This is a genomic window from Tractidigestivibacter sp. (assembly GCF_057241865.1).
In genome coordinates, this window is the sequence record NZ_DBHHPX010000023.1 from 1 (window position 1) to 44,409 (window position 44,409).

At 62.0% G+C, this 44,409-nt stretch carries 36 protein-coding genes and 2 pseudogenes; 24 read left to right on the top strand and 14 right to left on the bottom strand.

The genetic code is table 11. From position 1 onward, the window contains the following. Positions 1-182: 182 nt before the first annotated feature. Together ACO59D_RS08340 and ACO59D_RS08345 are read right to left on the bottom strand one after the other, a co-directional pair. Complete coding sequence (locus ACO59D_RS08340; protein ID WP_485126588.1) at positions 183-3,929, bottom strand: phosphoribosylformylglycinamidine synthase; 3,747 nt, start codon at positions 3,927-3,929, stop codon at positions 183-185. 257 nt (positions 3,930-4,186) lie between these two features. Then, positions 4,187-5,848: a putative manganese-dependent inorganic diphosphatase gene (locus ACO59D_RS08345; protein WP_485126589.1), complete on the bottom strand. Its 1,662-nt coding sequence runs from the start codon at positions 5,846-5,848 to the stop codon at positions 4,187-4,189. Positions 5,849-6,223: 375 nt separating this feature from the next. On the opposite strand from ACO59D_RS08345, the gene ACO59D_RS08350 reads away from it, so the two are divergent. After that, positions 6,224-7,366 carry a restriction endonuclease, SacI family gene (locus ACO59D_RS08350; protein WP_485126590.1) on the top strand — a complete coding sequence of 381 codons (1,143 nt, stop codon included), beginning with the start codon at positions 6,224-6,226 and terminating at the stop codon, positions 7,364-7,366. Here the strand turns inward: ACO59D_RS08350 and ACO59D_RS08355 are convergent. Continuing rightward, the gene (locus tag ACO59D_RS08355) at positions 7,319-8,467 is read right to left on the bottom strand and encodes a DNA cytosine methyltransferase (protein ID WP_485126591.1); all 1,149 of its coding nucleotides are present in this window, start codon (positions 8,465-8,467) and stop codon (positions 7,319-7,321) included. The two genes, ACO59D_RS08350 and ACO59D_RS08355, sit on opposite strands and share 48 nt — an antisense overlap. Positions 8,468-8,578: 111 nt before the next feature. Between ACO59D_RS08355 and ettA the strand changes: the two genes are divergently transcribed. Together ettA and ACO59D_RS08365 are read left to right on the top strand one after the other, a co-directional pair. Then, positions 8,579-10,258, top strand: a complete 1,680-nt coding sequence (gene ettA, locus ACO59D_RS08360) for an energy-dependent translational throttle protein EttA (RefSeq protein WP_485126592.1) — start codon at positions 8,579-8,581, stop codon at positions 10,256-10,258. Positions 10,259-10,437: 179 nt separating this feature from the next. After that, a complete protein-coding gene (locus ACO59D_RS08365) occupies positions 10,438-11,421 on the top strand; it encodes an L-lactate dehydrogenase (RefSeq protein WP_485126593.1) in 984 nt (327 codons plus the stop codon). 196 nt (positions 11,422-11,617) lie between these two features. On the opposite strand, the pseudogene ACO59D_RS08370 reads toward ACO59D_RS08365, so the two are convergent. Further along, positions 11,618-12,892, bottom strand: a pseudogene (locus tag ACO59D_RS08370) (glycosyltransferase family 2 protein); the annotation flags it as partial. Positions 12,893-12,914: 22 nt separating this feature from the next. Next, positions 12,915-12,989: pseudogene (locus ACO59D_RS08375) on the bottom strand (glycosyltransferase); the annotation flags it as partial. A gap of 138 nt (positions 12,990-13,127) precedes the next feature. Here ACO59D_RS08375 and ACO59D_RS08380 point away from each other — a divergent pair. Further along, entirely contained in the window at positions 13,128-14,561 is a 1,434-nt protein-coding gene (locus ACO59D_RS08380; RefSeq protein WP_485126594.1) for an immunoglobulin-like domain-containing protein, read from the top strand. A gap of 214 nt (positions 14,562-14,775) precedes the next feature. Continuing rightward, positions 14,776-15,129, top strand: a complete 354-nt coding sequence (locus ACO59D_RS08385) for a hypothetical protein (protein ID WP_485126595.1) — start codon at positions 14,776-14,778, stop codon at positions 15,127-15,129. 36 nt (positions 15,130-15,165) lie between these two features. Here the strand turns inward: ACO59D_RS08385 and ACO59D_RS08390 are convergent, their stop codons facing one another. Next, positions 15,166-15,417, bottom strand: a complete 252-nt coding sequence (locus tag ACO59D_RS08390) for a hypothetical protein (RefSeq protein ID WP_485126596.1) — start codon at positions 15,415-15,417, stop codon at positions 15,166-15,168. Between the two features lie 155 nt (positions 15,418-15,572). Then, a complete protein-coding gene (locus tag ACO59D_RS08395; RefSeq protein ID WP_485126597.1) occupies positions 15,573-16,496 on the bottom strand; it encodes a DMT family transporter in 924 nt (307 codons plus the stop codon). A gap of 175 nt (positions 16,497-16,671) precedes the next feature. Here ACO59D_RS08395 and ACO59D_RS08400 point away from each other — a divergent pair, with 175 nt between their 5' ends. Next, entirely contained in the window at positions 16,672-17,529 is an 858-nt protein-coding gene (locus ACO59D_RS08400; RefSeq protein ID WP_485126598.1) for a LysR family transcriptional regulator, read from the top strand. 60 nt (positions 17,530-17,589) lie between these two features. Here ACO59D_RS08400 and ACO59D_RS08405 read toward each other — a convergent pair whose 3' ends face one another. The 6 genes from ACO59D_RS08405 to ACO59D_RS08430 all read right to left on the bottom strand — a co-directional run bounded on the left by ACO59D_RS08405 (position 17,590) and on the right by ACO59D_RS08430 (position 21,909). Next, entirely contained in the window at positions 17,590-18,387 is a 798-nt protein-coding gene (locus tag ACO59D_RS08405) for a metal ABC transporter permease (RefSeq protein WP_485126599.1), read from the bottom strand. Positions 18,388-18,390: 3 nt separating this feature from the next. Next, a complete protein-coding gene (locus ACO59D_RS08410; RefSeq protein ID WP_485126600.1) occupies positions 18,391-19,098 on the bottom strand; it encodes a metal ABC transporter ATP-binding protein in 708 nt (235 codons plus the stop codon). Continuing rightward, positions 19,095-20,084 (bottom strand): metal ABC transporter substrate-binding protein, encoded by a 990-nt coding sequence (locus ACO59D_RS08415; protein ID WP_485126601.1) that lies wholly within the window; start codon positions 20,082-20,084, stop codon positions 19,095-19,097. The genes ACO59D_RS08410 and ACO59D_RS08415 overlap by 4 nt, the downstream gene beginning before the upstream one ends. 66 nt (positions 20,085-20,150) lie before the next feature. Next, positions 20,151-20,477, bottom strand: coding sequence for a hypothetical protein (locus tag ACO59D_RS08420; RefSeq protein WP_485126602.1), 327 nt, complete (start codon positions 20,475-20,477; stop codon positions 20,151-20,153). Next, entirely contained in the window at positions 20,470-20,895 is a 426-nt protein-coding gene (locus ACO59D_RS08425) for a Fur family transcriptional regulator (RefSeq protein ID WP_485126603.1), read from the bottom strand. The genes ACO59D_RS08420 and ACO59D_RS08425 overlap by 8 nt, the downstream gene beginning before the upstream one ends. Before the next feature lie 195 nt (positions 20,896-21,090). Then, entirely contained in the window at positions 21,091-21,909 is an 819-nt protein-coding gene (locus ACO59D_RS08430; RefSeq protein WP_485126604.1) for a MurR/RpiR family transcriptional regulator, read from the bottom strand. 253 nt (positions 21,910-22,162) lie between these two features. Here ACO59D_RS08430 and ACO59D_RS08435 point away from each other — a divergent pair, with 253 nt between their 5' ends. Genes ACO59D_RS08435 through ACO59D_RS08445 form a run of 3 tightly spaced genes read left to right on the top strand, consistent with a single transcriptional unit; the run spans position 22,163 to position 25,156 of the window. Further along, positions 22,163-22,645 (top strand): PTS sugar transporter subunit IIB, encoded by a 483-nt coding sequence (locus tag ACO59D_RS08435; RefSeq protein WP_485126605.1) that lies wholly within the window; start codon positions 22,163-22,165, stop codon positions 22,643-22,645. Between the two features lie 33 nt (positions 22,646-22,678). After that, positions 22,679-24,301 (top strand): PTS system mannose/fructose/sorbose family transporter subunit IID, encoded by a 1,623-nt coding sequence (locus ACO59D_RS08440; RefSeq protein WP_485126606.1) that lies wholly within the window; start codon positions 22,679-22,681, stop codon positions 24,299-24,301. A gap of 45 nt (positions 24,302-24,346) precedes the next feature. Then, positions 24,347-25,156 carry a BtpA/SgcQ family protein gene (locus ACO59D_RS08445; RefSeq protein WP_485126607.1) on the top strand — a complete coding sequence of 270 codons (810 nt, stop codon included), beginning with the start codon at positions 24,347-24,349 and terminating at the stop codon, positions 25,154-25,156. A 105-nt stretch (positions 25,157-25,261) separates the two neighbouring features. On the opposite strand, the gene ACO59D_RS08450 is transcribed toward ACO59D_RS08445, so the two are convergent. Beyond that, the gene (locus ACO59D_RS08450; protein WP_485126608.1) at positions 25,262-26,122 is read right to left on the bottom strand and encodes a hypothetical protein; all 861 of its coding nucleotides are present in this window, start codon (positions 26,120-26,122) and stop codon (positions 25,262-25,264) included. A gap of 121 nt (positions 26,123-26,243) precedes the next feature. Between ACO59D_RS08450 and ACO59D_RS08455 the strand changes: the two genes are divergently transcribed. The 15 genes from ACO59D_RS08455 to ACO59D_RS08525 all read left to right on the top strand — a co-directional run bounded on the left by ACO59D_RS08455 (position 26,244) and on the right by ACO59D_RS08525 (position 44,257). Further along, a complete protein-coding gene (locus ACO59D_RS08455; RefSeq protein WP_485126609.1) occupies positions 26,244-26,603 on the top strand; it encodes a hypothetical protein in 360 nt (119 codons plus the stop codon). Between the two features lie 230 nt (positions 26,604-26,833). Beyond that, positions 26,834-27,592: a DeoR/GlpR family DNA-binding transcription regulator gene (locus ACO59D_RS08460; protein ID WP_485126610.1), complete on the top strand. Its 759-nt coding sequence runs from the start codon at positions 26,834-26,836 to the stop codon at positions 27,590-27,592. Positions 27,593-27,595: 3 nt separating this feature from the next. Next, entirely contained in the window at positions 27,596-28,501 is a 906-nt protein-coding gene (gene pfkB, locus ACO59D_RS08465; protein ID WP_485126611.1) for a 1-phosphofructokinase, read from the top strand. A 96-nt stretch (positions 28,502-28,597) separates the two neighbouring features. After that, on the top strand, positions 28,598-30,559 hold the full coding sequence (locus ACO59D_RS08470) for a PTS fructose transporter subunit IIABC (protein ID WP_485126612.1): 1,962 nt from the start codon (positions 28,598-28,600) through the stop codon (positions 30,557-30,559). Between the two features lie 736 nt (positions 30,560-31,295). After that, entirely contained in the window at positions 31,296-31,976 is a 681-nt protein-coding gene (locus ACO59D_RS08475; RefSeq protein ID WP_485126613.1) for a sugar transferase, read from the top strand. A 24-nt stretch (positions 31,977-32,000) separates the two neighbouring features. Beyond that, positions 32,001-34,403, top strand: coding sequence for a glycosyltransferase family 4 protein (locus tag ACO59D_RS08480; protein ID WP_485126614.1), 2,403 nt, complete (start codon positions 32,001-32,003; stop codon positions 34,401-34,403). After that, positions 34,390-35,427, top strand: coding sequence for a glycosyltransferase family 2 protein (locus ACO59D_RS08485; RefSeq protein ID WP_485126615.1), 1,038 nt, complete (start codon positions 34,390-34,392; stop codon positions 35,425-35,427). Before ACO59D_RS08480 ends, ACO59D_RS08485 begins: the two co-directional genes overlap by 14 nt. Before the next feature lie 11 nt (positions 35,428-35,438). After that, entirely contained in the window at positions 35,439-36,440 is a 1,002-nt protein-coding gene (locus ACO59D_RS08490; RefSeq protein ID WP_485126616.1) for a capsular polysaccharide synthesis protein, read from the top strand. Positions 36,441-36,538: 98 nt separating this feature from the next. Further along, positions 36,539-37,213, top strand: coding sequence for a WbqC family protein (locus tag ACO59D_RS08495; RefSeq protein WP_485126617.1), 675 nt, complete (start codon positions 36,539-36,541; stop codon positions 37,211-37,213). Positions 37,214-37,216: 3 nt separating this feature from the next. After that, the gene (locus tag ACO59D_RS08500) at positions 37,217-38,524 is read left to right on the top strand and encodes a Wzz/FepE/Etk N-terminal domain-containing protein (RefSeq protein WP_485126618.1); all 1,308 of its coding nucleotides are present in this window, start codon (positions 37,217-37,219) and stop codon (positions 38,522-38,524) included. Positions 38,525-38,580: 56 nt separating this feature from the next. After that, a complete protein-coding gene (locus tag ACO59D_RS08505) occupies positions 38,581-39,906 on the top strand; it encodes a hypothetical protein (protein WP_485126619.1) in 1,326 nt (441 codons plus the stop codon). Beyond that, positions 39,890-40,522, top strand: coding sequence for a VanZ family protein (locus ACO59D_RS08510; protein ID WP_485126620.1), 633 nt, complete (start codon positions 39,890-39,892; stop codon positions 40,520-40,522). Before ACO59D_RS08505 ends, ACO59D_RS08510 begins: the two co-directional genes overlap by 17 nt. 69 nt (positions 40,523-40,591) lie before the next feature. Continuing rightward, positions 40,592-42,046, top strand: a complete 1,455-nt coding sequence (locus tag ACO59D_RS08515) for a flippase (protein WP_485126621.1) — start codon at positions 40,592-40,594, stop codon at positions 42,044-42,046. Positions 42,047-42,114: 68 nt separating this feature from the next. Next, positions 42,115-43,107, top strand: a complete 993-nt coding sequence (locus ACO59D_RS08520) for a glycosyltransferase family 2 protein (RefSeq protein WP_485126623.1) — start codon at positions 42,115-42,117, stop codon at positions 43,105-43,107. 31 nt (positions 43,108-43,138) lie between these two features. Next, positions 43,139-44,257 (top strand): DegT/DnrJ/EryC1/StrS family aminotransferase, encoded by a 1,119-nt coding sequence (locus ACO59D_RS08525; protein WP_485126622.1) that lies wholly within the window; start codon positions 43,139-43,141, stop codon positions 44,255-44,257. The last annotated feature ends 152 nt before the right edge of the window (positions 44,258-44,409 follow it).

Below are 44,409 nucleotides of genomic sequence, written 5' to 3' on the forward strand. Positions count from 1 at the left end.
GCCGGCGGGCTCAACAGGACGTCGGGGTGCTACCCACTAGAAGTTTCGAAGAGCCCGTTTTTGTGCACCACCAGCAGGCAAGGAAGCGACCCCCGGGAAGGGCTCTGCCCTTGTCCCCAGAGGTCGTGGGTCTGATGTTCTTCGATGCCGGGGGACAAGGGCATACCCCTCCCCGGCTGCACTTATGCGAAGTAGCTGATTCCTCCCTCGAATAGCGGCTGGTACGCGTTGCCGAACACGTTCTTATAGAGGCCGACGCCGCTCCGCTCGGTGTGACCCATCTTGCCTAGCACGCGTCCGTCGGGCGAGGTGATGCCCTCGACGGCCATGAAGGACCCGTTTGGGTTGGAGCGCAGGTTCATGGACGGCAGACGGTCGGCGTTGACGTACTGCGTGGCAATCTGCCCTGCGCCCCCAAGGCGCTCGAGCTCGTTGGCGGCGCAGACAAAGCGTCCCTCTCCGTGGCTGATCGCAATGTTGTGCACGTCACCAACCTTGCACTTGGAGAGCCACGGCGAGATGGTCGACGCCACGCGTGTGCGCACGAGGCGGCTCTGGTGGCGCCCAATGGGGTTGAACGTAAGCGTGGGGGAGTCCTCTCGCGCGTCGACGATGTCGCCATAGGGAACCAGCCCCAGCTTGATGAGGGCCTGGAAGCCGTTGCAAACGCCCAGCATGAGGCCATCACGCGCCTGGAGCAGGTCGCGCACCGCCTCGGTGACAGTGGGGTTGCGGAAGAAGGCCACGATGAACTTGGCCGAGCCGTCCGGCTCGTCGCCGCCGGAGAATCCTCCGGGGAGAAAGACGATCTGGCTCTCGCGGATTGCGCGCACCATGGCATCCACGCTCTCGGAGACCGCCTGCGGCGTGAGGTTGTTCACAATGACCGTCTTGGCTATGCCGCCCACGCGCTCGAACGCGCGTGCGGAATCGTACTCGCAGTTGGTGCCGGGAAAGACCGGAATTACCACGCGCGGCTTGGCGAAGCTTGCGCCGGCCGTGTGGCGCGTAGGCGTAACGCCTGCTTTCTCGGCGTCAAACGAGAGGGGCGTACATGCTGGGCCCTCGGCCTTGCCGAGGTACGGATAGACGCTAGAAAGCGCGCTTTCCCAGGGCTTCTGCAGGTCGTTCAGGATGGACATGCGCTCGCTGCAGGCATAGAGCGCGTACTCCGCAAGCGTCTCGCCAAACGACGCCACGGTAACGCCCGCCGGGGCGTCCGGCAGGTTGGCACCCTGCACAAGCTCAATCACAAAGCTGCCGTACGCGGGATTGAGCAGAGCCTCCTCGGTGAACTCCGGGCGTACGCGCAGGCCGATGAAGTTGCCTACGCACATCTTGAACATGGCCTCGGCCATGCAGCCATAGCCCGGTGTGCTCACGGCGCACGCAGCACCGGAGCCAATGAGCCTCTCGACGTAGTCAAACGTGGCGAGAAGGGATGCCCCCATGGGCGTGATGCCGTCGTCGGCGTACCCGGGCACAACGACAATGACCTGGTCGCCTGCGTGCTTGAACTCCGGCGAGGTCACGCGGTCCACCGTGCCCAGGCCGGTCGCAAACGAGACCAGCGTGGGCGGCACGTCGAGGTCCTCGAACGAGCCGGACATCGAGTCCTTGCCGCCAATGGAGCCAATGCCCAGGTCAAGCTGGGCCATGAGCGCGCCGAGAAGCGCAGCCGTGGGCCTGCCCCAGCGCTTGGGGTCGTCGCGGAGCCTCTCGAAGTACTCCTGGAACGTGAGGTAGAAGTTCCTGTGCTCGAAGCCCATGGCCACGAGCTTGGAGACCGACTCAACAACCGCCAGGTAGGCACCGGTGTACTCGTCCTCGCTCATGAGGTAGGGGTTGTAGCCCCACGCCATGCCCGAGCACGTGGTGGTCTCGCCGTCGACGGGAAGCTTGGCTGCCATGCCAAGCGCGGGCGTGAGCTGGGTGGTGCCGCCAAACGGCATGAGCACGGTGGCGGCTCCGATGGTGGAGTCGAATCGCTCGGAGAGGCCCTTGTTGGATGCCACGTTGAGGTCACTCACCAGCGAGACCATCTTGTCCTTGAACGTCTCGCCAGCCCATTCGTGGCGGTACTCGTGGGATTCGCACACCCGCACCGAGGTGGACTTGGGCGCACCGTTCGACGAGAGGAACTCGCGGCTCACGTCCACGATGGCCTTTCCGCGCCACGACATGCGCAGACGGGACTCCTCGGTAACCTCGGCGACAACCGTGGCCTCGAGGTTCTCCTCGCGCGCATAGCCCAGGAACTCGTCCACGTCTTCGGGCGCAAGCGCCACGGCCATGCGCTCCTGCGACTCGGAGATGGCAAGCTCGGTGCCATCAAGCCCGTCGTACTTCTTGGGCACGCGGTCGAGGTCGATGAGCAGGCCGTCGGCCAGCTCGCCAATGGCAACCGACACGCCGCCGGCGCCAAAGTCGTTGCAGCGCTTGATGAGGCGGCACGCGTCACCACGGCGGAAGAGGCGCTGCAGCTTGCGCTCGGTGGGGGCGTTGCCCTTCTGGACCTCGGCGCCGTCCTTCTCGAGGGACTCTACGTTGTGCGCCTTGGAGCTGCCCGTGGCGCCACCGATGCCATCGCGGCCGGTACGACCGCCGAGGAGCACGATCTTGTCGCCTGGCGCGGGGCACTCGCGGCGCACGTGGTTGGCAGGCGTGGCGCCCACCACGGCGCCTATCTCCATGCGCTTCGCCATGTAGCCGGGGTGGTAGAGCTCGGAGACCTGTCCGGTGGCAAGGCCAATCTGGTTGCCATAGGAGGAGTAGCCCGCCGCCGCCGTGCGGCAGATCTTGCGCTGCGGGAGCTTGCCGGGAAGCGTGCTTGAGACCGGTGCGGTGGGATCTGCCGCGCCGGTCACGCGCATGGCCTGGTACACATAGCTGCGCCCGGAGAGCGGGTCGCGGATGGCGCCGCCAATGCAGGTCGCTGCACCACCAAAGGGCTCGATCTCGGTGGGGTGGTTGTGCGTCTCGTTCTTGAAGAGGTAGAGCCAGTCCTCTTCGCGGCCGTTCACGTCGACCTTTGCCTTCACGGTGCAGGCGTTTATCTCCTCAGACTCGTCAAGGCCGGTGAGCTGGCCTGTGTGCTTCAGCCACTTGGCGCCAATGGTGCCCATGTCCATGAGGCAGACGGGCTTGTCGTCTCGCCCAAGCCGGTGGCGAATGTCCATGTAGCGGCGGAACGCTGCCGCCACCTGGGGGTTGTCAAACTGGATATCGGTGAGGGCGGTGCCAAAGGTGGTGTGGCGGCAGTGGTCGGACCAGTAGGTGTCGATCATGCGAATCTCGGTGATGGTGGGCGCGCGCCCCTCGCGGGCAAAGTAGCCCTGGCAGAACTTGGCGTCGGCGACGTCCATGGCAAGGCCGCGGTCGCTCACGAAGTCTGCGATGCCCTTCTCGTCCAGGTCGAGAAAACCGTCCAGGACCTCGACGTCCGCCGGCTCCGGGTAGACGGTGGCAAGCGTCTCGCGTGCGGTGAGCGACGCCTCGCGCGCCTCGACCGGGTTGATCACGTAGTGTTTGATGGCCTCGAGGCCATCGTCGGCGAGTGTGCCCTCCAGCACGTATACCTTGGCGCTTCTCACCGTGGGGCGCTCGCCCTGCGAGACGAGCTGGATGCACTCGGCGGCCGACGCGTCGCGCATGTCAAACTGGCCCGGCAGAGACTCCACCGCAAAGACCTGCGCGCCCTCGGCAACTTCGGGCATCTCGCGCGTGGCACGGTCCGTCTGCGGCTCGGAGAAGACCACCGGCACGCATTGCTCGAAGAGCTCCTCCGAGATGCCCTCGACGTCGTAGCGGTTGATGATGCGCAGGCCGGTGAGCGACGAGATGCCCAGCATGTGCCTAAGCTCATGGCTGAGCGCCCGCGCCTCCCCGTCGAATCCGTCCCTTTTCTCCACGTAGATGCGCGAGACCATCGAGGCCACCTTTCCTGCTGGGTGTGGGCTGATTGCGCCGCGGACGCGACGCGGAGGAACGCCCACCATTCTACGGCAGAGCCGGCTGTGGCGCAGGAAGCCGCGACGCCCGCAACACATTCGTTGCCGATTGTGTGACGCGCCCCAGGTCGCAACAGATTCGGCCGCGAATGCGTGACGTTTGGATACACATTCGCGGCCGATTTGCTCGACTCGGGCACTCGTCCAGGGTGCATGAAGCTCTCGTGAGAAAGCCCCTACGCGTCCTCGTCGATCTTCTGGAGCGTCGCCATGATGGGCGGGATGATCTGCTTCTTGCGGCTCACGACGCCCTTGAGCAGCGCCATGCCGTCCTTGGGCTTGACGTCGAAGGCCTGCGCAACCACGTCCTCCGCGCCGTTGCCAAAGATCATGAGGTCGGTGCTCTGCGACTTTACGTCGGTGAACATGTAGAAGATCATCGGCAGCTCTTCGGCCTTGGCAGCCTCAGCCATGAACGGGCGCACGAGGTTCTCGGCGGCCATACGGCTGTTCTTGGTCATATAGCTGCCCTGGCCAACGCCAAACTTGGCATTGCCGCGGCTGAAGACCTTGAAATCCTGGTGAAAGACCTCCTCGGCGGTACGGCCCGTGAGGTCTGAGCCTGCCTCAAACATAGAGTCGGCGTACGCCTCGACGTCTTCGCCGCAGATCTTGGCCAGCTCCTCTGCTGCGTGACGATCCCTTACGGTGCAGGTGGGGGAGCGGAACATCAGCGTGTCGGAGAGGATGGCCGAGAGCATGAGGCCTGCGATCTTGGGTGGGATCTCCACGCCGGCCTCGGTGTAGGCACTGTAGATGATCGTGCAGGTGCAGCCCACGGGTTCGGCGCGGTAGTAGACGGGCGCGTTTGTCTCGATGGTGCCAATGCGGTGGTGGTCGAGAATCTCCATGATCTCGGCCTGGTCAAGGCCGTCGACAGCCTGCGAGCGCTCGGAGTGGTCAACGAGAATGACGTGCTTGCGCTTGATGTTGATGAGGTTGGGCGAACTCACCAGACCATAGTAGGAGCCGTCCTCGTCGATGACGGGGAAGAAGCGGTGACGCGACTTTGCCATGACCTTGCGGGCGTCATCCACCGTGGTGTTGACCGAGAACTGCAGGATTCCCTTGCGAAGCATCTTGGCACGCACAGGCATGGACATGCCGATGAGGCGTGCGGCGGCGAAGGTGTCGTACGGCGTGGTGATGATGGTGCAGCCATGGTGCTCGGCCGAGGAGATGACGCGCTTGGACACGTTGGCGCTGCAGCAGATCACAAGGCAGCCGGCGTCGCACTCGACGGCAAACTGCTGCGTCTCGTAGCGGTTGGTGACCAGCACGATGTCGCCTGCCTTGATGGTGTCCTCCATCATCTCGGGCGTGGTGCCCACGCGCACGTGACCCTGGGTCATGCGGCCGTCTGGGTCTCCCAGCAGAAGCGTTCCGTTGAGGGTCTCGATGATGTTCCTGTAGGAGGTCTGGGCCTCGGAGAGCATGGCGGCATCGAAGATGTCCATGTTCGCGTTGGCGATGTCCTTCACGGCGATAAGGCCGGTGAGGTGCTTATCCTCATCGGTGACGCAGAGCGTATCAACCTTGGTGTCCTGCATCATGTTCCAGGCGGCGAAGAGGCTCATCTCGGCATCGATGCCGGGCTGCTTCTGCACCACGATGTCTTTGATCTGCGGGGTCACCGACGTGATGAGCGGCGGCTCCTCGAACCCAAAGTGCTTGAGCACGAAGGCCGTCTCGCGGTTGAGGGCGCCCGCGCGCCTGGCCTCGTAGATGGGCTCGTCAATCTGGTTCTTGAGGTGTGCGTAGGAAATGGCGGCGCAGATGCTGTCCGTGTCTGGATGCAGGTGGCCGATGACGTTGATCTTGCGGATTGCCTCAGACATGTATCCCCCCTATGTTCTCCGTGCACCATGCCGACCGCTGGGTTGGCCGAGGTCGTACTGGTGTATCCCATCCAACCTGATTGTGCCACCGCCGATGACAGAAAAGATGCACACATGGGTGAAACCGCTGGTTTTGGGCACGCAACGGCATCCGATTGTGCATAAACGTTGAAGGGCCGCGCCTTGTGCGGTGATTGGTGCCGATGCTGAGGCTGACTGCCGTCGAACCGCATCCGTCCTAGGGCTTGCCGCAGGCATTGAGAAGTATCCTTGTGAGACTGCCTGAGACAGCTAGACAAAATAGGTTCTCGGGGAGTTTGATTCATGGCTGTTTACGAAGGGCGATTATCTCAAACATCGTTGAGAGGAGTGCGAATGTCACGACTGGAGATCACCGTAGATGCCGAGTTCAACAACAAGGCCGCTCTGCTTCTCAACGATATCTGGGATGACGTTTGCCTTCATCCTCAGAAATATGGCGACTGCACAATAAAAGGCGCTATCGACTATGTGCTTGTGAAGACGTGCACCAAGACTTGGCCATATATTCTCATGACCCAATTGCTGGGAAAGGCGACCGATGAGCGGGTTAACATTCTCGCCATGCACAAGAACAGTACACTCGATGGCGCTTGGGATGCAAGGAGTCTCTGTGAACATGTAATATCGCGAGATGGGTGCTTTGAGCCTGACGTCCTTTGCGGGATTTTGGGAGGAGTAAAGCAGCCGTACAACAATAGCCCCGCGCAGAAGTCGGAGCTTGCAAAGACGAATAATGTGTCGCCTGCGCACCGGCAGATACTGAATACGATGGTCGACGCCCTCTCCTCGATTACGACCTCAGATGAAGCTCGTAGTGCGCTGGGGTATTTCCTGTACGTGTGCAAACGGCGTCTAGAAGAGGCTCAGTCTGAAAACACCGTCGAGGGGATCTCTGCCAGAGGCAATGTTAACCTTGCGGCATTCCGAAGGTTCCTATGCGGCGTGGCACAAAGGGGCCGCGATGGTGAGGGGCTCAACGTCGCAGTGGCTGTTCTTCTGTCGCTGCTCTATAGGGAAGAGGATGGCTTCTCGGTGAACCTGTACCCAAGCAACGTCTCACGTCGCGGCGGACTGTACCAGGGGGACCTTGAGCTTTATCAGGGTGACAGCAAGCTGGCGGCGCTCGAGCTGAAAGACAAGCCTTTCTCGTCTGCAGAAGTTCTTGGTACAGCGAAGGATGCCTGGGGTGCGGGCTTTCCTCGATTCCTGTTCGTATTTGGATACGGTGCCGGTGCCGTAGGATATGGGACTTTCTCTCCCACAGATTACGAGGAACAGGAAGGTGTCGGAGTCTTTGGGGGCTGCGTTGGCTTCGAGTCACTGGTTGACTCGCTGCTGCTGGTCATCGGTATGGTTGACCTTGACTACGTAAGGGGGCATACAAACCAAATTCTCTCCGAAGCCAAGGTAAAGGCGCGCACCAGCACATCAACAAGAGAGGAGCTCAGGACGCTGATTGCAAGTTCGGGGAAGTAGCTGAGATGCGACCGCCCCTGCCACAAGCTCTGCCAACTGGCAGGGAACTGCGTTGCCAATTTGGCGGTACTGCTTCGCGACTCTTCCACAGAAGTGGTAGCCAGCGGGGAACGTCTGCAATGCGGCGGCTTCGAGGACGGTAAGTCTTCGAAAATCGCTCGGTACATGAGCTGTCTCTGGAGTTGTGGTCCCATTGCAGAGAGCCTCGTGATACGAGACGAGCCAGTCCTCGGCAGATGGATTGTCGAGGAGCGCCTGATTTACGATGGGAGTGTGATTGCCCCCCATCTCCGCCGGCAGTGTCTTCGCTACCGAATTGAGATTTATCGGTCTGCCTCGGCCGTTGAAAAGAAGCGACCCCGCGTACGGGCTTCTCCTGATGATTGGGTGCTTTGCTAGGTGAATCGCTGCGGTGCAGGTAATGGGGTTGCCGTCAGAGCCGTATGTCGGCAGGGAGGAGAGAACTTCTCCTGCGCTGGGTGCCACCCGTCTGCACTCAGACAGTTTGTCTTCGACAAGCTTCTCGACCATTGTAGACGGTAGTCCAGCCGCACCGATGAAGAACATGCGCTCTCGTGCCTGGGGAATGCCGTAGTCGGCAGCGTTAAGCAGGAGAAGGCAGCATCCATAGCCGAGTTCTCGGGCTTGCTGGAAAAGCCTCTCGCGAACAGGCTGCCATTTGGACAACTTGGCAAGGGCCCTTACGTTCTCCATGACAAACACGCGTGGCTTGAGGCTCTCTACAACGTTCATAAAAGTGAACACAAGCTCGCTTCTGGCATCAGAGGGGTCCATCTTCCCAGCAACGGAGAACCCCTGACATGGGGGTCCGCCAAAGACAAGGTCAGTACCGCTGAATTTGCATATCGCTGGGAGGAAGTCATGAATGTCACCGATATGCATTGCGTCCGCATCAAGGTAGGCCGCATTGGAGCAGTACGTGGCTGCGGCATCAGGATCCATCTCGTTGGAGAAGAGCACATGAAAGCCAGCCCTTGTGAACCCAAGGTCCATGCCGCCAGCGCCTGAAAAGAGGGAGATGGCAGTTGGTTGCTGGTTTCTGGGAAAGCCCATGTGACCCCTTTGCTTGATAGACTTCATCTAGTATATAAGCCGTGACGGATAGATTTACCCATCCAAACCAGTACCATTTCTTCACGCCTCCTCTTGTCGCATGCTGCGGGAGGGTGCTCCCAGCGAAAGGAGAAAGCGATGGCAGAGTTCGTGTACCAGATGTACAAGGCCCGCAAGGTCGTGGGCGATAAGGTCATCCTCGATGACGTCACTGTGGGCGTCTTCCCCGGCGCCAAGATCGGTGTCGTTGGCCCCAACGGCATGGGCAAGTCCACGCTCCTTAAGGTGATGGCCGGCCTCGAGGGCATCTCGAACGGCGAGGCCCGCCTCACGCCTGGCTATACCGTGGGCCTTCTCCAGCAGGAGCCGCCCCTTGACGAGGGCAAGACCGTGCGCGAGAACATCGAGATGGCCTTCTCGGACGTTATCGCCAAGGTCAACCGCTTCAACCAGATTGGCGAGGAGATGTCGAGTCCCGATGCGGACTTCGACGCCCTCATGGTCGAGATGGGCCGCCTCCAGGGCGAGATAGATGCTGCTGACGGCTGGGACCTTGATTCCCAGCTCTCGCAGGCCATGGACGCCCTGCAGTGCCCCGACCCCGATGCCCCGGTGACTCAGCTCTCCGGCGGCGAGCGTCGTCGCGTGGCCCTGTGCCGCCTTCTGCTCGAGGCCCCCGACCTGCTCCTTCTCGACGAGCCCACCAACCACCTGGACGCCGAGAGCGTGCTGTGGCTCGAGCAGTTCCTGCACAACTACCCCGGGGCCGTCATGGCCGTCACGCACGACCGCTACTTCCTGAACGACGTTGCCGGATGGATCTGCGAGATCGACCGCGGGCAGCTCTACCCCTACGAGGGCAACTACTCGACCTACCTCGAGAAGAAGGCCGCCCGCCTGGAGGCGGAGGGCCGCGAGAACGCCAAGCGCGCCAAGAAGATGCGCTCCGAACTCGAGTGGGTGCGCCAGAGCCCCAAGGCGCGCCAGGCCAAGAACCGCGCGCGCCTGGAACGCTACGAGCAGATGGAGGCCGAGGCCAGGGCCACCAAGAAGCTCGACTTCTCGGAGATCCAGATTCCCGTTGGGCCGCGCCTAGGCGCCAAGGTGCTCACGGTCGAGCACCTCACCAAGTCCTTTGGCGACCGCGTGCTTATCGACGACCTCTCCTTTGACCTGCCGCGCAACGGCATCGTGGGCGTGATTGGCCCCAACGGCGTGGGCAAGACCACGCTCTTCAAGATGATCGTGGGCCAGGAGCAGCCCACCTCCGGCACGCTGGAGCTGGGCGAGACGGTGAAGCTCTCCTATGTGGACCAGATGCGCGCCGGCATCGACGCCAAGAAGAGCGTCTGGGAGGTTGTCTCTGACGGCAACGACTACATCACGGTGGGCGATACCGAGATTCCCAGCCGCGCCTACGTGGCGACCTTCGGCTTCAAGGGCACCGACCAGCAAAAACCTGCCGGCGTGCTCTCTGGTGGCGAGAGGAACCGCCTGAACCTGGCCCTCACCCTTCGCCAAGGAGGAAACCTCCTGCTTCTGGACGAGCCCACCAACGACCTCGACACCGAGACGAGCGAGAGCCTGGAGGACGCCCTCGGGCGCTTCCCCGGCTGCTCGGTGGTCACGAGCCACGACCGTTGGTTCCTCGACCGCGTGGCCACGCACATCCTTGCCTGGGAGGGTACGGACGAGAACCCTGGTAGCTGGCACTGGTTCGAGGGCAACTTCGAGGCCTATCAGGCCGATCGCGAACGGCGTCTGGGTCCCGAGGCGTCCAAGCCGCATCGCCTGCACCGCAAGCTCACGCGCGATTAGGGCGTGGGTGGGCACCGGGCTGGGCGTGTTACAGCACGTCTCTCGACGCGGGCTTTGGCGCGTAACCCAACCAGTCGGCGAGCGGACGGTCGTGAGGCCGCCCGCCCGCCTTCGTCTGACGTATTATTCCCCTTGGTGAGCGGTTGCACAGTAGTTGTTCGTCCATCGAGGAGGAAGCCATGCCCATTGAGAAGCCATTCCAGACGCGTAAGGTCGTTATCATCGGCGCTGGACGCGTTGGCAGCCACGTAGCGCTGTGCCTGATGTTTCGCCATCTCGTGAACGAGATCGTCTTTCTCGACGTCAACCGTGAGGCAGCGGAGGCCCAGGTCATGGACCTTGAGGATCTTGCCTCCGGCATGGGCGACTCGTTCACCATCCGCGTTGGCGACTACGCCGACTGTGCAGACGCCCACTTCATCGTCCTGACCGCCGGCCGCAGCCGCAGGCCTGGCGAGTCTCGCCTTGACATGCTTGGCGGTACCATGAAGGTGCTTGAGGGCATTGTGGGCCCGGTACGCGACTCCGGCTTCAATGGCATCGTCCTGAGCGTCTCCAACCCTGCCGATATCGTGACCGAGTATCTGTACCGCAACCTCGGCCTGCCGCGCGAGCACGTCTTCGGCACGGGCACCGCGCTTGACTCGGTGCGCCTGCGCCGCATCCTCTCGGGCATCATCGACGTCGATGCCAAGCAGATCCAGGCCTTCTGCATGGGCGAGCACGGGGACTCCTCGTTCATCCCCACCTCGCATGTCACCGTCGGCTCCATCTCCCTTCACGAGTACCTCGCGATGAACCACCACTCCAACTCCGACATTGACTTCGACTACGTCAAACGCATGGTCAAGGAGTCCGGCGCCAAGATCGTGGGCGGCAAGGGTTGCACCGAGTTTGGCATCGCGTCGGTGGTCTCCGAGGTCATCACGGCTGTTCTGCACAACGAGAAGCGCTTGCTGCCGCTCTCCGTGCACCTCGAGGGCGAGTACGGCGAGTCGGGCATCTCTGCTGGCACGCCCTGCATCGTGGGGTCCAACGGCATCGATTCCGTGCTCGAGATCGACCTTTCCTACGACGAGCGCCGTGCCATGCGCAACTCCTGCTCGATCATCCGTGGCTATGTGGACCACGTCATACCCGAGAAGCCCGCGAGCGCGGAGTAGAGGCGCGGCAGCTGGCGCGGGGGTGGGCTGACGCGGATTTTCTTGCCGTTTGCGGGCGGTCAAGGGAGGCCTTCGGTGTCGTCTCGGCACCGAAGGCCCCTTTTGCGCGTTGCTATTTGATGTCCAGAGCTCAGCTGGAGAGATATCACTGTTACTATAAAGCAGCGCGCAATAATCCCAACGTGAGAAGGGCCATCTACGCCAGGGTGCGCCTCATGCTCTCGAGTGCCTTCCTGCGGTCGCTTCGATAGCGGTTTGCCTCGTTCTCGTCCATGGACGAGCAACGCACGCGGTCGCAGTCGCGCAGCGCCTGCGCGATGGCCTCCATCACGGGCTGTGCCTGCTCGGTGGGCGTGACCACGAGGACCTTGACTTTCGCCGTGCCGGCGCCAAGGGGACCGGGCCCGGAAGTCTCGTCGGCAACAACCGTCGCCTCGTTGCCGGACTCCACGCGCGTCTCGACCGTGGCCAGGTGCCTTGACAGCAATCGCTGTAGGGTACGTGCGAGCTGCATCGTGGAGAGCCCGCAGTAGTCGGCCAGCTCCTCTCGACCCGAAAAGACCGTGCCCAGGCGCACAAAGGCAAGGAGACGCACGTCACGCGGGGTAAGATCAAATCGCGAGGCCACAAGCTCAAGGTTTCTCTCGACAAGCTTCTCTTCAAAGTACAGGCCGAGAAGCGCATCGTCCTTCATCTCGGGGTTCACGTAAACGGGCACGCGCTCCTCGCCCAGCCTGGCCGAACGCTGCCAGGGCATGATATCGCCGTCGCCTGCGGACTCGATGTAGAAGCGGTAGATGTCGGGACGGCGTGCCCGGTAGTCTTCCTCGTCAAAGACCTGCTTGTAGAAGTCGTTGTAGTACTCGATCACGTTGAGCTTCATCTGGACAACCTTGGCGGGGTTGGCACCTTGGCTGGCCAGCGATCCTTTGGTTCGCACGTAGTAGTAGATGGGCACCTGCAGCGGGTAGATGCGCTTGCAGTGCAACTCGTACTCCATGTTGAAGATGAAGTCCTCGCACCAGCTGAGCGTGACGTCCATGCGCAGCTGGTACTTGTCGATGATGTCGCGTCGATAGAGCTTGTTCCATACCACGCCAAAGTAGAAGTCGGAAGGGTTCTGGATCATGTAGTCGCCAAACTCCTCGCGGGAGAGAGTCCCCTCGGTGCCAATGTCGCCCTTGCGGGAGACCTTGTTGCCAATCACGCGGTAGAAGTCTGCAATGACCATGTCGCAGTCGTTCTCTTCCATGGCGCGGACGAGAAGGCGCGTGGCTTCCGGCGCAATCCAGTCATCGGCATCGAGAAACTGCACGTAGTCGCCCCGCGCGGCGTCAAGCGCCTTGTTGCGGGTGTCCGAGACGCCGGAGTTTGCCTTGTGGAGCACGAGCACGCGGCTGTCCTTCTCGGCGTACTCGTCGCAGATGGCAGGGGAGTCGTCGGTGCTGCCGTCGTCTGCCAGGATGAGCTCGAAGTCGCGGTACTCCTTGTCCGAGGATGCTGTCGACGCACCTGCGCAGCGTCTCTTGTGCGTTGTAGGCGGGAACGATGATGCTTACCTTGGGCATGGTGTCCCTCTCGACGGAGCCGTATGATGGTCGCGCGTCTGGTGTCGCGCACGCATGGGCCAATTGTAGCCTACGACCTTTGCTATTCTTGGAAGGCGAAGGCTGTGTTGGGCAGCCTCAACCGGATGGGTGATGGTCATGGCTAACAGGGACAACAACTACAGGGGGCGTATGGGACAGGGCGACATTCGCGTCTCGCACTATGCCTCGGAGGGTTCTGGGGCCAATGCTGGCGAGAAGGACGCAGGTGGCTCTGCTCGCCAGCAGTCGGCACAGCGGGCGCAGCGGCAGGGCCAGTACCGCCGCCAGGGCGCTAGCGAGGTGCGCGTGCTCCGACCCGAGGGCGAGACTCGCGAGCAGTCCCATGCCCGTGCCGAGCAAGCCCATGCGTATGCCGAACGCCATCGCAAGGAGCAGCGCTCCCGTGCCGTGCGCCGCGGCGTCATTATCGCCGCTGCCTGCGTTGCCGCACTTGTCGCGGGCATCGTGGTGGCCAACGGGGGGGCTGGACTTGCGTTGCCAACGCTTGGCATTGGTGGCTCTGGCAGCGGTGGCGATGCCGCCACGCAGGGCGACCAGGGTACGGCCGGCATGCAGGGCGCCGAGCCCACGGCCACCGAGAATGACGGTCGCATCGTCATGACTCTGGGCGGCAGTGCAGACACCTATGTCAAGCGCGGCGAGGGCTACGTTGACGGTGGCTGCTACGCGCACGATCGCGACGACGGTATGATTACGGACAAGGCCACCGCCTCGGGCGAGGTCGACACGACCACGCTTGGAGACTACACCGTCACCTATACCGTGGAGGACTCCGCAGGCATGGTTGCCACGACCACGCGCACCGTGCATGTGGTGGATGACATCGACGGTGGTTGGGACAGCGACGGCATCTCGGTCTTCATGTACCACGATGTCTATGACGCCTCCAACCCGCCGGAGGATGCGGCGGACGACCAGAACCTCATCTCTACCACCCGGCTTGACCAGCAGCTTTCCTGGCTCAACGAGAATGGCTACTACTTCCCGTCATGGGCAGAGGTGCGTGCCTTCATCGATGGCGGCCACTCTCTGCCCGCCAAGTCTGTGGTGCTCACCTTCGATGACGGCTCGGCGGGCTTCCTCACGTATGGAATCCCGCTGCTCGAGAGCCACAAGATTCCTGCGACCTCGTTCGTTATCTGCAGTGACAGCGACATCCAAGACAAGCTGTCAAACTACGCCAGCCCCTACGTCGTCTTCCAGTCACACTCGTATGACCTGCATCGCGCGGGCTCCTCAGGCAAGGGCCACGGAGGGCGCATCTACGACCTCACCGCCGCAGAGATTGGCGAGGACCTCGAGAAGTCCGCGGATGTCCTCAAGACGAGTGACGCCTTTGCCTACCCGTATGGCGACGTCTCCGACGCGGCACCCTCTGCGGTGAAGCAATCGGGCTTCCTTCTCGCGTTTACCACGCAGTATGGGCAGGTGCACGTAGGCGACGATCCCACACGGCTCAAGCGCATGCGCGTGTTTGGCACCTACGAGCTGGGGAGCTTCGAGTACCAGGCAGCGTATGGGGTAGGGTAGGGTGAGGGCGAGTGCCGCGGCCGGTCTTGGCCTGCTGCGCGCTGGCCTGTTGCAGAGTCTGCCTTATCCCAGGGTATTTGTCCGCATACCGAAGGTTGCGTGACGGCGATTGGCTGCCTGTTGCGTCTCGGTATTATCACATCGCAGGCGTCGTGCCGCATCGGTGCACTGCGTCGCGAGGGGCCAGTTGCCCCAGTGAGGGTGGGGGTCTCCTATGGCGTTGTTCGAAAGGAAGACAAAGGGCGCACGCGCAGCTTCGGGCGCCGTCCGCGTGCCGCCAACGGCGTCGCGGCATGATGGCGACACGAAAGGCCGTGAAGACGGGCATCGCGTGGCAAGCGCAGCCCCTGCGGTGGCTCCTGTGAAGCACGCAAGCGACGGAGCTTCGTCGCCGGCCTCGTATGAGATGGGCAGCTATAGCGCTGTCGACGCGCGGGACGCCGAGGCAAAGATCTACGCAAAGCGCCGTCGCGAGCAGGCGCGCCATGACGCCATGGTGGTTGCCGCAATCGTTGGGGCTAGCGTGGGGATACTGCTCATCGTGCTGTTTGTTACCGGCGTCTTGTAAGGGGGGATGCGCTCCCAGGTGGGGCTGGCTCGCCGGCTAGCGGCGTCCGACGCACTGGTGCGCCGCAGAGGGAGGGGTAAGCACTACCTGGGCGACGGTGGCCACTGCGATGATTGCCAGGGCGCAGGCAACGATAATGACCAGCACATAGACGAGGGTACGACGGTCAACGCGACCAAAGCGGGCGGAGAGGCGCGAGAGAAGGGACTCTCCGCCTGTGTCCTTTTGCACCATAGAGGGGCTCTTGCCTTGGCGTCCGCATGCCTCGCCCTTTTGCATGTCGTGCATGACCGCCCCCATTTGCTGGCATTGCCTTGCATGTCCAGTATGCGCCTTTTGCTGGTCACAGCCGGCCGGCCCTTCCATCCCCTTCTGGGAATTGGCACGAACCTTGAGATGCCAGAGCCGTCCGATAGGGTGCTGCAGATGGGCCTTTGTACCCGTTATGCGGCGAGGTTGCTCGCGGATGGGCCACTCACAAGGCGGCCCTCGGCCTTGGCCACTGCGCGGCGCTTGCCAGCAACCTCGCAGAAGATGGCGCCGCCAAGGACGAGTGCCGTGCCAGCAATGCTTGCGGGGGTCATCGTCTCTCCCAGAACGAGGGCCGAGAGAATCACGGCAGAGAGCGGCTCAAGGTAGCCCCACACCGAGACGCGCTGCACAGGCAGCTGTCCCATAGCAGAAAAGTACAGGTAGCAGCCAAGACCCGTGTTCACAAGGCCCAGGCAGAGAATGGCCGGCCAGTTTGCCGTGAGGGGCACGGCAAACTCGGAGCCGTGGGTCGCGAGCGCATACGCGGCAACGGCGGCAAAGCTCGCGACGAGCTGGATGGCAGACGCCTCGATGCCGGCCACGGCATTGCTCGCGCGCTTGCTGCAGATGACCATCACGGCGTACATCACGGCAGACATGCCACCGCACACAAGGCCCCACGGCGAGAGCGTGGTTCCCCGGCCTTGGGCTACCACGAGAAACGCCCCGCAGACGACAGAGGCAAAGCCCAGCAGCTTGGCGGGAGTGAGGTGCTCGCGGAAGAGGAGGGGAGAGAGGGCCATCACGATGACCGGCCCGCAGTAGTAGGCGAGGGATGCAATCCCGACGCCAATGACTCGGTAGGCCTCGAAGAGGAAGATCCAGCCCACGCCCAGCGCCGCGCCAGAGGCGGCAAGGGAGGCGGCATCGTGCGGGTGGTCGAGAAAGGCGGGGCGCTTGCGGGTGCCCAGCACGATAAGAGCGAGCAGCGCGCCGCCAAGCAGGGTGCGGAGAAGTACGATCTGCCAGCTGGGAAGCGAGACCTGGCTCGAAATGATTCCGTTGGAGCCAAAGACGAGCAGCGACAGCAGATACCTTCTCGATGCGCGCGACATGCACGACCTCCCATGACACCCAAATTTGCCCCTCCACTCTCGCAGAATGTGTATGCTGAGAAAAGCGAATGTTTATCATGGTATACATGAGAAATCATCATGCATCTCAGCTGGCACACGGCTAAGCCAGGAATGGCTCGTGCCGTGCGTAACCCAGCCCCAAAGAAAGGGTCCCATGGACGCAAACATCCAGAAGTACCAGGCATTTGTCGAGACCGTGCGCACGGGAAGCTTCACACGTGCTGCGCAGTCGCTCTCCTACACGCAGTCCGGCGTGAGCCGCATGATTGCCGACCTCGAGCGCGACTGGGGCATGACGCTGCTCGAGCGAAGTCGCGCGGGCGTCACGCTCACCAGCGAGGGCCGCGCGGTGCTACCCCTTGTGGAGGGCGTGTGCGATGACTTTCGGCGCCTGGAGTCGCAGGTCGATGACCTTAACGGGCTTGCTGCCGGAAGCATTCGCATTGGGACCTTCTCGTCCGTGGCCACGCACGTCCTGCCCCAGGTCATCGGGCGCTTCCAAGAGGACTACCCCGCCATTGAGTACGAGCTGCTCATGGGTGGCTACACAGAGATAGACGGATGGGTCGCATCGGGTCGGGTGGACTTTGGCTTTCTGCCGCGCGCCTCGCACCACGATGGGCTTGCCGAGCGCGTGCTTGAGAGAGACGAGCTCATGGCAGTGCTACCGGCGGGCCACAAGCTTGCGGGAGAGGCGGCGGTGCCCGTCTCGGCCCTTTGCGAGGAGCCGTTCATCGTGCTCGAGCGCGGTCAGGACGACGAGATAACCCCCATCTTCCAACGTGCGGGCCTCTCGCCTGACGCGCGCTTCTCCACCTGGGATGACTATGCCATCATGTCGATGGTCGAGAGCGGCTTGGGCCTCTCGATTCTGCCAGCCCTCATTCTGCGGAGAAACCCCTATGCCATCGTGGCAAAGCCCCTCAACCCAGCCACGCACCGAGACATACGTGTGGTCTGCCGCGAGGGCGCACTCCCGCGCGCTGCGCGCCGGTTCCTCGAGTATCTGTGAGCGGCGGCGAGAGGGATGAGCGGGTCGCCGGAGCGTGGCGGGTGGCTGGCGCCCTCTGCCTCACGCCCCTCTCGTCAGCCGCCTGCCGGCGAACGTCACGAGCAGGAGTGCGATGGCCACGAGGACTATCGTGCCGCCGGGCCTCAGGCCCAGGTAGTACGAGGCCACGAGCCCAAGCACGGTGGCGGCCACGCCGGTGAGGCTCGAGAGCAGGCATGCCTGCCGCCAGCTGCGCGCCAGCTCAAGGCCACAGGCGACGGGCACCACGATCATCGACGAGACGATGAGCGAGCCCACCGTGCGCGACGCCACGGCCACCACCAGGGCGACCACCACCATGAAGGCGAGGCTGACCGTTCCCACGGGGACACCCGCGGTGCGTGCCTGCCGCTCGTCGAAGGACATCAGGAAGAGGCCTCGCCGCAGGACCACGCAGGTGGTAACAGCCACCGCGCATACCGCGACGATGGTGGCAACCTCGCTGTCGGACATGGTGAGGATGCTGCCGAACATGTAGCTGTTGAGGCTCGAGGCGTTTGGCACGAAGCCCGAGAGCACGCCTGCGGCACCCACTCCCGCTGCCTGGATGATGGCGACGGCGAGCTCGGACTGCTCCTGGAGCCTCCTCCGCACGCCCTCGATGCAGAGACTTCCCACCAGGCACGCCACAATCGCCCCGGCGACGGGGCTCGCCCCGCCCACCAGGCCTGCGGCCACGCCCGCGAGCGACGCGTGCGAGAGGGCGTCTCCTATCATGGAAAGCCTCCTCTGGACGACCGTCATGCCCACGAGGGGGATGACGGCGCCAAGGAGCAGCCCGGCGAGGAGCCCGCGCTGCATGAAGGCGTACTCGAGCATCGCCTAGCCCTCCCTCCTCACAATGCGGCCGTCCTCCACGAAGAGGACGCTCCCCCCAAGGCTTCCCAGGACCCTCTGATCGTGCGTGACGAGAAGCACTGCCAGCCCGCGCTTCGCATGCGTGGCTGCCACCAGGGAGCAGAGCGCCTCGCGGCTCTCGCGGTCAAGCCCGTTCGTGGGCTCGTCGAGGACGAGAAGCCTGGGGCCGTTCACCAGCGCGCACGCGAGGCGCACGCGCTGGAGCTGACCCCCCGAGAGCTCCCGTACCATTCTCGCGGCATGCCCGTCCATCCCCACCTGCCCCAGTGCGTCGAGGCTTCGCTGACGGCGCCACACCTGCGACGGACGGCGGCCCTGCGCCCCAGAGAGCTGGAAGGCGTTGACAAGCTCGAGTGAGGTCGCGGGGAAGCGAGAGACGGCCTCCGGGGGAAGCTGGGGGACATAGCCCACGAGGTCCCATCGGCCGAAGCGCGTGGGATTCTTGCCAAAGAGGAGTGCGGTGCCCGCCGTGGGCCTCAACTCACCCACGGCGAGACGCACGACGGTCGACTTGCCGGCACCGTTGTCACCCACGATGGAGCAGATTTCCCCCTCGCCAACGACCAGGTCGATACCGTGGAGGACCTCCTCTCGGCCATAGGAGAAGTAGGCGCCCGAGAGTGCGACGGGTGGCGCGGGTGGCTCCGGCGCCTTGGGACTCGCGACCGTCACGCCAGAGCCTCTCTCAGCGCCGTGAGGTTCTCGCGCATGACGGAGAGGTAGTCCTCGCCGGCGGCGAGCTCCTCGTCGGAGAGGCCCTCGAGCGGGTTGAGTTCCTCGACCGTTGCCCCGGTCTCGCTGGCGATGGCCTGGGCGACCTTTGGGCTCACGAGCTCCTCGGTGAATATCGTCTTCACGTTGTTCTCGCGTACGAACTGGGCTATCTCGGCCATCTGCTGGGTGTTTGGCTCGCCCTCGGCGTCGATGCCGGCTATCGCGACCTGCGTGAGCCCGTAGGCGTCGCAGAGGTAGCCAAACGCCTCGTGGGACACAACGAGGTTCCTGCTCGAGAGGTCCGCAAGGCCGTCGGAGAATTCGGAATCGAGCTTCTCGAACTCCGCCGCCCAGCGCTCGTAGTTCGCGTCGTATGCCTCGCGTCCGTCCGGGTCGAGCGACACGAGGGCGTCGCTTATGACCTCGAGCTCGTGCTTGGCGTTTCTCGGCGAGAGCCAGACGTGCGGGTCGGTGCCAGACTCGCCCTCCTCCGCTTCGCTTTCGGGGAGCTTGCGCAGGTCGATTCCGTCGCTCGCGCACACGAGGACGGGCCTCTCACCCGAGAGGCTGTCTGTCACGTCCTTGATCCAGTGCTCCATGCCCGCCCCGTTGTAGACGAGCATGTCACAGGTTGATATGGTGCGGATGTCCGTGGTCGAGGGCTCCCAGTCGTGCGGTTCGGTTCCGGCGGGCACCAGGCAGGTGACCGTTGCCCGATCGCCGGCGACCTTGGCCGCAAAGTCGTACATGGGGTAGAAGCTCGCGCAGATCGAGAGCGTGGATGAGGCGTTCGTGCCAGTTGCCTGCGCAGGGGTATCGCCTTCGTTGTTTCCGGCGGCACTCGAGCAGCCCGCGAGGGCCGATCCGGCCGAGATGGCGAGGAGGCCGAGAAGGGTGCGTCGCCCCATCACGGGGTTGTGGCGTAGGGTTATGCGGTTGTCCATGGGATTGTCTCCTGGTCTCTTGTCTGGGGTGTCATGCGGATTGCTGTATGAGGCAGTCCGCACCCATCAGATATCGAGGCGGACCCCCAGGGAGACGGGAGAGGGCGCGATCAGGACAACGTCGGGAAGTGGCGTGACCTGCGCTGCGACAAGGCGTGCGGAGGGGATGCACGGCGCCTGCGGCGCGGATGTGGAGCTGCGGCCAACGACCCTCGCGGCACCCGCCATGAGTCGGCAGACCGGGCAGTCCTCACCCGCGCACTGGTGGTGGACCTCCTTGCCAAGCGCCACCGCCGAGAGGAACGCACCCACGGCGAGAAGGACCGCAAGAGCGAGCGTGGACACCCGGAGGGCGACGCCGTGGCAGACCATGTGGCGAGAGGCCTCACGCATGGTCTGTGACCCGTCCTTTCGCGCAGAGGGGGCAACGCCCATAGAGCACGGTCCGCGAGAGGTCGATGGCAAAGCCGTGCACCGTGCGCACATGGCGGGAGAACTCCTGGAAGGCATCGCAGTTGATGGTCGAGACACGGCCGCACTCCGCGCAGACCAGCTGCCCCGCGACCTCTTCGCCCTGGCTTACCAGGCGATAGAGGGCAACTTCCCCACGGGGGGCGACAACCTTCGATGCCATGCCCTCGCCTGCGAGCGCCTCGAGAGTGCGGTAGATGGTCGAACGTCCAATCTCGACCCCCTGCGACCTCAACGCCTCGAATACGCCGTCGACGCTTGCGTAGCGGTCGGCGTGCGCAGTGAGGTAGCCGAGGACGGCCTGGCGCTGGCGCGTGTTGTAAGTGCCCCTGCTGGCCACGTCCGTGTCCCCCGTTTCGCGATTCGGCCGCGCTGCGACTGGCGGCCCCAATTGAAATTGAACTTCAATTTCAATTTGAGCTTACAGGCTATCGATAAGGGAGTCAAGCGCAGCGACTGCTTGGGAAGCGCTCTGTCCCATGGGCCCGCATCGTGTCTGGATGCAGATGCCCTCGCGCAAGCAGGCATGGAGATGTCAACCTCTTTGGGTGCGCATCCTCCTGCCGTTTACGATGGAAGGCAGCATCTCTGGGTCGGACCCCGTTCGCTTTGACACCTCCACCATGAGGATGCTGCAGAACGCAAGCATGGAGGTCATGGGTTCGATGTAGACGGGATATCGCTCGGTCTGCCAGGTGGGAAGGAGGATGAACTCATCCACCATCTTGCGCAGGGGGTGCGCTGCCGTGTGGGAAATCATGACGGTATGGGGCCGCTTCTGCGGTGACATCTCCTGAATGACGTTGAGGAGCATGCGCTGCGTGTCGTTTTTCGACGAGAAGATTATGATCAAGTCATCGGGGCTTGCGACGTGCATGTAGATCATCTCCTGCCCGCTTTGCATGCAGTGACAGGGAATCTTGTACTTAAGCAGCTCCATGGAGAGCATGAGGGCAGGAGGGGAGCTTAACCCGGCGCCGGCGGTATAGATGGTCTTGGACGAGAGTATCCGCTCCGCCAGTCCGGTGATAACGTCCACATTAAGAGCGTCGTTTGTGGCTCTCATCATGTCACAGAGATAGTCGATTGCCCCTTGGCTCTCCCTCGAATTTGACGTGGGGGTGCTGTTCGAGAGCGAGAGCATGAGATTCATCCTAAAGTCGCCGAAGTTCTCATAGCCAACCTTCTGACAGAAGCGGCTTACGGCACTCTGGGAGACGCCAATCTGCTGTGCCGCCATCGTCGTCGTGCTCTGGAGGATTCCCTCGGGGTTGTCCAGGACAGCGTCTAGCACCTTTCGCTCAGTGGGCGTTAGGTCCTCAGCGTGCAGCCTCATCTGCTCGAAAGCATCCATGTCATACTCCAGAATTATGAATGAACTATCCATTCATATAATAGAGCAATTTTCAGGCGTTAGGTAACACAGAGAAACAGTACAGAAAGTTACCGCAGTTTACCTACGTTTACCGGCACGATTCTACCGCTCATGGTGAATCATCCATACAAGAACGAATGGATGTTTCCGTCAATTTAGAATGATTTATGCAACAGGACAGGCAATGACTGAGTGATGTGCGCGGGACGTACGGAGTCGGACAGGAGGCACCATGAACGTTGCTGCAACAAGGGTCGACGAACGCCTGATACACGGACAAGTCATGGCATCTTGGTCAAAGAGGCTGCAGCTCGCACGCATCGTCGTTGTGGATGACCAGATCGCCGAGGACGGCTTCATGAAGACGGTGCTCTCTATGTCGGCACCTGCTGGCATGCAGATTGACATCCTGTCGGTCAAAGATGCGGCGAAAGCAGTGCAGACAGACGGAGGTTCCGTCCACACCATGCTGCTCTTTAAGAAGATTCCTGCCGCGCTCGAGCTTGCGCATGAGCTCAAGGGCTGCTCGTCCGAGATGACCGAGCTCAATCTTGGAAATCTCGGCTCTGTGCCCGGACGCGTCCAGGTGACCAAGAACATCTTCCTCTCTGAGGAGGAGCAGACACAAATTCGCGAGTTGCAGGACCTGGGGGTGAACGTCTTCCTGCAGATGCTCTATACCGATCCCAAAGTTCCAATCGATGACGTTCTCTAGGCGGATGTGGTGACGATTTAGGAGGGTGACAGTATGTTGGCATTGCAAGCACTCGTTATTGCACTCTGCACATGGTACGCCGCGACAGCCTGCCCGATGTGGCTGCGGTGGTCAGTGTACTTTGGCGCACCTCTCGTTGCGGGACTGGTCAACGGCCTACTTCTCGGAAATCTAACCTACGGCTTGGCGGTTGGTTCCAACGTGATGATGGCCTATATCGGAATGGTTGCCATCGGCGGATCCCTTCCGAGCGACTATGCGCTTGCGGGCTATCTCGGCGTGGCCATGACGATGCTCGCTGGTGCGAATCCCTCAGTGGGGCTCACCATCGCGGTGCCGCTTGGGCTTCTCGGCTTGCTGAGCTTTAACGTCAAGATGTCGCTCAACTCGGTCTGGGTGCACAAGGCAGACAAATACGCCGAGCAGGGCAATACCCGTGGCGTTGCTGCCATGAACCTCCTTGCCTCGCAGATTTTCCCGTTCATCACGTATGCGATTCCCTCGTTCCTGTGTGTGCTGTTGGGCTCCTCTGCCCTCGAATCGCTCATGACAGTGATTCCGACGCAGGTGACCTCGATCCTCTCCCTTGCTGGCCACCTGATTCCCGCACTTGGATTGGCCATGCTCATGAGCGTGCTCTTCAAGGCATCCCTTCTCCCGTTCTTTGCGATTGGCTTTGCCCTGGCTGCCTACCTTCAGCTTGGCACCATGCCCATCGCCATCATTGGTGCAGCGGCAGGCGTGCTGCACCTCATCTACACCTCCAAGGAAGGCGTAAACGTCTTTGGGGGCTTCTCCTTTGGCCACGAGGAGGCGTCGGGCATCGCTGAGGAGGCCGCCGCTGGGCAGAGGCGCCTGAGCAAGAAGACCCTTCGCAAGTCCTGGCTCATCTGGCAGAGCTGGGGCCAGGTCTGCTACAACTACGAGCGCATGATGGGTCTGGGCTTCTGCCACTGCATGGTGCCCGTCCTCGAGGAGCTCTACGGCGACGATTGCGAGGCAATCTCAGCCGGGCTCAAGCGTCATCTCGCCTACTTCAATACCGAGAACACCTGGGGCTCCATCATTACGGGCATCACCGCTGCGATGGAGGAGGAGCGCGCAAACGGCGCCGACATCGATGACGACATGGAGAACAACCTCAAGACCGCGCTCATGGGTCCCATGGCAGGCATTGGAGACTCCGTGACCCAGAGCCTCGTCAAGGTGGTTCTCCTCTCGATTGCCATAGGTCTTGCATCTCAGGGCAGCGCCCTCGGACCCACCCTGCTTATCGTACTCTTCAGCATCTACGCACTTGGTGTGGGCTACTTCTGCTACAACGCCGGGTATCGCTTTGGTAAAAGCGCCGTCACCAAGCTGCTGGCCGGCGGGCTTGTCAAGCAGCTTACCGAGGGGCTTGGCGCCATGGGCATGATGGTGCTTGGATGTCTGGTCGCTACCGTGATTCCCATAACCTGCCCGCTTACCTTTGAGCTGGCCACGGGGACCATCGAGATCCATTCAATCCTCGACACCATCCTCCCCAGGCTCCTGCCGCTCATCTCCTTCTTGGCTACCTACCACTTCATCAAGAAAGGGACCAAGCCCACGACCGTTATCATCGCGATGTTCGTGATTGCCATCATCCTCTCTCCGCTCGGAATCCTCTCGTAGCACGACATGTGCAAGCGGCATTGTTTATCAAAGAAGGAGTAAAGCATGCCCTCACTGATGGATAAGCACCTCGAGACGTTTGGGGTACCCAGGCCGGTCATTGGGTGCCTGCACATGCAAGCGCTGCCTGGCACCCCCTTTGCCGACGACGGCATGACCCTCGAGGAGCAGATTCGACGCCTGAAGCAGGATGTTCGTGTCCTGCAGGACGCAGGATTTGACGCCCTCGTGTTCGCGAACGAGGGAGACAGGCCCTACCTCACTCCCGTTGGTCCCGAGACGGTGGCGAGTTACGTGCGGATCGCAACCGAGGTCGCATCCGAGATTCACGTGCCCTTTGGGTGCGGTGTGCTGATCGATCCCATCGCGACGCTTGCCGTCGCCAAGGCTATTGGTGCCAAGTTCGTGAGGACCTACGTGAGCGGGTCCTACGAGGGCCTGTTTGGGTCCCAGAAGTTCAACCCCGGCGAGATATTCCGCTATCGGCGTCGCATTGACGCCGATGACGTCAGGGTGTACACGTACTTCGAGGCCCATGCGGGGACGTGCCTCGATACGCGCTCGAGCGAGAACATGCTCGAGGCGGGGGTTGCCAACATGCCCATTGCGGGTGCGCTCTTTGGTGGAGCCCACGCTGGGCTTCCGCCAGAGGAGTCCCACATCGCCCACCTGAAGGAGCGCTTCCCCGAGGTGCCCATCATCATTGGCAGCGGCGGGAAGGTCGGCAATATAGGCGACCTCCTTCCCCATGCCGATGGTGTCATCGTTGGTACCAGCATCAAGCGAGACGGCGTTCTCTGGAACAACGTAGACGCAAGCCGTGCCCAAGCGTTCATCAAGGCAGCGAAGGGCTAGCCGCGTCGCCCTTGCTTCTCTATGAGCCTCGCACCACCGGTCACATTTGGTGTCCTTCCGGGTGTGGGGCTCTTCGTTCGAGGCAGACCTGGGGTCGATGGCCCGCTACTCTCCCGTGGCGTCGCGGAAGGCCTGCGTGCCAGCATCCGACCACGAGGTCTTACCGGACGCGATGACCTCGCCCGTATCATGTGCATAGGCATACTCGTCGAGCAGCGTGGCCTCGTCGATCGACCAGCTGCCACAGTCCTCAACGGGGCAGCTCTCCAGTGCAAGGAGCGTGCACGCGCCGTTGGCCGAATCGCGGTCGTAGACGAGAAGCACGACGCTCTCGCTGTCTTGGGAGAGAACAATCTGCTCGTCACCGCGGGCGTTGTATGTCACCTGGAAGCCATAGCCCTGGGACTTGAGCATGGCATCGTAGACCGCTTCGTAGGCGGTGTCAGTCTCGTCGGCCTGTTGCCGCATGCCTTCTGTCGTGACGGGCCCGCCATCTACCTCGGTGGGTGTTTGGGTCTCTTGCGGCTTGCCGTATCGTTCATTTGTCTGCCTGGTCGTGACGCTGCCATCAAAACCCATGGTCACAAGCTCGTCGTATTGCTCAGACCCCATAAGCCGCACCTCGGCTCCCGTATCGTTCCAACTCACCTGCCAGCTGTCGGCGCGCACCTGCACGCCGTCGTCTGCGATGCTTGTGTCCATGCGTGAGATCTCGTAGCGATCCAGCCTGAGGACAAGACGGGCATCCGCCGAAGAGAAGAACAGGGGCTCGCCAACTGCCTGCAGCTCAAGCGTGAGCCTGCCATCTGGGGAAGTGGACGTGTCGACGGTGCGCACGGCGTAGTTGAGCTCGTACACCAGTGCCGCTGCGAGCAGCACCAGCGCCACAGTGATGCCGCCAATTACTGCCAGTATGATCTTGACGACCTGCCCGATGCGGTGCACGCCGCTCTGCTCTGACTGCATGTGCCTCCCTTGGTCACGTGTCTCTCGGCACTTCCCTTCGGGCACTATACCCGCTGCTCGGCACCTCCCTATGTTTTGCACTTCACGTGCCTGGGTACAGGGCAAATGAGAGGGGGCGGCAATGGAGGAGAAGCTTCTCAAGCTTGCAGGCGGAGCGTTTGTCGTGTTCGTCTGCATGGCGGTGGCCTTCCAAGTGGCAGAGCAGTTGGGGACCCTTGCTCGTGCGATTGTCTGTACCGCAGGCGTGGTGACCATGATTGGGCTTCCTGCCGTGGCGCTGCATCTGTTCTTTGGAGTTGGTGCCCGCCTTACGCCAGGCACCTGGGGAGGCCTCGCGGCACTTGTGCTCACGTTTGCTATCCCGCTCGTTATGTACGGGATGGAGGGGCGGCTTCAAGGGGATGCTGCTGCGGCCATAGTCCTCTTGCCTGGCTTCGCGGCGTTCTTCGCCTGCCTCCGAGGCGTTGCCTCGGGCGAGTAGCCTGCCGTCTCACGCTACGCATGGCTTTGATTCAATTGCTACCGCTTGTCGTCAAAAACACGCCATTGGCGGCAATATGACTGGAAATGATTGTTTATGACTGACTATGACTGCAATTGATGGATAATGGCATCAGCGCGGGACCCAGTGGGGAGTGCACAACAGGGGGACCATACGGTTCCGCGCGCTTGACATGTCGAGAAGGCCGCCTATAACGGAAAGGGGTGCCCATGCTTGCCCGGGAGCGCCAGGACATCATCGCGCGGCTCGTACGCGAGCGCGGTTCGGCCACGATGCCAGAGCTCATGGAAGCCCTTGATGCCTCGGAGTCAACCGTTCGGCGCGACCTCGCTGCCTTGGACGAGCAAAACCAGATCATTCGCGTTCATGGCGGGGCAACGGCTCCGGTGCCGCGCGGGCGTCTCGTGCTCCACGACGCTTCCGTGGCGCAGAAGCGCGATGTCAACGCGGCCGCCAAGAGGGTGATTGCCACCTACGCAGCGTCTCTCATCGGCCCAGACGACTTTGTCTACATTGATGCCGGAACCTCAACGATGCAGCTCGTAGAGGCAATCGCACAGACGAGCGCAACGTACTTCACGAACTCCATCCCGCATGCGCAGCTGCTGCTTGCCAGGGAATGCAAGACGTATCTGCCCGGTGGGCTGGTAAAGCCCGTCACGGAGGCTCTCGTGGGAGAGGCTGCCATCGCTTCCCTCCAAAACCTCCACTTCACGATTGGCTTTTGGGGCACCAACGGGATCTCGCTCGATGCGGGATTCACTACGCCGGAGTTCAGCGAGGCCAAGGTCAAGGAGGTTAGCATGGTGCATACGCTCAGGCGCTACGTGCTGGCCGACCAGAGCAAGTTCGACCAGGTCTCTCTCGTCACCTTTGCGTCGTTTGAGGACGCGACCGTACTTACGGACAAGCTTCCGGAAGACGGAGGCTTTCAAGATGCAGGCAACGTCGTGGAAGTGGGGGAGTAGTTCATGATTTACACCGTAACGTTCAATCCGTCGCTCGACTACATAGTTCGTCTCGACGAGTTCAAGCTCGGCGAGATAAACCGTGTAAGCTACGAGCAGGTTCTGCCCGGCGGCAAGGGGATCAACGTCTCCATCGTGCTTTCCAACCTTGGGCATGCGTCAACGGCGCTGGGCCTTGTGGCCGGGTTCACTGGGCGAGAGATTGAGGCACGGATGAGCGCCTATGGTGCCGCGTGCGACTTCATCGAGGTCAAGGAAGGCATGAGCCGCATCAACGTGAAGGTCAAGGCCAAGGAGGAGACCGCAATCAACGGCCTTGGGCCCAAGGTCACGCCCTCAGACATCGATGCCCTCTATGCCAAGCTTGACACCTTCAAGTCTGGTGACCTGCTTGTGATTGCCGGAAACGTGCCCTCCGTGCTCCCGTCTGACATCTACGAGCGCATCATGAGCCGCCTCGACGGCCGCGGCATCGATATTGTGGTGGATGCCGAGCGCGACCTTCTCGTCAACGTCCTGCCGTACCACCCCTTCCTGGTAAAGCCCAACAACCACGAGCTGGGCGACATCGTGGGCGCCACCATCACGCGCCGCGACCAGGTCGAGCCCTATGCGCGCACGCTCCAGGAGCGCGGCGCCAGAAACGTGCTGGTCTCCATGGGCGGTGAGGGTGCGGTTCTCGTCTCCGAGAAGGGGGACGTAATCATGGCCGAGGCCCCCAGGGGGGCCATGGTCAACACCGTAGGCGCGGGTGACTCGATGGTCGCCGGGTTCCTCACGGGCTGGATCGAGAGCGACGGCAACTATGAGACGGCATTCAAGATGGGCGTCTGCACGGGGTCTGCCAGCGCCTTCTCGGAGAACCTTGCCACGCGGCCCGAGGTTGAGGCCCTGCTCGCCAACATGTAGGCGCAAGTGCATTTTTAGCAGTGAGTGCACCCATGGCGAGAGGGCCTGGGTGCCCGGGAGCGGACGGATGTCCGCGCACAGGAAGGGGGAGCACGAGTGAAGATCACCGATCTGCTCAGGCCCGAGGCAATCAAGGTTGGTGCTACCGCCACAAGTCGTGACGATGCCATCGACCAGCTGGTTGCCCTGCAGGATGCAGCGGGCAACATCACAGACAAGGTGGCCTACAAGAAGGCGATCATGGCGCGAGAGGAGGAGTTCTCGACTGCCGTGGGGGACGGCATCGCCATCCCGCACGCCAAGACGGCCGCGGTCAAGCGCCCAGGCCTTGCGGCCATGACCGTGCCCGGCGGCACCGACTGGAACTCACTCGACGGGGCGCCGGCCGACCTCATGTTCATGATCGCGGCGCCCGAAGGTGAGAACAACGCGCATCTCGAGATACTGGCGCAGCTTTCGAAGCTTCTGATGCACCAGGAATTCGCGGACGCGCTGCGTGCGGCAAAGACGCCCGAGGAGTTCATGGCAGCCATCGACGCTGCGGAGGCCACGCGCGAAGAGGCTGAGGCAAAGAAGGCCGAGCCGGTGGCCAAGGCAGCCTCCTCTCTGCCGGACATCCTTGCAATCACGGCTTGCCCCACGGGCATCGCCCACACCTACATGGCTGCGGAGAGCCTCGAGAAGAAGGCCGCCGAGATGGGCGTCACCATCAAGGTGGAGACGCAGGGCTCCGTGGGCGCGAAGAACGTCCTTACCGCCGAGGAGGTCGCGCACGCAAAGGGCGTGATCATCGCGGCCGACAAGAACGTGGACCGCGCCCGCTTTGGAGGCAAGCAGGTCCTCTCGACCAACGTCACCGCGGGCATCTCCGAGCCCGAGAAGCTCATCCAGACCATCCTCGATGGCGAGGCACCCGTGCAGGAGGGCGAGGTTGCGGCCGCCAGCGCAGGCGCCGAGAAGGACTCCGCCTGGCATGTGATCTACAAGCATCTCATGAACGGCGTGAGCCACATGCTGCCCTTCGTCATTGGCGGCGGCATCCTCACGGCGATCGCGTTCCTCGTCGACCAGCCGGGCCTTGGCACCTCGACGTACGGCTCGTCGATTCCGGCGGCTGCGTTCTTCAAGACCATTGGCGGCGAGGCGTTTGGCCTCATGCTGCCCATCCTTGCCGGCTTCATCGCCATGTCCATCGCGGACAGGCCCGGCCTGGCCCCTGGCTTTGTTGGTGGCCTCTTTGCCAAGGGCGGCTACAGCCTTGCCTACCTTGCGCTCCTGAACGCTGACCCCGATGCCGCCTCTGCGGCGTGCGTCTCTGGCGGCTTCATCGCGGCGCTCTTCGCCGGCTTTGCCGCCGGGTACATGACACTTGGCATCGAGAGGCTCTGCGACCGCATGCCCGCCTCGCTCGAGGGCATAAAGCCCATGCTCATCTACCCGCTTCTGGGCACGCTTGCCATAGGCGCCGTCATGTTCGTGCTGAACCCGATCTTTGGTGCCATCAACACCGGTCTGAACAACTGGCTCAATGGCATGGGGACCACAAACATCGTGCTGCTTGGTGCCGTGGTCGGTGGCATGATGTCCATCGACATGGGCGGCCCATTCAACAAGGCAGCCTACGTCTTTGGCACGGGAGCCCTTGCCGCTGGCACTACGTCCGGCCAGATCATCATGGCCTCCGTGATGGTTGGCGGCATGGTTCCCCCTCTGGCCATTGCCCTTTCCACCACGTTCTTCAAGAACAAGTGGTCCAAGGCCGACCGCGACGCGGGCATTGTGAACTACATCATGGGCCTCTCGTTCATTACCGAGGGCGCCATCCCGTTCGCCGCTGCCGACCCCGGTCACGTGCTTCCCTCCTGCATCATTGGCTCTGCCGTTGCGGGTGCGATCTCGGCGGCGTGCGGCTGCACGAGCCCCGCTCCTCACGGTGGCGCCTGGGTCATTGCCGTTATCGGCAATCCCGTGATGTACCTCGTGGCGCTGGTAGTTGGCTCCGTGGTTGGTGCGCTGATCCTCTCGTTCTGGAAGAAGCCCTACACCGCAGGGGCATAGAGAGGTACGGCGAGTGACAGGGCGGCTGCGACAACTGGCCCCTCGGCGTCTGCGCGACGCCGAGGGAGGGCATCCCTGCGGTCCTCTCGCTCTAAACTGCGATATCTCACGAGTTAATGGCGGCCCCGCATTTTTCGAACGGATAGACCCTGCTAGCCGGCAATTCCCCACGAGTCGAGAACGATGCCGTAAAAATCGCCGGTTAGGCCCCGGGTTAGGCGTTCGCGAAATTCCCAACCACCGGGGGCTTCTCGTCGGACAAATTATGCACGGCTGGAAGCGAGCGAGACAAGAGCCCGCCTCTCCGCAACGCTTGGGATGGGGCGTCTCTTGTTGGTGTGAGAGCCAATGGTCTCGCCGCGACCATCTGCGCGACCCTGGCCTCCAGCGAGGTCCGGGTTGATCAACCCGGGTGACCGTGGTCGTGGCAGCCCGGCTGAGCCGTGACAGGGAAATGATTCCCCCATAGTGCCCTATTGACAGCTTGGTGGGGCGGGTGTAGCCTACAAGGCGAATGCGGGCACGCGCTTCCCAGAAGATGGCGATATAAGGCCATGTGTTTCGGCGGGAGGTCGGCTGTGCCTATTTTTTCGTGGGGGAAATATAGCATTGTTCTTTTATGTGTGCATATTGCTATGGTCGTTACCGGGGGTTGGGGCTCTGTCGGGACGACCTGACAGTCACATCGTATCGTCCGACGGGCGAGGATAGACGGAAAGGCAACCATACTCTCATCATGAAGGTCGAGGATTCCGCGACTAAGCTTGAAGACTGTGGGGACGCGCTTGTCGTGGCGCATAATGAGTCCCATGGTGCCTACGAAGTGGCCAAGCGTGCCTTTGACGTCCTGTTCTCCCTCTTTGTGATCGTGGGGTTCTCGTGGCTCTTCGCCCTGATAGCCCTTGCCATCAAGTTGGACGATCCCCAGGGGCCCGTCATCTTCAGGCAGACGCGCGTGGGAAGGGGGGGCAGGACCTTCAGCATGTGGAAGTTTCGCTCCATGTACTCCGACGCGGAGGAGCGGCTTGCGGGGCTCATGCGTTACAACGAGAAGGACGGCCCCGTCTTCAAGATGGCGCACGACCCCAGGGTCACACGGGTCGGTCACTTCATACGCAAGACGTCCCTGGACGAGTTCCCCCAGTTCTTCAACGTGCTCTTTGGGCAGATGTCGATAGTGGGGCCTCGCCCGGCGCTACCCAGCGAGGTCGCCCAATACACTCCCTACCAGTCCCAGCGCCTCCTCTGCGATGCCGGTATCACCAGCTACTGGCAGGTCCAGCGCAACCGCGACAGCCTTACCTTCGATGAGTGGGTCGACCTCGACCTCCTCTACGTGAGGACCCGGTCCTTCCTCACCGACTTGAAGCTCATATTCCAGACAGTGGGCGTGGTCCTCACCGCGCAGGGATGCTAGCCGGCCGCAGGTATGAGGATTGCCATGCTGGGACATAAGCGCATGCCATCGCGCGAGGGCGGCGTGGAGGTCGTGGTGACAGAGCTCGCCACGCGGATGGCCGCCCTCGGCCATGACGTGACCGTCTACAATCGCCAGGGCCATGACGTGGCCGGCAGGGGCCTGAGTCCCGTGGCGCCGGAGGAGTACGAGGGCGTTCGGATCAAGACGGTGCCCACCGTCGACGTGAGGGGGCTTGCCGCCGCAAGCTCCTCGTACTTTGCGGCCCGCGCCGCCGTCGCCGACAGGCCAGACGTCATCCACTTCCATGCGGAGGGCCCCTGTGCCATGATCCCGCTGGCCCGTCGCGCGCACATCCGCAGCGTCGCCACGATACATGGGCTCGACTGGCAACGTGCCAAGTGGGGCAGGCTCGCCTCGGGCTATCTGAGGCATGGGGAGCGTCTCGCCGCCGCCCAGGCCGATGAGCTTATTGTCCTCAGTAGGAACGTCCAGGACTACTTCCGTGACACCTACGGTCGCGAGGCGCACTACATCCCCAACGGAGTGACGGTGAAAGCACCAGTTCCTGTGCATACCATCGCGTCCAAGTATGGTCTCTCGGCAGCCTCCTACGTCCTTTTCGTGGGACGCATCGTCCCCGAGAAGGGCGTCCACTACCTCATAGAGGCCTGGCGAGGCGTGCGGACGGACAAGCGTCTTATTATCGCTGGTGGCCCATCCGACTCCCAGGCGTACTTCAATCGGGTGAGGGCCCTTGCGGGCGATGACCCTTCCATCCTCTTCACGGGCTTCGTGCAAGGTCGCGAGCTCGAGGAGCTCTACAGCAACGCCTACCTATACGTGCTTCCCTCAGATCTCGAGGGCATGCCTATGAGCCTCCTTGAGGCGATGTCATACGGCAACTGTTGTCTCACAAGCGACATAGCGGAGTGCGCCGAAACCCTCAGTAGTGCGGGAGCCACGTTTCCGAGGGGGGACGTGGTGGCGCTGCGGAGCTCCCTCACCCAACTACTCGAGAATCCGGCGCACGTCTCTTCGCTAGGCATCCAGGCGCGCATGCACGTGTCGTTTGCCTATGGGTGGGATGCCGTTGTAGCACGGACGCTTGCCCTCTATCGGGGGGGGGGTGAGCTCCTCGCCTATATGAGAGTGCTGCTCGTGAACAAGTTCCACTATCCCAAGGGAGGGGCAGAGACCTACTACTTCGCGCTCGGCGAGCGACTGGAGCAGATGGGCCATGACGTGGCCTACTTCTCCATGCGGCACCCTTCGAACGTACCCTGTGCGCAGGATGCGTACTTTGTCACCCAGCGTGAGTACAACGAGGCCCAGAACCCCATCAAGACATTACGGGACGGATGGTCGTTGGTGTATTCCCGCGAGGCCCGCAACAGCTTTGACGCGCTCCTGCGGGACTTCAGACCCGATGTGGTCCACCTGAACAACGTGCATCGCCAGATCACCCTCTCGATACTCGATGCGCCCTCGCTTGGGACCACCCCCGTTCTCTACACGGCGCACGATTACATCACTGTGTGCCCCAATTACCTCATGCTCGATGGTGCCGGCGAGGTCTGCGACGCCTGCCTTGGTGGCCGCTTCGGCCAGTGCGTTGCGCGATGTTGCGTCAAGGGGTCGCGTGCGAAAAGCGCCCTCGCCGCCGTCGAGGCCAAGTACATCCAGCTCCACAGGCTCAACGAGAGAATCGACAAGGTCATTGCCCCCTCGCGCTTCATGCGGTCGAAGCTGGTCGAGGGGGGATGGCCCGATGACAAGGTCGTATGGATGCAGAATTTCGCGAGCGATGCCATCTGCGACCAGGCTCGGGCACAAGGCGCCGACAGCACGGATCACGAGCATCCCTACCTGCTCTTCTTCGGGCGCATCTCAAAGGAGAAGGGCGTGGACGTCCTTGTCAGGGCGTTTCAGGGCGTCATCGACACGCTTCCGGACGGCTGGCACATGGTCATCGCGGGGGAAGGTCCCGAGCGGACGGCGGCCGAGGCACTGTCCAAGAGCATGCCAGGGGCCAGTCGCGTCGAGTTCGTTGGCTTTCAGCAGGGGGATGCCCTGCGCGCAAATATAGAGGGGGCCTCCCTTGCCGTCACTGCCTCGCGTTGGCGCGAGAACATGCCCTATTCGGTCATCGAGGCATTTGGGGCGGGCACACCGGTCATCGGTTCGCGCATCGGCGGCATACCCGAACTCGTGATAGACGGTGAGACGGGCCTGCTCTGTGAGCCCGGTGACGTACGGTCGCTTGCGGACGCCATCATGCGGGGCGTGCGGCTCTGTTCGGACATCGTCGGCTACCATGCCATGCAACAGCGCTGCAGGGACTATGTGCTTGACCATTGCTCGCAGGATGCGTACATGGCGTCCCTAGTCCATCTGTATGGGGGGCTTATCGATGCCGAGAGTTAGTGTCGTGGTGCCCATATTCAATACCAGGCAGTACCTTCCCCAGTGCGTAGACAGCCTGCTCGGCCAGACGCTCGACGATATCGAGATCATCCTGGTCGATGACGGTTCCCCCGATGGCGCGGGGGAGGTTGCCGACGCGTATGCGTCGTGCCATGGGAACATCAGGGTCATCCATCAACCCAACGAGGGCCTCGGCCCCGCGAGGAACGTGGGCATCCGCTGGTGCATGGGCGACTACCTCACCTTCGTCGACTCCGACGACTGGGTCGAGCCCACGATGTACGAGCACCTTTACGGCAAGGCGGTGGAGTCGGGGTCGGACATCGTGGTGAGCGGACACTGCGATGTGACCAATGGACGCAAGACCTTCGTCAAGCCCCATCCCCTTGCAGGCAGGACGCTGGAGGACAAGCAGGACATCCTTGGTGTGCGCAGGGAGCTCTACGGGCACGCTCCCGGTGATGCGGCCGTCGAGTCATTCCCGATGTCCGTGTGCATGTCGCTGTACAGAAGGTCCCTCATCGAGTCCTGCGGGCTCGCCTTCAGAAACGCGCTTTCCGAAGACACGTTATTCAACCTTGATGCATATGGGTCTGCCCGGAGGATTTCGTTCGTGGGGTCAACCGACTACTGCTACCGAAAGGATGACCAGAGTTCCATTACCAAAACGTTCTCACGGGAGAAGCTGGGCCTCTATTCGGACTTTGTCGACGCCCTTGCCGCCCTCGCCCGCATGGAGCCCGATAGCGAGGACTGCATGCTGCGCGTAAGACGGACGGCGGTCGATTATGCCCGTCTGTACGTGGGCCTCGTGGCCACCAGCGACCTGACGCCCCGAGAACAGCGCAGCGAGGTCCTCGGACTCATCGACTCGACGATGTTCCGGAGTTATTGCATGGACTTTCCCATCGATACCCTCCCCGTCCAGCAGCGCATCTTCCAGAGGAGCCTTGTCGGGAGGCACACGCGCACGGCGCTGCTCCTGCTGAGGATGAGACTTGCGATAAAGAAAGGCGGACGATGATGGCAGGTCATATGAATCTCAGACGAGTATCTCATCGTGTTGCCGAGGAGCTTCATGCGACACGCGCCATCGCCGGCGAGACCTCATGGCGAGACGCCCTCGACACGCTGCGTGCCAAGGTGGACATCCAGGTGATGAACCGCAACGGGTTCCAGGAGCCCCCCGCAGTCCGCGACCGTCTCATGCGTAAGCATGAGACGGTACTCGAGTATCTCGAGGCGAGGTCCCACGGCTACTACGAGTCGTACGACTATGCGACAGAGCTGCCGCCGGGCGACCCAGACCTGGAGGGGAGGATCTGGCTGTGCTGGTGGCAGGGCATCGAGTGCGCCCCTGCCATCGTGAGGGCCTGCGTCGAATCCATATGCCGCAATGCGGACGGGCATGCCGTGACCATCATTACGGACAGGAACTATCGCGACTATGTGCATATCCCCGACTGGGTGATGGGAAAGGTGGCGGAGGGGACCATCACGAGGACCAACCTCTCCGACCTCCTGAGGCTCAGCCTGCTGGCGGAGCACGGAGGCCTCTGGCTCGACGCCACCTTCTTCTGCTGCGGCCCGTTGGGGGACCTGGCCTTCGGACAGCCTCTGTTCTCGATCAAACGGCCCGACTACCTGCACGCCTCCGTCGCCTCTGGCTATTTTGCGGGCTATTCGCTCTCCTGTGACACGGCGCACAGGAGGGTGTTCGCAACCATCAGGGACTTCTTCCTCGAGTACTGGCAGAAAAACGACTTCATGGTTGACTATCTCCTGGTCGACTACATGATCGTTCTGGCACAGAGGCATGACCCCTCCATAGCCAGGGCCTTCGATGCCATACGGCCGAACAACCCCCTCTGCGATGAGCTGGGCAAATGCTTGGGAGAGCCCTTCGACAGGCAGAGGTGGCAGGAGCTCTCGAGCGACACGAGCCTGTTCAAGCTCACGTGGAAGCAGTCGTTCCCCGCCCGCAAAGGCGAAGTACAGACGTTCTATGGAGCTTTGCTGGGGGGAGACCTTACGTGAACGCTTATCTTTAAACTAGCTCAGTTGGCCTTATATCATTGGCACGCTGTGTCATTGAGGGGGATGCCTTGATTGCCGGAATACATCAGCCATACTTCATGCCATACCTTGGTTACTGGCAGCTGATAAACGCGGTCGACGTCTTTGCGTCGGCGGACAACTACAACTTCATCAAGGGTGGTTGGGTGCACCGGAACAGGATTCTGCGCCAGGGCGACGTGTGCTACTTCAACGTCACCGTGAGCCACATGTCTCAGAACAGGCACATCTGCGACCATATGATTAAGCCCCTCGACGTGGGGGAGAGGCTCAATGTCCTGCGCGGGTGCTATCGCAAGGCCCCCAACCTCGAGACGGGCCTGGACGTCATGCGCGATGCCTTGACCTGCGACACCCTTAACCTGGCGGATTTCCTGTTCCATACCATCTCGGTCGTCTGCTCCTACCTCGGCATCACCACGCGGTTGGTGAGGACGTCCGACTACCCGCAGGACCCTACCCTGCGCAAGGAGGGAAGGATCTTCGACTACTGCAGGCAGCTGGGGGCTGACACCTACTATAACGCCATCGGGGGGCGGGAGCTCTATGCCTTCGACACCTTCAGGGAGCATGGCCTGGCCCTCGGCTTCCTGGAGTGCATCCCTATCGCCTATCGGCAGCAGGCCCAGGAGTTCGTGCCCTGCCTCTCCATCATCGACGTCATCATGAACACCTCCCAGGAAGAGTCACAGGACATGCTTGCAAGCTGCAGGATCATCACGGAGCGCAACTAGCCCATGGACGAGCGGTACATCGACGTCTCCTATGACGAGGACAACGGCATCCGGCTGGGTGACGCCTTCAGGGCCGTGGGCAGGCATCTGCTCGTGTGCCTGCTGGCGGCCGCCGCCTTGGGGACGCTCGCCTTCGCGTACACGACGACGCAGGTCACCCCGCACTACCAGTCGTCCTTCACGGTGTATGTCACCAACCGTCCTGCCAACCAGCAGGTGACCACGGAGTCTCCCATCACGAACTACCTGGGCAGCGGTGACATCGATGCCTCGAACGCCCTGGCAAGCACCTACGCCTTCATCTTCGAGAGCAGCGAGATGGTCTCGAGGGCCGTCGAGGGCACGGGCCTGGACGGCTACGACTCCCGGGTGCTCGACAGGACGCTCGTCGCCACTGAGGTCGAGCAGAAGACTCCCCTCGTGACCGTGACCGTGACAGCCGATTCCCCCCAGGATGCCTATGACATCGCGGTGTCCCTCATCGACATCGCACCAGGCTACATCTCGGGCATCGCCAAGGATAGTTCCATGGCGGTGGTTGAGTCGCCAAAGGTGAGCACTACGCAGAGTTCTCCCTCCCTCCTGCTCAACACGGCGGCGGCCTCCCTCGTTGGGTTCGTGGTGGCGGCTCTCGTTGTCGTGGGCAAGGACGGCAAGAACAAGAACGTCGGGAGCAAGGAGGAGCTGGAGGAGCGCTTCGGGATACCCTCTGTCGTCGACGCCGGCGAGCTCTTGCCCCTGCTGCCGCGCCATGCCTCACGCACGATTGGGGTGATGGATGCCGATGGCAAGGGCCTGGCCGCAACGAATGCCATTGCGCTTGCGACGTCGTTTGCCACGAGGGCCGCGCGAGTCCTCCTCATCGACTGTGATGTCAGTAGCGATGCCTGCGGCAAGGCGCTGGGGGTGAGCCGGACCGGCGGGCTGACGGACCTTCTCCTCGGGCATGGCCAGGTCTCCGACGTCGTGCAGGAGGTAGGGCAGGGGATTGACTTCCTCGCGTCGGGAGGGTCGATTGACGACTTTGGAAGGCGTGTCCAGGATGGGCGCATGACGTCGCTGCTTAGGGGGTTCGAGAAGGACTACGACTACGTCGTTGCAGCCATCCCCTCCGCTCTCTCCGATGACAGCGCCTTGGTCCTGGCGGACTTGTTCGGCAAGGTCTTCCTCTCGGTCCGCGCGGGCAAGACGAGAAAGGCCGACGTTGCCGAGACGTTGAGGCGCCTGCGGCTCGCAGACGTGCAGATTGTCGGCTTCATGTACGGCGAGCGTCACCAGCGTGCCGGACACGTACCCCTACACCTGCGTTAGCCATGGTGGATGGCATGCACAGCGCTGGTGTCGGGCTACGATCATCGCCCAGGGGGATGGAGGGTGCGGGTCGGGGACTGGCCATGCGCCGCCTGGGGGACATCTGGATTGGGAGGAAGAGCGGGACCCTGATCTGGGGTGAGGCGTGCCTGCTGGCAACCTTCGGGTTCCTGCGTGATATCCTCGGCGCTCCCGCGACGATTACCTATCTTTTCGACGTCATCAACGTGTTCCTCTTCGTCGCCATCCTCATGCGAGGGAAGTACGACAACGATGGGAGGTACTGCCGCCCTGCCTTTGCGCTCGTACTGGTGTTCCTGTTCCTCACGCTGCTGAGGGCCCTCACGGTCGGTGGTTCTGCAGTGCTGTATCTGTGGGGCCTCAGGAATACGTTCCGGTTCTATGTGTTCTTCACATGCTGCGTGGCGCTTTGGGGCGCTCGGGACGTCCTGCGCATGCCTGACTTCTTCAAGGCCCTTTTCTTCCTAAACGTGCCCCTCTGCATGCTCGAATATGCCATGGGCTACTCCGGTGACTACGTCGGCGGCTCCTTTGGCGTGCAGCAGGGGGGTAACGGCTATCTCAACATCCTGCTCGTCATCACGACGGCCATCTATGTCACAGAGTATCTGGCAGGAAGGACGTCCATCCTCAAGCTCTCATTAGTGCTTGCCCTGTCCTTCTACATGATGGCCGTCGCGGAACTCAAGGTATACTTCCTCGAACTGATGATTGTCGTATCCGTGGCGACCCTCAGCGAAAGGCTGACCATGCGTTCGCTGGCCCTTGCCCTTGTCATGCTGGTGGGCATCATTGTCGGTCTGTATATCATGCAGCTCTTCTTCAGCGGCTCGGGCATCGACTTCTTCACAAGCGACGCGCTGGCGACCTACATGGGGGATGCGGGCTACACGGGCACGGGCGACCTCAGCCGCATGAACGCGCTGTCGCGCATCACGTCGATGTTCTTCTCGGGAGACCTGACGAGGCTCCTCTTTGGCTTTGGCCTTGGCAACTGCAGCTATTCCTCGAACTTCGCGATGCTGACGAGTTCTTTCTACCATTACTTCAGCTGGCTGCATTATGCGTGGTTCTCGGACGCATACGTGTACCTCGAGACAGGGCTCATTGGCCTTGCGTGTTTCGAGGCGTTCTTCGTCCTCGCCCTCATCGTGAGCCGACTCAGGCGATACAGGGATCCGGACTTGAGAACAGTGGTCAACTGTACCAGCGTCATTGCGCTGATGGCGCTGCTGCTCTCGGTCTACAACAGCTCCCTGACCGTGGAGTCGGGCTATCTGGTATACATGTTCCTTGCCGTGCCATTCATCTTGGACAAATACAGAAAGACGGGAGATATCACGCATGGTTCCAGCGTTTAGTGGTGGTGTCTGGCACATGGTCGCCTATATTATTGGAGACGTCCTCACATCAATCTACCAGCCATTCCTGTTTGCGCTGACCCTCACGGTCTTCGTCATGTTCTTCTTCGTCTATGCCCACGAGCACGGGTGGTCCCTGCATGAGTCCGCATCGCGCGGGGCAAGGGCGTGGATCGGGGCGTTCCGGACGTCGAAACTCTTCAGGATAGAGTTCCTCCTTGTGCTGTTTGTCGTGCTGGTGCTCTTCAAGACGCTGTATTCGCGCGATATCTGGTTCGACCCGCTCTCCAACGTCCTGGGCGGTTGGGGGCTGTACGACAGGGACGGCAAGTTCACGGCCGAGGCGGTCGAGAACTTCATCCTGTTCGTGCCGTTTGGCCTGCTGCTCTCCGACGTGCTGTGCAGGAGGGGGAGCGTCGCCGGCACAGAGACCCGCGCCTCTGCGTTCACGAAGTCGGTCCAGGCCTCGGCACTCCTCTCCCTCTTCATCGAGTGTTCCCAGCTGCTGTTCCACCTGGGAACCTTCCAGCTCTCCGACCTCGCGTACAACACGGCAGGCGGGCTTGTGGGTGCGGGTGCCTACTATCTCGTCTCCAGGCGGAGAGAGGGCCGCTAGCGTGGCCGTGGCAGCTGCGGAGAGCAGACGCGAAGAGGCTTGTCGTCGGACAGGAAGACGGAGGAGCGCGTGAAAGAGGAGCAGTCCTCACCAAGGATATCGCTGGCCACCAACGCGGCGTTCAACGTTCTGTACAAGGTGCTCAACGTGGTCTTCCCGCTTATCTCTGCCGTGTACCTCGCCCGCGTGCTGCTGCCTGCGGGCGTCGGCAAGATCTCGTATGCGCAGAACGTCGTCTCGTACATGGTGCTGCTGGGTGCTCTGGGAATCCCGACGTATGGCGTGAGGGAGGTCGCCAAGCGGAGGGACAGCCGGGAGGCCACGGACAAGCTGTTCAGCGAGGTGCTGGTCATCAACTTCTGCTCGACAAGTGTCGCCCTCCTTCTCTACGCGTGTCTGGTGGTCACGTACTTCTCCGGTGACGTCCCCCTCTATGTGGCCTGCGGCCTGCCCATCGTCTTTAACTACATTAACGTCGACTGGTTCTACCAGGGCAAGGAGGAGTACGTCTACATCGCCGTCAGGAGCATCCTAATCAAGGGGCTCTCCATCGTGGCAATACTTCTCTTCGTGCGCAGCCAGAGCGACTACGTGACGAGCGCCCTCATCTCATCGCTCGCGATTTGCGGCAACTACGTCTTCAACATCATACGTGCTCGCAGATACGTCACGTTCACGTTCCATGGGCTACAGCTCAGACAGCATCTGCGCCCCATCTTCGTCCTGGTGGCCTGCGCTGCCGGTGCCCAGCTCTACAACAACATCGACGTGCTCATGCTGGGCGCCTCCCAGAGTTCCGACGTGGTCGGCTGGTACAACAACGCACAGAAGGTCATCGGGCTGGTGCTGACGCTCGCCACGGCCATCTCCGAGATCTTCCTGCCCAGGATTAGCTATCTGTACGAGACGGACAAGGAGCGCTTTGACAGGCTCGTCTCTATGGGCTTTCGGATTGTGCTCTTCTTCGCCCTGCCGCTGACCGTCGGGACCGTGCTCGTTGCCAACGATTTGGTGGTGGTCATGTTCGGGGAGCCCTTCAGGCCCGCCGCGCTCACGATGCAGCTGATGGCACCCCTGGTCCTCATCAAGGGGCTTGGGGATATCGTGTCGTACCAGGTCATCATCAGCTCCGGCCAGGAAAACAGGCTCCTCGCCGCATACTTCCTGGCGGCGGCGGTCAACGTGGCGCTAAACATGGTGCTGATACCCCGATTCGCGCAGAACGGGGCCGCCTTCGCCTCCATTGTCACCGAGCTCCTGGTAAACGCCATCCTGCTGCACTACTCGAGAAGGATTCTCAAGGTGAGCCTTGACCGTCCGTTCATGATAGACACGTTCTTGGCGTGCGCCGCCATGGCCGCGCCCATGCTCGTCGCAAACTTCCTTGTGCACAATGTCTTCGTCGGGCTTCTCGTGGACGTGGTCCTGGCCGTCATCACCTACTTCGCCTTCTGCCTGGTGACCAAGAACGAGGTCCTCCTCATGATCATGGACCTGGTCAGGAGGAAGAAGAGGCCTGCATGACGGAGGGCTTGGAATCTATGCGCGTTGCGGGAAAAAGGAGAAATGAAGGAAGAATGGCACACGATGAGATGGTGGTCACGGTCCTTTGCGTTTGCTACAACCATGCGAGGTCACTGCGACGCGCACTGGAGAGTCTCGTGTCACAGAAGACGGACTTCGCGTACGAGCTGCTCGTCCATGATGACGCGTCGACGGACGGCTCGCAGGACATCATCAGGGAGTTCCAGCGCAGGTACCCCCAGATGGTGCGGCCCATGCTGGAGGAGGAGAACCAGTACGGACAGGGCCGGCACTTCCTGGGCAAGATGCTCGCCGAGGCACGGGGGAGCTACATCGCCTACTGCGAGACTGACGACTTCTGGTCCGACCCCCTCAAGCTCCAGCTGCAGGTCGACGCCCTCAGGACCCATCCGGAGTGCTCGTTCTGCGTGCACAACACCCAGGGAGTTAGCGTCGAGGGCGACAGGCTCCCGCAGCACTTCCCGCCCATCAGGGTTGCCGCCGGTGCCATCACGCCCGAGGAGTACCTCCACCACGAGCTGTTCGAGGACAAGTGGATGTTCCAGCTCAGCAGCTTCATGTCCCGGCGCGAGACGATGGTGGAGTACGAGGGAATCTCTGCCAGCGAGTTTCCCAGCAAGTACTACCGGGTGGGTGACCAGCCGCTGTTCCTGTTCTGCCTGACGGAGGGGCCCGCCTGGTACATCGATAGGGACATGTCGTGCTACACGGTGGACAGCGGCGGCTTCATGACGAGCCTGGGGAAGGGCGGCTCGTTCTGCGAGAGGGTGCAGCTCGGATACATACGGGGCCTCGAGGCGTTTGACGCCTATAGTCAGGGAAGGTTCGCCACTGCGGTACAGCGGGCCGTCCTTAGGCGCAAGTTTCTGTACGACCTCGCGACGCACAACTACCGCGCCATCTCCACCGGCAAGTACAAGGACCTCAGCAGCGAGCTCGGCGGTCTCCGGAGGCTGCGCTACCGCTTCCTCGGCCTTTTGTGCCACGGCCGCCTCCAGGACCACCCCACCGAGGAGCCCCCGCATGAGGTCACGGGATAGCGACACGGACGATTTGGGAGTACGACGTCATATGGACAACAAGACCCTGGTCACACGCCCCTCGATGCCCACACTCGACGAGTACGTCGAGGAGATACGCGACATCTGGGACTCGCGGTGGCTGACGAACATGGGTGAGAAGCATGAGCGGCTGCGGGGACTCCTGCGGGACTACCTGGACGTGTCGCACGTCGACCTGCTCACGAACGGGCACATGTCACTGGAGCTGGCGCTGCAGGCCTTGAAGCTCGCCGGCGAGGTCATCACGACCCCGTTCACCTTCGCCTCGACCACGCACGCGATCGTCCGGAACAACCTGACCCCCGTCTTCTGCGACATCGACCCCACAGACTTCACGATTGACGCGACGAGGATCGAGGACCTCATCACCGACCAAACGAGCGCGATCATGCCCGTCCACGTGTACGGGAACGTCTGTGACGTGGAGGAGATCCAGCGCATCGCACGCAAGTACGGCCTGAGGGTCGTCTATGACGCCGCACACGTCTTTGGGGTTCGCTATGGGGGGAGGGGCATCGGCAGCTTTGGCGACGTCTCCTGCTTCAGCTTCCACGCGACCAAGGTGTTCAACACCATAGAGGGCGGTGCCGCCTGCTACAATGACGAGGACTTCGGCCTGGAGCTCTACCGCCTCAAGAACTTCGGCATCCGCGGACCGGAGCGGGTGGACGGCGTTGGGGCCAACGCAAAGATGAACGAGTTCTGCGCGGCTATGGGCATCTGCAACCTGAGGCACATCGATGACGAGATAGCCAAGAGGGGCGTGATTGCGGAGCGCTACCGAAGCCGCTTGGCCGACGTCGAGGGCATCCAGCTGAACCCCGTCCAGGAGGGTGTCATGCCCAACTACGCCTACTTCCCCATCGTCGTGGACGAGCGGACCTTCGGTGCAAGCAGGAACGAGGTCTTCGACGAACTCCAGCGTAACGGGGTCATGGCGCGCAAGTACTTCTATCCCATCACAAGCTCGTATGACTGCTACCATGGCCGCTTTGACCCCAACCTCACCCCCGTCGCCCTCCACGTGAGTAAGCGAGTGCTCACCCTGCCGCTCTACGCTGACATCAGGCTTAAAGAAGTGGATAGAATCTGTGACATCATCTGCGGTCTCCGCAGGATGTGTTACTAATCTGTTCACAATTGAAAGGGTGCCAGCTTCCTCTGAAAGGGGATGGCTCACCCTGGCTGTGCATCCATTGGGCACACCCAGGGTCTGCGGACGATCTGAACGGAGACCAGCTATATGAAGTCAAGACCTAGAGACTGATTTGTTCGACCGAC

Bases quoted from the DNA above. Each gene is read 5' to 3' on its own strand.
- ACO59D_RS08490 (WP_485126616.1), top strand. From the start codon at position 35,439: ATGAATCTCAGACGAGTATCTCATCGTGTTGCCGAGGAGCTTCATGCG.
- ACO59D_RS08420 (WP_485126602.1), bottom strand. From the start codon at position 20,477: ATGCGTGAGGCCTCTCGCCACATGGTCTGCCACGGCGTCGCCCTCCGG.
- ACO59D_RS08435 (WP_485126605.1), top strand. From the start codon at position 22,163: ATGAACGTTGCTGCAACAAGGGTCGACGAACGCCTGATACACGGACAA.
- ACO59D_RS08390 (WP_485126596.1), bottom strand. From the start codon at position 15,417: ATGCACGACATGCAAAAGGGCGAGGCATGCGGACGCCAAGGCAAGAGC.
- ACO59D_RS08385 (WP_485126595.1), top strand. From the start codon at position 14,776: ATGGCGTTGTTCGAAAGGAAGACAAAGGGCGCACGCGCAGCTTCGGGC.
- ACO59D_RS08355 (WP_485126591.1), bottom strand. From the start codon at position 8,467: ATGAAGTCTATCAAGCAAAGGGGTCACATGGGCTTTCCCAGAAACCAG.
- ACO59D_RS08415 (WP_485126601.1), bottom strand. From the start codon at position 20,084: ATGGACAACCGCATAACCCTACGCCACAACCCCGTGATGGGGCGACGC.
- ACO59D_RS08400 (WP_485126598.1), top strand. From the start codon at position 16,672: ATGGACGCAAACATCCAGAAGTACCAGGCATTTGTCGAGACCGTGCGC.
- ACO59D_RS08475 (WP_485126613.1), top strand. From the start codon at position 31,296: ATGAAGGTCGAGGATTCCGCGACTAAGCTTGAAGACTGTGGGGACGCG.
- ACO59D_RS08495 (WP_485126617.1), top strand. From the start codon at position 36,539: ATGCCATACCTTGGTTACTGGCAGCTGATAAACGCGGTCGACGTCTTT.
- ACO59D_RS08445 (WP_485126607.1), top strand. From the start codon at position 24,347: ATGCCCTCACTGATGGATAAGCACCTCGAGACGTTTGGGGTACCCAGG.
- ACO59D_RS08460 (WP_485126610.1), top strand. From the start codon at position 26,834: ATGCTTGCCCGGGAGCGCCAGGACATCATCGCGCGGCTCGTACGCGAG.
- ACO59D_RS08510 (WP_485126620.1), top strand. From the start codon at position 39,890: ATGGTTCCAGCGTTTAGTGGTGGTGTCTGGCACATGGTCGCCTATATT.
- ACO59D_RS08450 (WP_485126608.1), bottom strand. From the start codon at position 26,122: ATGCAGTCAGAGCAGAGCGGCGTGCACCGCATCGGGCAGGTCGTCAAG.
- ACO59D_RS08380 (WP_485126594.1), top strand. From the start codon at position 13,128: ATGGCTAACAGGGACAACAACTACAGGGGGCGTATGGGACAGGGCGAC.
- ACO59D_RS08485 (WP_485126615.1), top strand. From the start codon at position 34,390: ATGCCGAGAGTTAGTGTCGTGGTGCCCATATTCAATACCAGGCAGTAC.
- pfkB (WP_485126611.1), top strand. From the start codon at position 27,596: ATGATTTACACCGTAACGTTCAATCCGTCGCTCGACTACATAGTTCGT.
- ACO59D_RS08340 (WP_485126588.1), bottom strand. From the start codon at position 3,929: ATGGTCTCGCGCATCTACGTGGAGAAAAGGGACGGATTCGACGGGGAG.
- ACO59D_RS08520 (WP_485126623.1), top strand. From the start codon at position 42,115: ATGGTGGTCACGGTCCTTTGCGTTTGCTACAACCATGCGAGGTCACTG.
- ettA (WP_485126592.1), top strand. From the start codon at position 8,579: ATGGCAGAGTTCGTGTACCAGATGTACAAGGCCCGCAAGGTCGTGGGC.
- ACO59D_RS08350 (WP_485126590.1), top strand. From the start codon at position 6,224: ATGTCACGACTGGAGATCACCGTAGATGCCGAGTTCAACAACAAGGCC.
- ACO59D_RS08430 (WP_485126604.1), bottom strand. From the start codon at position 21,909: ATGGATGCTTTCGAGCAGATGAGGCTGCACGCTGAGGACCTAACGCCC.
- ACO59D_RS08405 (WP_485126599.1), bottom strand. From the start codon at position 18,387: ATGCTCGAGTACGCCTTCATGCAGCGCGGGCTCCTCGCCGGGCTGCTC.
- ACO59D_RS08505 (WP_485126619.1), top strand. From the start codon at position 38,581: ATGGAGGGTGCGGGTCGGGGACTGGCCATGCGCCGCCTGGGGGACATC.
- ACO59D_RS08480 (WP_485126614.1), top strand. From the start codon at position 32,001: ATGCTGGGACATAAGCGCATGCCATCGCGCGAGGGCGGCGTGGAGGTC.
- ACO59D_RS08440 (WP_485126606.1), top strand. From the start codon at position 22,679: ATGTTGGCATTGCAAGCACTCGTTATTGCACTCTGCACATGGTACGCC.
- ACO59D_RS08345 (WP_485126589.1), bottom strand. From the start codon at position 5,848: ATGTCTGAGGCAATCCGCAAGATCAACGTCATCGGCCACCTGCATCCA.
- ACO59D_RS08525 (WP_485126622.1), top strand. From the start codon at position 43,139: ATGGACAACAAGACCCTGGTCACACGCCCCTCGATGCCCACACTCGAC.
- ACO59D_RS08395 (WP_485126597.1), bottom strand. From the start codon at position 16,496: ATGTCGCGCGCATCGAGAAGGTATCTGCTGTCGCTGCTCGTCTTTGGC.
- ACO59D_RS08365 (WP_485126593.1), top strand. From the start codon at position 10,438: ATGCCCATTGAGAAGCCATTCCAGACGCGTAAGGTCGTTATCATCGGC.
- ACO59D_RS08500 (WP_485126618.1), top strand. From the start codon at position 37,217: ATGGACGAGCGGTACATCGACGTCTCCTATGACGAGGACAACGGCATC.
- ACO59D_RS08455 (WP_485126609.1), top strand. From the start codon at position 26,244: ATGGAGGAGAAGCTTCTCAAGCTTGCAGGCGGAGCGTTTGTCGTGTTC.